Genomic DNA, 56,815 nt, shown 5'->3' on the forward strand with positions numbered 1-56,815 from the left:
TCAAGCCCGGCCTGTTCACCGCCGCCGGGCGCGATGCCGCGGGCCAGGTGTGGCTGGACGACCTGGGCGTGGCGCCGGGGCATGAGCCGCCCAACGCCTGGCTCTCCGGCCCGGCGCTGGCCGCCCCCCGCTCCCACGCCAGCCACAAGGGCAGCTACGGTGACGTGGCCGTGGTGGGCGGTGAGGGGCTGGCCGAGCGCGGCCTGGGCATGGCCGGTGCGGCCCTGCTGGCCGCATCGGCCGCCCTGCACGGCGGCGCGGGACGGGTGCTGGTGGCCTTGCTCGACAACGGGCGTCTGCAACTGGACCCGCAGCAGCCCGAGCTGATGCTGCGCCACTTCGACGCCCTGGCGCTGGAGCAACTCACGGTGGTCTGCGGCTGTGGCGGCGGCCAGGCCATCGCAGGCGTGCTGCCCGAGGTCATCACCCGCGCGGCCCGCCTGGTGCTGGATGCCGATGCGCTCAACACCATTGCCACCCAGGCCGCGCTGCACGCGCTGGTGGTGGCGCGCGGCCAGCACGGGCAACCCACGGTGCTGACGCCCCACCCGCTGGAGGCCGCCCGCCTGCTGGGCCTGACCACCGCCGAAGTCCAGGCCAACCGGCTGGGCGCTGCACAGCAACTGGCGGACCAGTTCAATTGCGTGGCCGTGCTCAAGGGCTCGGGCACCGTGATTGCCGCGCCCGACCGCGTTCCTGCCATCAACCCCACGGGCAACGCACGGCTGGCCACGGCCGGCACGGGCGATGTGCTGGCGGGCATGGTGGGCGCCCACCTGGCAGCAGGCGCCAGCACCTTGCGCGCAGCCAGCGAGGCGGTGTACCAACATGGACTGGCGGCCGATGCATGGCCAACAGGCCAGGCGCTCACCGCCAGTGCGCTGGCGCGGGGCGTGGGCGGCTGACCCGCGCAGGCGCAGGCGCCAATGCGCGTCAACGGCTCTGCAGGAGACGGCGCAGCACCGCCCCCAGCACTACGCTGAACTTCACGCCAGCAACGTCACTTCCTTGAGCGGCTTGAGCACGCTCGATGGCGTCATGCCAAAGGTCTGCCGAAACATGCGGCTGAAATGGGCCGAGTCAGAAAACTCACCATGCAGCGCCGCATCGGTCAGGCGCGGGCTCACGGCCAGCCCCGCCATGGCCAGCCGCACCTGCGACCACACACGATAACTGCGCAGGCTCACCCCCATCTCCGCGCGAAACAGGTGGTTGAAACGCGAGGCCGACAATTGCACGCCGGCAGCCAGCCCGGCGCGCGCCAGCCGCCCCTCCTGGGGATGGCGCAGGGCGTGCAAGCTGCGCGCCACACGTGCGTCCAGCAAGGGCCCGTCGTCGTCGCTTGGGCAGTGCAACAGGGCTGACAGATCAAAGTTGCGCAGATAACCCTCCATGGCGCTGCGCGTCGCGACAGGAATCGCCACATCCAGAACCACCCCACCCCGTTGCAGGAATGAACCACGCAAGCTGCGCGCCTCGCGCGAGTCGGGCTCCAGGTACACCAGGGCCACCGTTTCGCCGCGGGGGTCAAACAGATGCTCCACACCCGCAGCCACCAGCGCGCTGTGGCACGTCTCCATCTGCCCCGGTCCCCAGTGCAGGGCAAACCGGCCTGACAGGCCCATCAGCAACACCGGCGCCGCATGGCAGTGCCAGCCCGTGGCCGGGATCTCCCCCACATAAAGCGCCTTGTCAGTGCCAAGGGTCAGTGTGTTGCGTGCCGGCATAGCCCAAACCTACAAGTTTTGTCATCGCGTTCTCGATAGCCTTGCCCGGCACGTACCGCCGCAGCGGCAATGAACACCCATTTTTTGGAGACTGGCTCTTGAAACGCATCGCTCTTTTGTCTGCCGCAGCCACTTTGGCCTTGGGCGCCACCGCGCTCTACTATGGCGCGCCCTCGCTGTTCAAGGAGCCCTTGCTCAGCCTTAACCGCAGCCTGTCGGGCATGGAAGAAAAAACCATCTCTGCGGCGATGCACACCGTCCACTACCTCGACAGCGGCACAGCCCAAAGCCCTACACCGGGCGGCAGCAACGGCACGCCCATCGTTTTGCTGCACGGCATTTTTGCGGAGAAGGACCATTGGGTGGATTTTGCGCGCCCCCTCACCAGCCAGTACCGGGTGATTGCCCCAGATATCCCGGGCTTTGGCGAGAGCACGCGGCGCGACGACCAGGCCTACGACTACGCCGCCCACGTCACGCGCCTGGCCGCGTTTCTGGACGCCCTCGGCCTCCCGCACGTGCATCTGGCAGGCAACTCGATGGGCGGCACCATCGCTGCCCTCTTTGCCCTGCAGCACCCCGAACGCGTGGCCAGCGTGGCTTTCATCGGCGCACCCCACGGCATCCGGTCACCCCAACCGAGCGCCATGGACCGACTCATCGACGCCGGGCAACGCCCGCTGGTGGCCCACGATGCCGTCGCCTTCGACGCCATGATGGCCCTGGTGTTTGAAAAGCGCCCCTTCCTGCCCCACCCCATCCTGTACGCGTCCGAACAGGATGCGCTGCGCAACGCCACCTCCAACACGCGCCTGTGGGACGCGCAGCTGAAAGACCGCTACCTGCTGGAGCAGCACCTGGGCAAGCTGCAGCACCATCCCACCTTGGTCCTGTGGGGCGAGAGCGACCGCGTGTTCGACCGCTCTGGGCTGTTGCCGCTGCAAAAGCTGTTGCCCCAAGCCCATGCCGAAGCACTGCCCGGCATCGGTCACCTGCCCATGATGGAGGCGCCTGCTGAGACGGCACAGCGGTACGCCCGCTTTTTAAGCCCCCTTGCCCAACCCGCGCAGCCGGACCACAAGGGCTCCAGCGCAAGTACTCAATAAAAATAGCTGCTAGCGCTTGTTCATCAAGCGCTAGCAGCTATCAATTAGTGAGCAATTAATCTTGCAAGCCTGCGCGTCGGCGAGCGCCTCTTCGTGGGCTTTGCCGTGGGTTCGTCCTGGTCAGCCCCGGCGAGGCTTGCGCGCCTTGCCCTTGCTGGACTTGCCTGCGACCGCCTTCTTGACGGACGCTTTCAGGGACTGAATCGGTGACCGCGCCGCCCGCTCACGCGAGAGACCCGCTTGCTCTGTGGCGGACGGGGCTGCGCCCTTGTCGGCCTTGCGTCCGCCGGACCGGCCACCCGCCTTGCGGGCGCCACCGCCTGCTCCGTCGGAGCCCACACCCTTGTCCTTGAGCGCGCGACCGAGCAGTTCCTCGCCTTCACGCACCAGGCGGAAGTCGATCTTGCGGCCATCCAGATCCACGCGGCTGACCTGCACCCGCACGCGCGCACCGATGGCGTAGCGGATACCGGTACGCTCGCCACGCAGTTCCTGGCGTGCCTCATCGAACTTGAAGTACTCGCCGCCCAGCTCGGTGATGTGCACCAGCCCTTCCACATACATCGCGTCGAGCGTGACGAAGATGCCAAAGCTCGTCGCTGCGCTGACCACGCCGCTGTATTCCTCGCCCAGGTGCTCGCGCATGTACTTGCACTTGAGCCAGGCTTCCACGTCGCGGCTCGCCTCGTCGGCGCGGCGCTCGTTGGCACTGCAGTGCAGGCCTGCGGCCTCCCAGGCTTGGGTGTCGCGGCTGGGCGGTGCCACATCCTTGCGGGGCTTGGTGCCGGGCGCTGCCACGCGGGCCGCCAGCCGTTTGGCCAGCTTGGCATGGGCTTCGCCGGGTGTGGGCAAGGACGGCAGCGCGTACTTCGTCTTGCTCAGGATGGCCTTGATGACCCGATGCACCAGCAGGTCGGGGTAACGCCGGATCGGGCTGGTGAAATGTGTGTAAGCATCGAACGCCAGCCCAAAGTGGCCACTGTTGACGGGCGTGTAGATAGCCTGCTGCATGGAGCGCAACAGCATGGTGTGGATCTGCTGCGCGTCAGGCCGCTCTTTGGTGGCCTGGGCAATCGCCTGGAACTCGGCGGGCTTGGGATCATCGCCAATCGTCATGCCGACGGCCATGGCCTTGAGGTAGTTGCGCAGGATCTCCTGCTTCTCGGGCGTGGGGCCTTCGTGAACGCGGAACAGGCCAGGCTGTCCGCCCTGGGCGATGAAGTCGGCACTGCACACGTTGGCGGCCAGCATGGCCTCTTCGATGAGCTTGTGCGCATCGTTGCGGGTGCGTGGCACGATTTTTTCGATGCGGCCGTTTTCGTCGCAAACGATCTGTGTTTCGGTGGTTTCAAAGTCCACCGCACCCCGCTGCTGGCGCGCAATCAGGAGGGCTCGGTACACATCGTGCAGGTTGAGCAGGTCCTTGACGCGGTCCTTGCGCTTGCTGGCCTCGGGGCCGCGCGTATTGGCCAGGATGGCCGCCACTTCGGTGTACGTGAAACGCGCATGGCTGAACATCACGGCCGGGTAGAACTGGTAGGCGTGCACCTCGCCCTTGGCGGTGACCAGCATGTCGCAAACCATGCACAGGCGTTCCACCTCAGGGTTGAGGGAACACAGGCCGTTGCTCAGCTTCTCGGGCAACATGGGAATCACGCGTCGCGGGAAGTACACGCTGGTGGCGCGGTCGTAGGCATCAATGTCAATGGCGCTGCCGGTCTCCACATAGTGGCTCACGTCGGCAATCGCCACCAGCAGGCGCCAGCCCTTGCTGCGGCCCACCTTGGCGGGCTCGCAGTACACGGCATCGTCGAAGTCGCGGGCGTCTTCACCATCGATGGTGACCAGGGGCACGTCGGTCAGGTCCACGCGGCGCTTCTTGTCCTGCGCGCGCACCTTGTCGGGCAACTCCTTGGCCTGCGCCAGGCACTCGGCGGAGAACTCGTGCGGCACGCCGTACTTGCGCACGGCGATCTCGATCTCCATGCCGGGGTCGTCCACCTCGCCGAGCACTTCGGTGATGCGGCCCACGGGCTGGCCAAACAGTGCGGGGGGCTCGGTCAGTTCAACAACGACAACCTGCCCAGGTTTTGCGGCGCCGGTGGCGCCTTTGGGGATCAGTACATCCTGGCCGTAGCGCTTGTCTTCTGGCGCCACCAGCCACACACCGCTTTCCTGCAGCAGGCGGCCGATGATGGGTTGCGGCGGGCGTTCGATGATCTCGGCCACGCGGCCTTCGGGACGACCACGGCGGTCCTGGCGCACGATGCGCACACGCACGCGGTCCTTGTGCAGCACCGCGCGCATTTCATTGGGGGGGATATAGATGTCGCCTTCGCCATCGTCGCGGATAACGAAACCGTGTCCATCACGGTGCCCCTGCACGCTGCCTTCAATCTCGTCCGACAAATGCGCGGACTGCGCGCCGGGGGTGGTTTTTTTGATATACAATCTTAGACTTTCCTGAAATGCCCAGGTGGCGGAATTGGTAGACGCACTAGTTTCAGGTACTAGCGAGTAACATCGTGGAGGTTCGAGTCCTCTCCTGGGCACCAAGTTTAACGACAACCTGCGAAGGTTTTCAAAATATCGAAGCCGCTGCAAACACAGCGGCTTTTTTATTTTCTGCATGCAGTTGTCCAATCCGGCCCCAGGAAGCCGAACAGACACATTTTTGAAAATTCTTTGGCAACTTGCCAGAAGCCTCAATTACTTGTTCTATAATTCGAGGCTGATCTGAAAGCCCAGGTGGCGGAATTGGTAGACGCACTAGTTTCAGGTACTAGCGAGTAACATCGTGGAGGTTCGAGTCCTCTCCTGGGCACCAAACATATAAAAAGCCGTTGCAATCGCAACGGCTTTTTTGTTTTTGGAATTCCTTTGGCGGACAACTCCTCCAGCAATCCCACCTTCGCCAAGCACGGCAACCGCCGAGCCTCAAGGGCATGCGCGCAAAAGCGCGCACGCCCCCATTCACATCACTTGCGCAGCAACGTCTTCAGCACATTCTGCAAACGGCGTGCACTCACCGCATCACTGGCACTGGCCAGCACGCGCGCCGCATCCTGACCCCAAGTCTGGGCAGGCGCAGGATCATTGCGGCGCGTGAGCAATTGCAATTGCAGCATGCGCCGGGCAGCAATGTGCTCAGCTGGCGTGGGAGCCTCGGCTGCCATCTCCAGACGCAGCAGCGCCTCGGACGCATCTCCCTTGGGAGCAGACGACAGCGCTTGCGCCCAGGCGCTGCGCACCGATGCAGTTACACCCGAGCCCAGATCCTGCGTACCAGGCACAAGCGCCGCATCGCGCTTCTCCCATGCCGTCAGCAGCTGAGTCAGCGCCTCTCCATGGGCCTGCGCCGCCAGCTTCTTCAAAGCCAGCTGGGCGTGCTCCATGGCTTCGCGCTGGGCTCGGAACGCCGTGTCACCCAGGCGAGGGCCTCGGTCCTCGAACGCCGGGCGATCGCCAAAACGGCCACCCCGGTCCGCGCGATCGCCCATGCGACCATCGCTGCGAGGACCCCTGGCACCGTCGCGGTCGCCGGGACGGGCATCACGACGCTCACCCGGGCGACCTCCACGGCCAGGAGCTGCAGGCGCGTCCTTCTTCATGCCAGGACGGTCATCACCACGCACCGCCACCACGGGTCGCGCTGCGGGCTTGGGCGCTGCAGGTGCCGTTGCGGGGGCCTCGACTGCCGCACCGTCACCACCATCGGGTGTTTCCGCAGATTCAGTCGATCCGTTTTCGACAGCAACAGGGGCAGAATCCGCCTGCGCGTCTGCATGCGACTGTGCATCCTTGTGCGCCGTGGCAACGGCTTCCGCCGCCTGCGCCTGACCGCGCAGCGCAGCCTCCAGCGCCTGCATGGCCGAACGGATCTGTTGCGCATCGCCGCTGGCGTTGGCGGCCTCCAGCGCCTTGGACGCCTCCAGCACCACGCGATCACGTGCGCTCAATTCGGTGACAGCACGCTCGCGGTCCGCCGACTTGCGGTTGAAGGCTTCATCAATGGGTTTACGGAAGGCATCCCACAGCTTCTGCTCGTGCTTGCGGTCCAAAGGCACCCCCTGCGCCTCTGCCTGCCAGCGCTGCTGCAGCGCCTTGACCGCATCGATGCGCAAGGTGGGCGCCGCACCGAGGGCCATGGCCTCGTCGATCATCGCGTGGCGGCGGGCCAGGCTTTCCTTCTGCGCAGTTTCGAGTGGAGCTGCTGCCAGGGAAATCGCCTGCTTCCAAAGAGGTTGCAACTCCGCAAAAAGCTTCTCCCCCACATGGCCGCCTTCGCGCCAGCGATCACCAAACTGGTGGAGGGCACGGTTGATGGCCTTCCAGTCGCCGGAAGCAGCATGCTCGTGCGCCCATGCCTTGACTTCTTCGATCAGCGCCAGGCGCTGGGCCTTGTGCTCTGCCGCCTCGGTGCGGATCTTGTCCAGCCAGGCCTCGACGACCTTGTGCGCGGCATTGCAGGCTTCGTCGAATTTCTTCCACAAGGCGTGGTTGGGGGCGCCGCCCTGGTCCGCCTGTTTCCATTGTTCACGCAGGTTGCGCAGGGTTTCCTGCATCTTGCGGCCGCCCAGGGCCTGCCCTTCAGGGCGGTTGAGCAAGGCCTCAGCCTTGGCCACCAGGTCTTCACGCACCTGGTCCGCACTCCAGCGTTGCCAGCCTTCCAGTTCACCCGCCGCCACCAGGGCTGCGTGGACCTGCTGCTCCAGGGCATTGTCGATGTGTTTGCCGTGCACCTTCAGCGCAGCGCGCAGTGCGGCTGCAGCACCGGCACTGGCCTTGCCATGGCCCTCGGCAGTTTCCTTCTCGAGGACTGCCAGGGCTTCGCGCACGCCCTGCACAGCCTTCTCAACAACTTCGGGCGCCACCTTGGGCTTGGCCGCACGCGCAGGCTTGGCTGCCGCCGCTGCAGCAGCGGCCTCGGTAGGCAGGCCACGCGCTGCACGCAGCTCATCAGCCCAGACAGGCACAGGAGGCAACGGCGCGCCAGCATCCTCAGAAGCCGCCACAGCCTGGGCCACCGCGGGTTGAAATGCCTCCCATACCACCAACAACTGGGTGCGTGACGCATCGAGCAGCGGTGGAAACCGTGCTTCTACGCTTACCCAGCTGGCATCGCCGGTCAATTCCTGCGCCTGTTCCTGCCAACGCGCCACATCGGCACGCAGCAGTTCGAGCGCAGCCTGGGCGTCGCGCCAGGGCTTGGTAGAGAGCACTTCGATGCGCTGGGCCAGCAACACGGCCGCCTCTCGCTGCACTTGGACTCGGTGCTGCAGATCCTCAATGACCTTCACGCGGTCCGCGACCTGCACCTTGAGCAGCGACAACGGCTCGCGCGACAGCGGCGCGCCCGCCTTGGCGGCGTCGCGTTGCCATGCCAAGGCATCGGCAATGTTGAGTTTGGGGGCTGACAGCAGCGCCTGCGCCTTTTCCGCCCACTCGGCGGCAATGGCCTCCTGGCCCTTGGCGCGGCGGATTTCATCAAGGCGCTCACGCACCGCGCGCGCAGCGCCCTTGTCACGCCCGCTCAGTTCTTTGAAAACCTCCTGCAACTGCTCATGGGTCGGCTGGGTTGCCAGCCAGTCACGAATGCGGGAGGCGCGCTCGCCGGAGGTGGCGGCAGAAAAAGCGCCACCGGTCAACGCATCAAGCGGATGCGGCTCATGGGTTTTGGCCGGGGCCGGATTCACTTCAGGTGCGTCGGACATTTTGCTGCGGGAAAAAAATGGAAACATGGATCCAATGGATAACAAAGGCGGCCCCGGGCGCATTGCCTGAAGGCCTGCCCCGGCAACTGCGCTGCACGCGCGCCAGGGCAACAAAGAAGCTATTTTCACCGGGTTTGGCAAACAGGCCGCAGCATGGCGGTGTGCCAAGCCCCGGGGGTGATCTGGCACAAGGCTTTGCCAGACGGGCTGACATGCTGCGGCCCCGCCAGGGTGCCGCCCGCTACTGCGGGCGAACTGCCGCTGCTCTAGGGAACAGCCCCCATTATCTATATATAAGGGCCAGGGGCCCAAAAAGCACGCCACACCGCCAATAAGAAAGCCCGGCAGACAGTGCCTCATGGACTGCCTGCCGGGCTTGACGGCTGACACAACGGTCTTTGCCATCGGTCGCAATGCGGAGATGAAGGTCCACATGGCGAGGAGGCAAGGTATTGCCTCCAGGGGTTTGCCGTGGAAGCCGCATCTGCTGCACCAGGGCACTGCGTGCCCTCGGAGGGAGACTTGTCTTCGTCTGGCGATGCCTGAAATCTACAGGCAACGCAACCTTACCAAAGCTGCCGCTGCAACTCAAACTGGATTCTAAATGGCGAAAAGACCGGCGATTGAATTTGACACGTCCATGTAACAGGCATCCCCACAGACCTGGGCGCCAGACACGCACACACCTCCCAAAAGCTGTGATTTTTCACATGTTTTTCATAACTTAATGATCTTAAAAATTAATTTGTTAGTATTGACTAAGCATTTAGTGAACTTCTAGAATCCGCCAGCCCCGAAAACAGGCTAGTAAAAACCCCAACCTCGCTGCCGAACCCGGCTAAGTCAAAGCAGGCCCCAAGCACACCCAAGACGTGCGGCCTCACTTGATGGCGTACCAATCCAGGCGATCCGCCGAGACGAGACAGTCCCCGATGACTGCCCGGCTCACTGCGGCGCCTCAGAAAGGAAGAGCTATGACAGCGTCAGGAAAAATGATCTCCGGCGTACGGACCTTTGTGGCCGACGTGACCGAAGGTTTTCTTGAAATCACCCACAACAGCTTCGCCCTCATCGGCCTGGCTGTCGCCTTTGTCGTGATCACCCTCACGGCCCGCCCGGACTTGCGCCAGGCTGGCGAAGCGCAATTGATGAACTGGCTGCAGGCCCGCCAGGTGGAAGTGCTTGGCATGCCCATCGAACCGGAAGCCAGCGAGCGCGCCACGGCAGGCAACCCCAAGGACCTGCCCAAAGAGCAGGCCGCAGTCGCCTTCTGGCTCAGCAAGAAGTACCGCGTGGCCCCCGAGCCGCTGAGCGTGCTGGTGGCAGAGGCCTATGAAATTGGCGCGAAGTCCAAGATTGATCCCACGCTGATCCTTGCCATCATGGCCATCGAGTCCAGCTTCAACCCGTTTGCACAAAGCGCCGTTGGCGCTCAAGGGCTCATGCAGGTGATGACCAATGTGCACACCGACAAGTACCAGAATTTTGGCGGGCACTTTGCAGCCTTTGACCCGGTGAGCAATCTGCGCGTGGGCGTGAAGGTCCTGCAGGAGTGCATTGCACGCGCCGGCTCGGTGGAAGGTGGACTGCGCTTTTACGTGGGCGCGGGCAACCTGGCCGACGACGGCGGTTATGCGGCCAAGGTGATGGCTGAGCATTTCCGCCTGCGGCAGGTCGCAGGCGGCCGCACCATGCCCACCACGCCACCTCCAAGCCTCTCCACACAAGCTCCCGTACAGGCCATTCCTGTCTCTGCACCGCCCACAACGCCAGCAGCCAGCGGCGACAAGGTGGCCCTGCTCTCCGCGCTCTGACCTGGGCTTCTCGCACCGGGGGAAGCACACCTCCCCGGGGCACGCTCCTCAGCTCCCCGACACATTTGCGCACGCCACGTCAGCTACACTAGCGGTGTACGCGACTGGCGATAGGCGCGGCATCTGGACACAGGGTGCCGCCGCTGACGTGGAAACCGACAAGGGCTTGCCTCTTGTGAACCACTGGGAAGCGTGCCGCACGGGGTTCATCCCTTCTGCGTTCAGCCGTTCGCCTGGGCAGCCCTTGTTTCAAGGGACACAAGTTCATAGGACTGCCAATCATGTACGACCGCAATATTCTTGTCGAACAAACCGACCCCGAGCTGTTTGCCGCCATCCAGGCTGAAAACGCCCGGCAAGAGCACCACATTGAGCTGATCGCCAGCGAGAACTACGCCTCCCCCGCCGTGATGTGGGCGCAGGGCACGCAACTGACCAACAAATACGCCGAAGGCTACCCTGGCAAGCGCTACTACGGTGGCTGCGAGCATGTGGACGTGGCCGAGCAGCTGGCCATCGACCGCGTCAAGCAGATCTTCGGCGCCGAGGCCGCCAACGTGCAGCCGCACTGCGGCGCCTCCGCCAACGAGGCCGTGTTCCTGGCCTTCTTGAAGCCCGGCGACACCATCATGGGCATGAGTCTGGCCGAAGGCGGCCACCTGACGCACGGCATGCCGCTGAACATGTCCGGCAAGTGGTTCAACGTGGTCTCCTACGGCCTGGATGCCAACGAAGCCATCGACTACGAAGCGATGGAGAAGAAGGCGCACGAAACCAAGCCCAAGCTCATCATCGCCGGTGCCTCGGCCTACAGCCTGCACATCGACTTCGCACGCTTTGCCAAGGTGGCCAAGGACGTGGGCGCGATCTTCATGGTGGACATGGCCCACTACGCCGGCCTGATCGCCGCGGGCGTGTACCCCAACCCCGTGCCGCACGCCGACGTGGTCACTTCCACCACCCACAAGAGCCTGCGCGGCCCCCGTGGCGGCATCATCCTGATGAAGGCCCAGCACGAGAAGGCCATCAACAGCGCCATCTTCCCCGGCCTGCAAGGTGGCCCACTGATGCACGTGATCGCGGCCAAGGCTGTGGCGTTCAAGGAAGCGCTGCAGCCCGAGTTCAAGACCTACCAGGAACAGGTTGCCAAGAATGCCAAGGTGGTGGCCGAGACGTTGACCGCACGCGGCCTGCGCATCGTGAGCGGTGGCACGCAAAGCCACGTGATGCTGGTGGACCTGCGCGCCAAGGGCATCACCGGCAAGGAAGCCGAGGCCGTGCTGGGCGCCGCCCACATGACCATCAACAAGAACGCGATCCCCAACGACCCTGAAAAGCCGATGGTCACGAGTGGTGTGCGCATCGGCACCCCTGCCATGACCACGCGCGGCTTCAAGGAAGAAGAAGCCCGCATCACCGCCCACCTGATCGCCGACGTGCTGGACAACCCGCGCGACGAAGCCAATATCGCCGCGGTGCGTGCCAAGGTCAATGCGCTGACCGCACGCTTCCCCGTCTACCGTTAAGCCAGGGACTCGGCAGCCACCATGAAGTGCCCCTTCTGCAGCCACCTCGAAACGCAAGTCGTTGAAACGCGGGTGTCTGAGGATGGGGTCTTCATCCGCCGCCGCCGCCAGTGCGGCGCGTGCGACAAGCGCTTTACCACCTACGAACGGCCGGAAGTGAACTTCCCGGCCATCGTCAAAAAGGACGGCCGGCGCATCGAATACGAGCGCGGCAAGCTGCTTGCCTCCTTCAACCTGGCACTGCGCAAGCGCCCGGTCAGCACCGACCAGATCGACAGCGCCATCGAGCGCATCGAGGAAAAGCTGCTCAACCTGGGCCAACGCGAAGTGATCTCCAGCCGCATTGGCGAGCTGGTGATGCGCGAACTCAAGAAGCTCGACAAGGTGGCCTACATCCGCTTTGCCAGCGTGTACCGCAGCTTTGAGGACATCGACGACTTCCGCGCCATGGTCGATGAAGTGCGCAAGTAACCGGCACCTGCATTCGTATCTGCACCGGTGTTCGCCCCAGGGCCGGGCGATTTCAAGGATTTTCGCAATCCAGCGCTTCACCAGCAAGCTCCAGCAGCTACAAATAATATAGCAAACAAGCATCCACAGAAGATGGGTGTACGCCGGAGTGGGCCACCGCTGTCGCGTATGCCACACCGCAAATACTCCTTTATTGATAGCTACCAGCGCTTTCTGAATCAGCGCCAGAGGCCAATTTGACTTAAAAATTGGCTTGGCATGCGCCGGCGCGCACCCCGCCAGTGCCCGACAATGCGCCCGGTGAAAACCCGCCACTTCCTGCAGCTGGTGCTGCTGTCCGCCCTGTGGGGCGCCTCGTTTCTTTTCATCCGCATTGCCAGCCCTGTACTGGGGCCCAACGTCATGGCCGCGCTGCGCATTGGCCTGGCCACGCTGACGCTCATCGGCATCATGCGGGTCGCCAACGAATCGTGGCCGTGGCGCCATTGGCGGGAGCTGCTCGGGCTGGGTACGCTCACGGTCGCGGTGCCCTTCCTGCTCTACTCGTGGGCCGCCCTGCACCTGCCGGCGGGGTACAGCTCACTGCTCAACACCATGGCCGTTCCGTTCAGCGTACTGGCCGCTGCGTGGATGAAGGAGGACACGCTGAGCCTGCGCAAATGGCTGGGATGCCTGTGCGGCTTTGCGGGCGTGGCCCTGATCGTGCAGCTGGGCCCTATGGAGCCCACGCCAGCGCTGCTGATCGCGGCCCTGGGGTGCATCGTCGCTTCGGCCTGCTACGGCGTTTCGACCACCTGGATGAAGCGCGCCACCACCCGCATGTCGCCCCTGTCGATCGCCGCCGGCATCCACGCCGCAGCGCTGGTGTTGCTGCTGCCGGGTGCGGCCTGGAGCCTGCCCGAAGCGCACTTCACACCGGGCGCGCTGGCCGCTGTGGCGGTGATGGGCGTCGTGACCTCGGGCCTGGCCTACTGGCTCAACCTGCGGGTGCTCCAACATGTCTCGCCCGTGGCGGCCATGAGTTCGGCTTTCATGATTCCGCTGTTCGGCGTGGCCTGGGGCCACATCTTTCTGGACGAGGCATTGGGCACCGGGATGGTGTGGGGCGGAGCGCTGGTGCTGGTGGCCACCGGTCTGGTGACCGGCTTCAACCCATTGCGCTGGTTGGCGGCACTGCGCCCAGGGCGCAGCTAAGTGCCGGACAACACCGCCCAACCACCCGAACGGGCAGTTCAGCGGGCCACGCGGGAAATACGGTCGATGGCGGGCACCGGCACCGGACTGTGGGCGCGGAAGTAGGCCTCCAGCGCGTCCAGGTCCAGCCCACCCACCAGGCGGTCACGGCCTTGGGCCAGCACCGTGAAGTTGTCGCCACCGCTATCAAGGTAGCTGCTCAGCACCACGCGCACCAGCGCATCGTCCTGCAGCGGTGTGCCGTTCAGCGCCATGTGGCTGATGCGCGCACCCGCTGGCTGGGTGAGGTCGTAGCGGTACGAAAACCCTGCCGACGCCGACAACACCCGGGGCCGCTGCACGGTGTTGCTGCCGCTGGCGAACTGCTGTTCCAGCGCCGCCTTGACCTGCGCTCCCGTGAAGGTCTTGACGACCAGCTGGTTGCCGAATGGTTGCACCGCAAACAACTGACCGTAGCGCACCAGCCCCTGTCCGTCGGGCACCAGGTCAGCGCGCAGTCCACCCGGGTTCATGAACGACAGCTGCGCCCCACCCTGCTCCGGTGCACGCGTGGCATGGAGCTGCGCGTCGGCCACCAGGTTCCCCAGCGCGCTTTCTAGCGATGGAGCCGGCGTGCGCCGCAGGGCTGCAACGGCCTGCCCCACGGGACGCTGGGCCAGCGGCACGGCGGCGGCGCGGTAGGTGTCGATGACCTTCTGCACCTGCGGATCGGCCGGAAAGGTCGGCACGGCCGAGGTGAGCGGCACGTGCCCCTGGCTGCCGGTGAAAGCCTCGCCCTGCACCACCACGTTGCGCGCCGCCTTGTGCACCACGCGGCGCGTCCGGGGGTCTACCCGCAATTGAATGTCCGTGAGCAGCGTGCCGTACTGCCCGGCGCTGGTCAGCAGAAAGGGCTTGGCAGGGTTCACGCGGCTGTAGTCGCAGACATAGGCCTGGTGCGTGTGGCCCGAAACCACCACGTCCACGGCCGGGTCCAGCCGCTCCAGAATGGGGACGATGTCGCCGGAGAGGCCCGCGCAGCTCGTCTCCTGCACACCCGCCGTGGTGCTACCGCCCTCGTGGATGACGACGGCGATCACATCGGCGCCCTGGGCCCGCAGCTGCGGAATCAGGGCATTGGCCGTGGCCGCTTCGTCCTCAAAGCGCAGGCCCGCAACGCCCGAGGGGCTGACCATGGTGGGCGTGGCCTGCAGCGTAAGCCCGATCACGCCCAGGGTGACTGTCACCCCACCCTCCGTGAAGCGCTTGAGCCCGGTGGCGGGCAGCAGCGTGCGCCCATCCTCGGTGCGCACGGTGTTGGCGGCCAGAAAACCGAACCGTGCGCCCGCAAAGGGCTGGCTGATCTGGCAAGGCTGGCGCGCGGTGAACTTCTCGCAACCCCCGTGCTGCAGGCGCAGAAGTTCGTGCCAGCCCCGGTCGAACTCATGGTTGCCCACGGCATTGAAGTCAATCTGCATGAGATTGACGGCCTCGATGGTGGGCTCGTCCAGGAAGAGCGAGGACACCAGTGGCGACGCACCCACCATGTCCCCTGCCGACACCACCGCATGGTGCGGGCCCCGGGCCTTGAGCGCCGCCATGGCACTGGCCAGGTAGGCCATGCCCCCTGCAGGCGCGGCCACGGGCCCTGACGGCCCCTGCACCCTGTGCGCCATGTGGGGCGGCTCCAGGTTGCCATGCAGGTCATTGAAGCCAATCAGCGTGATGTCGATGTACTCGGGCCCCTGCCCGCCCGCGAACGGCACGGCCGTGCCGCAACCCGCCAGCAGAGCCCCGAGCGCGCCCACCGCGGCAAGCGCCGACCCGCTGCGAGCCCAGCCCGATCCATTGAATGCCTGTGCCAACAACCTGCGCATGGGACTGCCTTGTTCAATCAAATAGGACTTACGCAAATCTGGATGCAACAGCCGCCTGGCCATGGAGCGAGCCGCATGCCTGAACCCAGTTTTTGCATAAGTCATGTCAAAGAAAAAAGGGCGCACATCGCTGCACGCCCCGCCATCACCTGCTTCAGCGCGCCCGGGCCCGCCCCGCAGCGCCGCGCTGCACCCGCTACAGGAACGAGGCCTGGATGGGCGGCACCGGCGGCACCACATCGCCGCACTGGGCACGGTGACGCAGGGCATGGTCCATGACGACCAGCGCGAGCAGCGCTTCGGCAATCGGCGCGGCACGGATGCCCACGCAGGGGTCGTGGCGGCCCTTGGTGACGACTTCGGTGCTCTTGCCATGCACATCGATCGATTCGCGCGGACTGATGATGGAGCTGGTGGGCTTGATGGCGATGCTCACCTCCAGGTCCTGCCCGGTGCTGATGCCGCCCAGCACGCCACCCGCGTTGTTGGTGCGAAAGCCCTGGGGCGTCATCGAGTCGCCATGCATCGTGCCCCGGTGGGCCACACTGGCAAAACCAGCGCCAATCTCCACCCCCTTCACGGCGTTCAGCCCCATCATGGCGTGTGCGATATCGGCGTCGAGCTTGTCATAGAGCGGCTCGCCCAGCCCCACAGGCACGCCGGTGGCCTGCACGCGAATGCGGGCACCACACGAATCACCGGCCTTGCGCAGGGCGTCCATGTAGTCCTCGTACTGCTGCACGTCGGCCACGGGGGCGAAGAAAGGGTTGCTGCGCACATGGTCCCAGCTCTCGAACGGGATGGCCAGCTCACCCAGCTGGGTCATGCAGGCCCGGAACTGGGCGCCGTACTGCTGGGCCAGCCACTTCTTGGCCACCGCACCGGCGGCCACCGTGGGCGCAGTGAGCCGGGCCGAAGAGCGGCCACCGCCGCGCGGGTCGCGGATGCCGTACTTGTGCCAGTAGGTGTAGTCGGCATGGCCGGGGCGGAAGCTCTCGGCGATGTTGCTGTAGTCCTTGCTGCGCTGGTCGGTGTTGCGGATCAACAGCGCGATCGGTGTGCCGGTGGTCTTGCCCTCGTACACGCCGGAGAGGATTTCCACCGCATCGGGCTCGTTGCGCTGGGTGACGTGGCGGCTGGTGCCGGGGCGGCGCCGGTCCAGGTCCGCCTGGATGTCGGCCTCGGTGAGCGGCATGCCGGGCGGGCAACCGTCGATCACGCAGCCAATGGCCGGGCCGTGGGATTCACCAAAGTTGGTGACTGCGAATAGGGAACCGAAGGTATTGCCGCTCATGGCGACGGATTATCCCAGAGCGGCGACCACCATCGGCTCGGCACTCGCGATGGAGCACCCTGCATCACGGCCGGGGTGCGAAATGTGGTGCAGACAAACACACGCCACAAACGCGCTTGGCATTGCAACGCGCGCTTGCTAGCATCAGTACCCGATCTTTGGGACGTTCATGCCCGTTTCAGCCCCGCACTCTTCCGATTCCCCATCCCACCCCGGCACCCCGCCGCCAGCCCCCCTGGCCGATGCCCCGTTGCGCCGGGCATTGGACGCCAGCGACAACGCCATTGTGATGAGCGACAGTGCCAGGCACGTGGTGTATGTCAACGAAGGGTTCACACGCCTGTTCGGGTTTAGCCCCACCGAGGTCCTGGGCAAATACCTCAGTGATGTGTTGCTGGGCCCGCACTCCGACCCGGGGCTGCTGGGGGAAATCCGTGACGGCATCCACAAGCAGGGCGTCTTCCATGTCGAGACGCTGCTGTACAGCAAGGCCGGCCAGCCGCGCTGGGTGGCGATGATGATCAATGCCTCGGACGAGGCCTCAGGCGGGCCGGGCGGCACCATCACGGTGCTGACCGACATCACGCTCACCAAAATGCACGAAGTGCTGCAAAAGCGGGTGCTCGAGGGAATGGTCAACGAACTGCCGCTGGCAGACCTGATGACCCTGGTATGCCGCGAAGTCGAACGCATCGCCCCCGAAGTCACGGCATCCATCCTGGCCGTGGACGAGCGGGGCCTGCTCCGCCCGCTGGCGGCGCCGGGGCTGCCGCTTGCTATCAGCCAGGCGCTCGACGGAGCTCCCATCGGGCCCCGTGCGGGCTCGTGCGGTGCCGCAGCCTTCCGGGGCGAACCCGTGGCGGTCACAGACATTGCCACCGACCCCCTGTGGGCCGACTACCGCGCCCTGTTTGAGTCCAGTGGCATGCGGGCCTGCTGGTCCAGCCCGATCTGTGACCATACGGGAAAGGTGATTGGCACCTTTGCGTTCTACTTTCGGGAGCCGCGCGGCCCGGACGCGCTGCACCACCGGCTGGTGGACGTGTGCCTGCACCTGTGCGCGCTGGCCATAGAGCGCAACGCCACACGCGAGCGTATTCACCAGCTTGCCTTCTTTGACGAACTCACCGGGCTGCCCAATCGCGCCATGTTCCGCAGCAGTGCCGCACGGGCGCTTGCCAGCCTGCGGCAGGACAACCACCCCGGCGCGCTGCTGTTCATCGACCTGGACCGCTTCAAGCAGATCAATGACATACAAGGCCATGCCGCAGGCGACGCACTGCTGTGCGAGGTGGCCAAGCGGCTGACGCAATGCCTGCGTGCGCGCGATCTGATTGGCCGCTTGGCGGGTGATGAATTTGTGCTGCTGCTGTCCGAATGCACCACCGAGCAGGCCGTGCAGACAGCCCACCGCATGCTGCAAGAAATGGCACGCCCCATGGACATCCACGGACAGGCCCATGTCTGCCACGCCAGCATTGGCATTGCGATGTTTCCGGAAGATGGCGATGCGATCGACACACTCCTGCGCCATGCCGACCAGGCCATGGTCCAGGCCAAAAGCGATCACCGGCACAGCCTGCAATTGTTCAGTGCCGAAATGAACCGGCGCGCGCAGGAGCGCGCCGCCCTGGAACGTGCCTTGCGCCAGGCCCTGGCCGACCGCTGCCTCAGCCTGCACTACCAGCCCCAGGTGCTCAGCATTGCACCTGGCACCCTGCACGGCGTGGAAGCCCTGGCGCGCTGGCAACACCCCGAATGGGGCATGGTGCCCCCCACCCGGTTCATCCCCGTGGCCGAAGAAGCCGGGCTCATTCACCAGCTGACCCTGTGGCTGCTGGACGAAGCCTGTGCACAGCTGTCGACATGGCGTGCGGCCGGCCACAGCGTGCCCTGCGTGGCCGTGAACCTGTCGGGGCGCAGCTTCCACCAGGCAGAGTTTGCACAGCAGGTCTGTGATGCCCTGGAGCGCCACGGCCTGAGCACGGACGATGTGCTGCTGGAGATCACCGAAAGCGTGATGATGGACGCGCGACCGGTGACGCTGGCCAACATCGAGGCGCTGCACAACAAGGGGTTCAAGCTCTCGCTGGACGATTTCGGCACGGGTTACTCCAGCCTGAGCTACCTGCACCGCCTGCCCATCAGCGAACTCAAGCTGGACATGGCGTTTGTGCAAGACCTCACCACCAGCCCCACCGCACGCGCCCTCACGGTATCGGTACTCAGCATTGCCCACAGCCTGGGCATGGTGGTAGTGGCCGAAGGGGTGGAAACCAGCGGGCAACAGCAATGGCTGCAGGCCCACGGTTGCCCTGTCATGCAGGGCTATCTGTTTGGCAAACCCATGCCACCGGATGAGCTGGAGGCCTGGCTTGGCGCGCAGGTGCCGGGCCTGCGCTGAGAATAGAGCCCGGTACCCGGGCGACGCGGCGGTCAGCCGCTGCGGGATTCGTCTTCCGGCCAGTCGCGGATGTAGGCCTTGAGCATCTTGTTCTCGAAGTTCTGGCTGTCCACCACGGCCTTGGCCACGTCGTAGAAGCTGATCACGCCCATGAGCATCTTGCGGTCCATCACGGGCATGTAGCGCGCATGGCGGTCCAGCATCATGCGGCGCACTTCGTCCATGTCGGTTTCGAGCGTACAGGTCAGGGGTGCATCGTCCATCGCCGTGCGCACCAGCATCGTTCCCACGCTGCCGCCGTTCTTGACCACGGCCTGGATCACCTCGCGGAAGGTGAGCATGCCCACCAGGTCTCCATGCTCCATCACCACCAGGGAGCCGATGTCGCGTTCGGCCATCAGGCCCACGGCACCTGCCAGCGGCTCGTCGGGCGAAGCGGTGTACAGGGTGTTGCCTTTGACGCGAAGGATGTCGCTGACTTTCATGGTGCTGGGTCTCCGAGAGGGCAAGAGCAGCGCGGCAGGCGCTGTAGACAATTTGCTACCAAATATAGCCCACAATGCCCGGCTGAATTGACAACATGGGAGACACACAGATGCCCGGTTACTCCGACCCCGGCTTTGACACGCTGGCCCTGCACGCTGGCGCCAGCCCCGACCCCGCCACCGGCGCACGCGCCACCCCCATCCACCTGACCACGTCGTTCGTCTTTGAATCGAGCGACCATGCGGCCTCGCTGTTCAACCTGGAGCGCGGCGGCCATGTCTACAGCCGCATCAGCAACCCCACCAACGCGGTGCTGGAGCAACGCGTGGCGGCGCTGGAAGGCGGCGTGGGCGCCATCACTACCGCCAGCGGCCAGGCAGCGCTGCACCTGGCCGTGGCCACATTGATGGGCGCCGGCAGCCACATCGTGGCCAGCACAGCCCTGTATGGCGGCTCGCAGAACCTGCTGCACTACACGCTCTCGCGTTTTGGCATCGAGACCACCTTCGTGAAGCCCGGCGACATCGACGCCTGGCGCGCCGCCGTGCGGCCCAACACCAAGCTGTTCTTTGGCGAGACCGTGGGCAACCCGGGCCTGGATGTGCTGGACATCCCCACCGTGAGCACTATTGCCCACGAGGCGGGCGTACCGCTGCTGGTGGACTCCACCCTGACTTCGCCCTGGCTCATGCGGCCGTTGGAACATGGCGCCGATCTGGTCTACCACTCGGCCACCAAGTTCCTCTCGGGCCACGGCACTGTGGTGGGGGGCATCGTGGTGGATGGCGGCAGTTTTGACTGGGACGGCCCCAAATCCGCCGGCAAATTTGCCGAGCTGACCCAGCCCTACGACGGCTTTCACAACATGGTGTTCACCGAAGAAAGCACTGTGGGCGCCTTCCTGCTGCGCGCACGCCGCGAGGGCCTGCGCGACTTTGGCGCCTGCATGAGCCCGCACACGGCCTGGCTCATTCTGCAGGGCGTCGAGACCCTGCCGCTGCGCATGGCGCAGCACATGCGCAACACCGAGAAGGTGGTGGAATTTCTGGCCGCGCAGCCCTTTGTGTCGCGCGTGGGCCACCCCATGCTGGCATCGCACGGGAGCCATGCGCTCGCGCAAAAGTTGCTGCCGCGCGGCGCAGGGTCGGTGTTCAGCTTTGACCTCAAGGGCAACCGCGAACAGGGCAAGAAATTCATCGAAACCCTCAAGGTCTTCAGCCACCTGGCGAATGTGGGCGACTGCCGCAGCCTCGTGATCCACCCTGCCAGCACCACGCACTTCCGCATGACCGACGAGGCCCTGGCCAGCGCGGGCATCACCCAGGGCACCATCCGGCTGTCCATTGGCCTCGAAGACGCCGATGACTTGATCGACGACCTCAAGCGCGCGTTGAAAGCCGCCGAGAAAGCAGTAAACCCATGAACCCCCACGCTCATCACTTCGTGTATTCGCTGCCCCCCAAGGGGACGCAGGCCTCCCTTGGGGCGGCCCGGCGGGAGTCCTGACCATGCACCTCCAAGTCAACGGCGCTGCCATCTATTGCTACACCGGCGGCAAGGCATTTGATGCTGCCAAGCCCACGGTGGTGTTCATCCACGGCGTGCTCAACGACCACAGCGTGTGGGCCCTGCAAAGCCGCTACATGGCCAACCACGGCTGGAACGTGCTGGCCATCGACCTGCCGGGCCACTGCCGCAGCGGCGGTGAAGCCCCCGCATCGGTGGAACAGGCGGCCGACTTCATCGGCGCACTGCTCGATGCCGCAGGCGTGCAGCGCGCGGCGCTGGTGGGGCACAGCTGGGGTTCTCTCATCGCCATGGAAGCCGCCGCGCGGCTCAAGGACCGCGTCAGCCACCTGGTGCTGGTGGGCACGGCCTTCCCGATGAAGGTGTCGCCCGCCCTCATCGAGGCCTCGCAGAGCGACCCCGAAAAGGCCCTGCGCATGGTCAACGTTTTTTCGCGCAACACGCTGGCTGCACCCCCGTCGGCGCTGGGGCCGGGCACCTGGGTGTTTGGCGCCAGCATGGCGCTGGGCCGCAAGGTGCTGCGCAGCAACCCGGCCGTCAACGTGTTCCACCGGGGGTTTGTGGCCTGCGACAGCTATGCGGGGGGCGAGGCCGCCATGGCGCAACTCACCTGCCCAGTGCTGTTTGCGCTGGGCGCGCAGGACCAGATGACCGCGCCCAAGGCCGCGCAGGGTTTGATCAGTGCTGCACGTGCAGCGGGCAAATCGGTGCAGGTGGCAAACCTGCCGGTGGGCCACCACCAGATGACCGAGGCACCGGAAGAAACGCTGTTCGCACTGCGCGATTTCCTGGCCCGCTAATCCCGCAGAGGCAATACACGCCGCTGGCCTGCCGCACCGCAGGTCAGCGTGCGCCGCGCCGCCAGACAGGCCACTGCCAGAGCGTGAAGGCCCGCAGCAGCCACTCCACCGGGCCATAGGCATGCATGGCCATCCAGCGGCGGCTCCACGCCAGCTGGGTGGCGTACAGCACCAGCACGCCCAGCACCACCCACCCTGGCGACACCTGGCCCACCAGCGCCAGGCCATAGGCCGTGAAGACCAGCGCCCCCACCAGCGACTGCAGCAGGTAGTTCGACAGCGCCATGCGCCCCGCAGGCTCCAGCGCCGCGCCCAGTCGCTGGCCGGCAGGGCCGCGCTGCAGAAGCCACAGCAGCAGCGCAACATAGCCGAAAGTGAGCAGCGGCGCGGTGGCCAAATCCACCGCCAGCGCGGCCAGGCCCACCTGCTCAGGCTGCTGGGCCCCGCTGACCCCAGACTGCACCGAGGCATAGAACAACGCGCCCGCCACACCCACAGGCAGGCAACACGCCATCCAGCGGCGCAGCCGCGCAGGCTGCCGCGCCACGGTGGCCAGGTAGCCGGTGCGGTGCGCCGCCAGCCCCAGCAGGAACATGGCCAGCGCACACGGGCCCTGCACGAATACCAGCACAAACCACACGCCCTCGGCCATGTCCCGCCCACGCTGCGCAATGGCCTCCAGGGCACTGGCGCGATACGCCTGCGCGGCCTGCTGCGCCTTCGCGTGCAGCTCGGCCAGGGGCAGGTCCATCGGCGGCACCTGTGCCACCAGCCAGGCCAGCAGGCCCCAGCCCCCGGCAGTGGCGCCCAGCAGCGCCAGTGCCAACACCGCCGCCGTGGCCGGGCGCACGCCCCGCCACGCGAGCAGCAGTAGGCCCAGCAGCGCGTAGGTGACCAGGATGTCGCCCGCAAACAGCAGCCACGCATGCCCCAGCCCCAGCAGCAAGAGCCCCAGCAGGCGCCGCAGAAAGCGCGGAACAAAAGCGCTGCCGGCGCGCTGGGCGGCGTCCATCTGCAGCGCAAAGCTGTAGCCGAACAGCAGCGAGAACAGCAGGTAGAACTTGGTCTCGAAGAGGAAGCTCACCAGCCACCGCACAGCGTGGTCCACGGGCCGCGAGAAGGCCGGGTCGGACACCCCCACGCCAAAGTAGGTAGAGGCAAAACTGCCCGCATTGACCATGAGGATGCCCAGCAGCGCAAAGCCGCGCAGTGCATCGATGGCGTGCTCGCGGCCCACTGCCGGGGCAGCGCCAGGTGGGGTGGTGGTGGATTCAATGGAAGTCATCATGGCCATAGTGGCAGAACCCGTTCAAGGACAGCCCGCAACAACCCCTGTCCATCAAGGCACAGCATTTTTTGGGGCCTGGGCGTATAAAGCGATTGGCACCGGGGCAGTCCCGCCCACAAGGAGACAACGATGGACATCAGTGCACCCCGCACACCCACCGACCCGCGCACCTTCAAGCGCTTTGCCGACTTCTACCCTTTCTACCTGAGCGAGCACAGCAACCGTACCTGCCGCCGGCTGCATTTCGTGGGCTCCACGCTCACCCTGGTCTGCATGGCCATGCTGCTGGCCACGGGCAAGCCGCAGTACCTGCTGTACGGGCTGCTGTGCGGCTACGGCTTTGCCTGGGTGGGTCACTTCGGCTTTGAGAAGAACAAGCCCGCCAGCTTCAAGCGGCCGCTCTACAGCTTCATGGGCGACTGGGTGATGTACAAGGACATCTGGACGGGGAAGGTGCCGTTCTGAAGCGGTGATTCGCCACAGCTGCCACGGCGATAAACTCAAGTAAAAATAGGCCCTAGCGCTTATCCAACAAGCGAAAGCAGCTATATTTTCGATAGCTTACACCGACCCTGCCCGCAGCGCGCCCTGGGCGGGGTCAGCACCAGCACCCGGCTGCAGCACATCCTCCAGCAGCAATCCGTCCAGCCGGGCCTGTGACCACAGCGGCTGCAGGCTCTCGGCGCGCTCCAGCAGCAGGCGCTGCACCAGCGGTGCGAGGGGTGTCGCCCCCGGGTTGGCCAGCAGCACATAGCGGGGCTCGGGCACATCCGATGCGTCCACGGCCGCATCGTTGACCTGGCCCACCCAGTCCAGCGCGGTCAGCGCCTCCAGCACCGGAGCCAGCTGCAGCACGTCCACCCGCAGCAACTGGGCGAGCTGGCCGGGGCGCAGGCCTTTGAGAGGCTGGTGGCGCACGCGGTGCAGCTGCTGCAGCACCTCCACCGCCAGCTGAAACGTCCAGCCCGCCACCGTGCTGCGCCGCGCCACACCCGCCAGCAAACTGGGCAGGTAGGCCGTGACCACCGCCCCCAGCAGCACGATGACCCAGGCCACATAGATCCACACCAGCAAGATCGGCAGCGTGGCAAACGCGCCATACACCACCGAATAGGTGGGCACCTTGCCCAGGTACAGCGCCAGCACCTTTTTGGCCAGCTCGATGCACACCGACACGAACAGCCCGCCCGTCCAGGCATGCCGCCACTTGACCGGCGTGTTGGGCACATAGTGGTACAGCGACGCCATGCCGCCCGCGAGCACCACGAACTGGATCGAATCGAACAGCAGCTGCACACCATCGGGCAGGCGCTTGACCAGCCCGCCCGAGGCCGACATCACATACGACGTGAGCGCCAGGCTGGCCCCCATGAGCAGCGGGCCGAGCGTGATGGCGGCCCAGTAGATCAACACCCGCTGCCCCAGCGGCCGCAGCCGCTGCACGCGCCAGATGTCGTTGAGGGTGCGGTCGATGGTCAGGATCAGCGCCAGCGCCGTCGCCAGCAAGATGCTGAAACCGGCCACCCCCAGGCTGCTGGCCTTGGCCGCAAACTGCGTGAGGTAACCGAGCACCTGGCGCGAGATGCTGTCGGGCACCAGGCTGTTCACCAGCCAGCCCTGCAGCGCATCCTGCAGCTTGCCGAAGATGGGGAACGCCGTGAACACCGCCAGCGCCACGGTGAAGAAGGGCACCAGCGCCAAAATGGTGGTGAAGGTGAGGCTGCTGGCGGTCAGGCCCAGGTGGTCTTCGCGGAACCGCTCGCGCAAGGTCTGCGCAGTGGTCCGCCAGGGAAAGTGCGACAGCTCGGTCATCAGCGCTTCGGTGCGCGACGCTACTGTCTGTAAGGAAAAGGGCATGGCCGATATGATGCCACCCCAATGACTGCCTCCCCCGCCGCTCCCGCCGCCCCAGCCGCCGCTTCCGTGCCCGCGCTCCCCTCCGACAACTCCGTGGCCGCCACGCGCTGGGTGGCCACCGGCTGCCTGCTGGCGCTGATCGCGCTGTGCCTGGCCTGGGAGCTGGTGCTGGCCCCGCTGCGCCCCGGCGGCTCCTGGCTGGCGCTCAAGGCGCTGCCGCTGTGCATTCCGCTCGCCGGCATCCTCAAGAACCGCATGTACACCTACCGCTGGGTCAGCCTGGTGATCTGGCTGTATTTCACCGAAGGCGTGGTGCGCGGCTGGAGCGACAAGCCGCCCTCGCAATGGCTCGCCTGGGCCGAGGTGGCGCTGTGCCTGGTGCTGTTCACCGCGTGCACGTTGCACGTGCGGCTGCGCCAGCGCAATGCGAAGGCCGCGGCAGCAGCAGCGGCAGTCCCTGCGGCCACATTGGCGCCCTGATGGCTGTCAATGCATGTTGATGCCATCGATGCCGTGAACACCCTGGATGCTGCTGCCACCGCTGCCACACCCTTTTCCTGACTTTGAAAAAGCTCTGCCATGACCACTTTGCTTGACACCCTGCGCACCCTTGTCGGCCCCGCCCATGTGATCACCGAAGGCGACCTCTCTGCCTGGGAGCAGGACTGGCGCCGCCGCGTGCGCGGCAAGGCCCTGGCCGTGGTGCGCCCCGCCAGCACGCAGGAAGTGGCCGCCGTGGTCAAGGCCTGCGCCGCAGCGGGCACCTCCATCGTGCCGCAAGGCGGCAACACCGGCCTGGCCGTGGGCTCCACACCCGACGACTCCGGCACGCAGATCGTGCTGAGCCTCACGCGCATGAACGCGGTGCGCAGCGTGGACACCGACAACCTGACCATGACCGTGGAAGCCGGCTGCATCCTGCAGAACCTGCAGGACGTTGCGCAGAACGCGGGTGTGCTGTTTCCCCTGTCGCTGGCGGCCGAGGGCAGCTGCACCATCGGCGGCAACCTGGGCACCAACGCGGGCGGAACGCAGGTGGTGCGCTATGGCAATGCACGCGACCTGTGCCTGGGCCTCGAAGTGGTCACCGCCCAGGGCGAGGTGTGGGACGGCCTCAAGGGCCTGCGCAAGGACAACACCGGCTACGACCTGCGCGACCTGTTCATCGGCAGCGAAGGCACGCTGGGCATCATCACCGCCGCCACGCTCAAGCTCTACCCCGAGCCCGCAGCACGCCTCACGGCCTGGGCCGCCGTGCCGTCGATGGAACACGCCGTGGCGCTGCTGGGCCTGGCGCACAAGCAGCTGGGCGCGGGCCTGACGGGCTTCGAGGTCATGGGCCAGTTCGCATTGAGCCTGGTGGGCAAGCACATGCCACAACTGCGCGTGCCGTTTCTGGGCGACGAGAACGCGCCCTGGTGTGTGCTGCTCGAAAACTCCGACAGCGAATCCGAGGAACATGCCCGCGCCCGTTTCGAAGCGCTGCTGGAGACCGCGTTCGAGCTGGGCTGCGTGACCGACGCCGTGGTGGCCGAGAACCTCACCCAGGCCAGCCAGCTCTGGCACATCCGCGAAAACATTCCGCTCGCGCAGGCCGAGGAAGGCCTGAACATCAAGCACGACATCTCCATCCAGATCTCGCGCATCCCCGCCTTTGTGGCGCACACCGATGCGGTGCTGCAGCGCGAAATCCCCGGCGTGCGCCTGGTCAACTTTGGACACCTGGGCGACGGCAACCTGCACTACAACGTGCAGGCGCCCGCGGAAGGCGATGCCAAGGCCTTCCTGCGCGACCATGAGCAGCATGTGCACCACCTGGTGTACGAGGCCGTGGCCGAGTTCGGCGGCTCGTTCTCGGCCGAGCATGGCATTGGCGAGCTCAAGGCCGACAAGCTGGAGAAGTACCAGTCGCCCGTGGCGCTATCGATGATGCGCGCCATCAAGCAGGCGCTGGACCCGCAGGGCATCATGAATCCCGGGCGGGTGCTGCAGCCACGCGCCTGACAGACGGTGGCCCCACAAGGCCACAGCCCCCGCCATCCCTTGCGCCCCCTGTTCACCGCCCATCCGCAACCCTTTCCAGGAAGGCCCGTCCCATGACCGCTACCGTTTCCGTGCGCCCCGTTCAGTCCGAAGACTACGCCGCATGGCGGCCGCTCTGGGATGGCTACAACGCGTTTTACGGCCGCTTTGGCGCCACCGCGCTGCCCGAACACATCAACGCAACCACCTGGCAGCGCTTGCTGGACCCGGCAGAGCCCGTCTTCTGCCTCGTGGCGCAGGACACTGCGGACGGCAAGATCCTCGGGCTTGCTCATTACCTTTTTCACCGCAGCACGACACGCATCGATCCGATTTGCTACCTGAGCGACCTGTATACCCACGAGGCCGCACGGGGCCGGGGCGTGGGGCGTGCGCTCATCGATGCCGTCTACGACGCGGCACGCGCGGCCAGATCGTCCCGGGTGTACTGGCAGACCTACGAAACCAATACCACCGCGCGACTGCTGTACGACAAGATGGCCAAGCACCATGGGTCCATCGTCTACGCGCAGGAACTCTGATCAACGCCTGCCAGCCACGCCGAGATTTACTATTAAAACAATAGCTGCTTGCGCTTACGCATCAAGCGCCAGAGCCATTTTTTATCAAAATTCTCACTTCCAACGACGGCCACAACCCTGATGAACAGGGCACTCGGCGGGGTCGTGGCTCTGGGCATCGCGGCCCACGCGGCCCAGAGCGCTCTTCAGAACACCTTGCGCATCGGCTGCGCCTGCAGCCCTGCCCAAGACTGCACTGCACCTGCGGTTTCATAGCCATTGCGGCGGTAAAAAGCCTCCGCCGTGCGCGTACTCTCCAGCTCCAGGGCCACCAACCCCAACTCTCGCGCACGGGCCTCGGCCTCACGCAACAAGGCGTGGCCTACGCCCTGGTGCAAGGCCTCTGGCACCACATAGCAAAGCGCCAGCGTGGTCCGCGTCAAAAGGGCAAAACCCACCATCGCCTCTCCCCGGTAAGCGGCCCACGCCATTGCATCGGGTGCGGTGATCCACGCGGCCAGGTTCTCTGGGGTCTTGTTGGCCAGCCATGCGGCGAGGATGGCGGGGTCGCTACCGTGGTCGGGCGCGCAGCAGTGGGTGATGGACTGGCGGACGACGTGGCAGGCGGCTTGTGCTGTACCGCAGCCGACCGGTACGACGCACAGTGCGTGGGGCGCCTCACCAGAGGCCGTCATGCTGCTGAGCCCCATCGCACCACACTCACCAGCCCCACCGCCAGCACTGCATAGAACAGGAAGCCCTCCATGTACACCCCGTTCGCGGTCACCACACGCTGGCCATCACGCCGAAACGACAACGCCCCTGCGGGTGCGAAGATGCGGGCTTCCTTGTTGCGCGCGTTTTCCGTGCGCCAGCGGCCCAAGCTGAGAAAGCGCACCAACAGCGCACCGGTATACACCAGCAGCACCTCCACCACCGACCACAGCATCGCAACCACAAACTCTGTCATCTGCATCCTCCGCAAATTTGCGAGGGGAAATGATAGACGGCCCGAAGATAAGAACGTCTGCGGTCCCGTTACTCAAGCTGGGTCTTGGGCTGCCGGATGCAGCCGACTCCACTCGTTCGCAGCCTCCCACCCCGGTGGAACACAACCCTGCTCCATCACGCACAGGCTCGCGCTGGCCAGCGCGTGGCGCAGCGCGTGCTGGCACGTTTCAGCCGTCAAGCTTGCGACGAAATGCGCAAAACTCTCCGCGCCACCGGCAGCCTGCGCCTGCCGCAGCAGGTGAGCCAATAGCCCCGCCAGAAAACTGTCGCCCGCGCCCACGGTGTCCACCACCTGCAGCGGCTGGGCCTCCTTGGCAAAACACTGTGCGCCGTTGCGATGCAGCAGCCATGCACCATCCCCCCCCAGCGTCAGTGCCAGCAGGTGGGCCTGGGGGTTGGCGGCCAGCAGGTGGCGGGCACGGGCCAGGGCGTCAGTGCCGGGCACGGCAAGGTGGTCCAGATCTTCGTCGCTGGCCTTGATGATGTGGGCGTGGGCTAGCGCGGCGTGCACCGTGGTGCGGTAGGCAACCGAGTCGGGCATGACGGAGGGGCGCAGGTTGGCATCGACCACCACGCAGCGGCCTGCTGCGCGCTGGGCTTCGAGCCAGGGCAGGTAGATGGCGGTGTCGCGTGCGTCCAGCGCCAGCGCGCCGGTGCACACCAGTTGCAGTGTTGGCAAGGCGGTGCAGGCATCGTCCAGGCCTTGTGCCGACACGGCGCGGTCCGCCACGCCTTCGCGGTAGAAGGCGTAGTCGGGGTGGCCGTGTTCATTGAGGTTGACCACGGCCAGTGATGTGACTTGTTGCACCGGCTCGGGCTGGGCGAGCAACACGCCGTCGGCGACCAGCTGCGCGGCCAGCTCGCGGCCAAAGCGATCGCGCGACAAGGGGTTGAGGTACTGCGTGCCCACGCCCTGCCGGGCCAGCGCGCGGCACAGGTTGTACAGCGCACCACCCAGGCACGGCAGGTAGCTGCCGTCGGGGCGGCGGATGAGATCGATAAGGGCCTCGCCTGCAATGGCGGCCTGTATGGGAGCCGTGGCCTGGAAAGTGTTGTGTACCGAAGTCATGGTGGATGTGAAGAGGATGCGGACAGCAGCGTCAGAACTGCGATTGCAGTGCCGGGTATAGCGCGACAAAGCGGGCGTAGCGCTCGGCCAGCAGGGCTTGTTGTGCGGGCTGGGGGCTGAAAGTGGCGTCGGCGGGCAGGGGCTGACACCAGTGGGCTTCGTCGCCACCGCAGGCCATGGCAGCCAGGCGGGCGGCGCCCAGGGCAGCGGCGGCGTGTGCGCCCTGGGGGCGCTGCAGCGGGCAATCCAGCGCGCTGGCCAAGAGCTGCGCCCAGGGGTTGCTGCGGGCTCCGCCGCCGACCAGCGCCAGGGCGGCATCGCCATGCCCCGCAACAGCGACGACACTGCCCTGCCCCACCCCAGCGGTGCGCATGGCGTTGAGGCCATCCAGCAGGCCAAATCCCACGCCTTCCATCACGGCGTAGGCAAGGTCGGTGGCGTCGTGCTCGGCGCGCAGGCCCATGAAGACACCGGTCGCAGCCGCATTGTTGTGCGGCGTGCGCTCGCCGCTCAGGTAGGGCAAGAACAGCGGTGCCTGTGCCTGCCGGCTGGCGGGCATGGCGCCCACGGCGTCCGACAGTTGTGCCTCATCACCCCGTCCTATGAGCCGCGTGACCCAGCCAAACGCACTGGCTGCGCTGAGCATGACGGACATGTGGTGCCAGCGCTGCGGCAGCGCATGCGCAAAGGCGTGCACGGCGCGTTCGGTGGCAGGTGCAAAGGCATCCGTCACACGAAAGACCACACCCGAGGTCCCCAGCGACACAAAGCCCTGGCCCGTGGTGCGGGCGCCCACACCCACGGCGCTGGCGGCGTTGTCGCCCGCGCCTGCCGCCACCACCACCCCATCACCCAAGCCCCAGCGGCGCGCCACATCGCCGCGCAAGGTGCCGGTAGCCGCGCTGCCCTCGGCCAGCAGCGGCATGTGCGATGCATCGAGCCCCGAGGCCTGCAGCATCGCCGGGCTCCAGGCGCGGGCCTGCACATCCAGCCACAGCGTGCCGGATGCGTCGGACATGTCGCTCACCGCATCGCCGGTGAGCTGCAACCGCAGCCAGTCCTTGGGCAGCAGCACGGTGCGGATTTGTGCAAACACCTCTGGCTCGTGCGTGCGCAGCCACAGCAGCTTGGGCGCGGTGAAGCCGGGCATGGCGAGGTTGCCGGTGATCTGGCGCGAGGTGGGCACAGCCTGCTCCAGTGCGGCGCATTCCGCACTGGCGCGGCCGTCATTCCACAGGATGGCGGGGCGCAGCACGTTGGCCTGCGCACCCAGCACCACGGCGCCGTGCATGTGGCCCGACAGCCCCACACCACGCACCTGCGCCCACGCGGCAGGCGCCTGCGCGCGCAGCTGCGCCACGGCGGTTTCTACCGCGGCCAGCCAGTCTGCCGGGTGCTGCTCGCTCCAGGTGGGCTGGGGGCGGTATTGGGCCACGGCAGCGTCGGCAGTGGCGATCACCGTCTGCGTTTCGTCGAGCAGCAGGAGCTTGACACCCGAGGTGCCTAAATCGATTCCGAGGTACATGGATGATGGGCAAATGTCAGTGGATCAAAGTGAAAGCAATGCCCCTGCCGCTTGCAACGGGAGCGCTCCAGGCCAGGGACGCCCAGCCAGAGCCACCTCGCAGCAAGGGCGTCGCCCCCTTTTCAGGAGGCAGGCGCTGCAAGCGACTCAGGGGGACTTTCCATACCGACCCACACCCTGCTTGCGGTACTCGCTCGGCGTCATGCCCTTGATGTCCAGAAACCGGCGGTTGAAGTTGGCCATGTTGTTGAAGCCCACGTCGTACGCAATGTCGGTGATGTAGCGGTCCGTTTCCATCAGCAGCTGGCACGCACGGTTCACGCGCACTAGGTTCACGAAGTCGGTGAAGGTGTTGCCCGTGGCGCGGCGGAAGAAGCGCGAGAAGCGGCTTTCGGTCATGCCCAGCTCCTGCGCCAGGTCGGCCGCCGAGAGCGGGTCGGCGAGATGGTCGGTGATGCGGCTCACGATGGCGTTGATCTGGTCCAGTTGCGCATCGTTGTCCTCGCTTTGCAGCTGCGTGCTCGACAGCAGGCGAAAGTCGGTGCAGCGCGCCAGGTCGCTCATAAATTCGCAGAACGCGCCGAACCGGGCCAGCCCCTGGCGCGCCTTGATGCGGTGCCAGTGGTCTTGGGCCTGCGCTTCCATGCCAAAGAACTCCACGCCGTGGCGCGCGCGCTCCAGCAGAGGCAGCACCTCGCGCAGCTCGGGGATGGTTTCGCTGCTGGCCACCAGCGGCGCGTGCGAGAACTGGATCACCAGGTCGCGCAGCGGCACGCCCCCTTCGGGCAGGTCCATGCTGATCCAGTTGTGCGGCAGGCGCGGCCCGGTCAGCACCAGGTGGCCGGGCTGGAACTGACCGATCCAGTCCCCCACAAAGACCTTGCCAGAGGTGGCCGTGATCAGGTGCAGCTCGTACTCGTCGTGGTAATGCCAGCGCGCCAGCGGCGTGGGAAACCCGTGCGACAAACAACGGATGAAGCCCGCCGTCTCGGGCGACTCGTAGCCCAGCGCGGGCGAGCGCACATAGTCGTGCTCCAGCTCGGGCTTGGTCTGGCGCGGGGCGATGGGCATCTTCACGGTCATGGCGATAGTGGGCTCAAATTACACCAGCATCAGGCGCCTGTCCGCTCTGCCACAAAAGCCAACACGCGGGCATAGGCTTTGCGCAACGCGTCTACGAGTCGGGGGTGGCCGGCCATCTCGCCCCACAAGGTCGTGTCGGCCGCAAAGGCCGCCACGGGGTCAGCGGCATCGCAGATGGCATGGGCCACGGCGGGATCCATGGCCTGGTCCTGGTAGCTGTAGGGGATCTGCCCCGCGTGCCAGCGCTGCAGGTAGGCCAGGAACAGCGCGGGCAGCATGGCCACGCTGTCGAACGGTGCGCTCTGCGCCAGCTTGTCGCGGATGGTGGGCTCGATCATGCCGGGGATCTTGGAGAACGCGTCCATGGCCACGCGCTGGTTGGTGTCGGCAATGGCGGGGTTGCCGAAGCGGTCCAGCACCACGTCGCGGTAGGCCTGCAGGTCGATGGGGCATGGCAGCAACACGGGGATCGCATCGTCGGTGACGTAGTCGTAGGCCATCTGGCGGATGGCGGCATCGTGCGTGCCTTCGTGGATGTACTGGTAGCCCGCCAGCGTGCCGGCCCAGGCAATGCAGCTGTGGGTGGCGTTGAGCAGGCGGATCTTGGCCTCTTCGTGCGCCTGCACCGACTGCACCATCTCCACGCCCACGGTCTCCCAGTCGGGCCGGCCGGCGATGAAGTGGTCTTCGATGACCCACTGGATGAAGCTCTCGCCCATCAGCGCCGCCTTGTCGTCCCAGCCGGTGGCTGCGCGCACGCGCTCGGCCACGTCGGGCGTGGGACGCGGGGTGATGCGGTCGACCATGGCATTGGGGCTGCTGGTGTGCTGCACCACCCAGGCCTTGAGCTCTGCGTCGCCCAGCGCGTCGATGAACTGCAGCAGGCCACTGCGCGAGCGGTCGCCGTTGTGGCGCAGGTTGTCGCAGTTCATCAGCGTGACGGGGCCAGCGCCCGAGCGCATGCGCGCGCGCAGGATGCTGACGAGACCACCGTAGATGGTGTGGCCTGCCTGGCCGGCTTTGACGGCCGCGAGATCGGCACGCAGGTCGGCAAACGTGGGCCAGTCGAGCTGGTTCTGGGCATCGAGGTAGTAGCCCGCCTCGGTCACCGTGAAGCTGATGATGCGCGTGGCAGGGTCGGCGCCAGCAGCGATCAGCGGGGCCAGGTCGTTCTGGTAGGGGATCACGCGCTGTATGGATTCGATGACGGTGTAGCTGCGCTCGCCCTGGGGCGTGACGGTCTCGAGCGTATAGCGGCCGCCCTGCGCCTGCAGGGCCGCGATGGTGTCGGCCATGTCGGGGCGCAGGTTGCCGCCCGTGATGGCCCAGCCCGTGTCACCTTGCTGGCGCAGCTGGTGGACGTAGACGGCCTGGTGGGCACGGTGGAAGGAGCCCAGGCCCAGATGCAGGATGAAATTCATGGTGCGTGAAAACAGGGTTCTAGAGATCAAAATTCGTGGGCATCATCACGACGTCGCGGATGGTCATGCCGCGCGGGCGGGTGAGCATGAAGAGCACCACGTCGGCCACTTCGGAGGCCTCGATGAGGCTGCCGCTCGCCTTGGCCTCGGCGAGCTTTTCCGCAGGCCAGTCGGCCAGCAGCGAGGTGATGACGGGCCCGGGCGAGATGGAGCCCACGCGGATGCCGTGCTTGAACACCTGGCGGCGCACGGTCTGCACGAAGCAGTTGACGGCCCACTTGGACGACGCGTAGACGGGCTCCCACGGCGTGGGGAAATGCGCGGCCAGCGAGCTGGTGACGATGATGTCGCCCCGGCCGCGCTCGATCATGTGGGGCAGCACGTTGTGCACGTTCTTCATCACCACGTTGACGTTCAGGTTCAGCATGCGGTCGATGGCATCGGGGTCGGCATCCACCAGGTCGCCACCCACATACAGCCCGGCGTTGGCGTGGAAGATGTCGAGCTGCCCCGCGAGCGCCAGCGTGCGCTGCAGCAGGCTGGCACACTGCTGGGCATCGAGCAGGTCCAGCACCAGCGGCAAGGCACTGGGGCCAATGGCGGCACAGGCCTTGGTCAGCGCGGCTTCGTCGCGGTCGACCAGCACCACGCGCGCGCCGGCATCGGCCATGGCCTTGGCGCTGGCGAACCCGATGCCCGACGCAGCGCCGGTGACCGCTGCCACCTGCCCTTGCAGGGTCTGCGCGGCACTCATGCTGCGTGGCCCGCCACAACGCGGCCGGCGGTGTCAAACCAGTGCGCGTGCGATGCATCGATGTCCAGGCTGACCGCATCGCCCGCGCGCAGGCCCGTGCGGTCGTTCTGGCGCGAGACGAACTGCGCGCCGCCGGGCGTGCTGACGTAGATCAGCGTCTCGGCGCCCAGCGCTTCGATCAGGTCCACCTGGCCGCCCACGGGCGTGGCGCCGTTGTTGCGCACGGTGATGTTCTCGGGGCGCAGGCCGATGGCGCCCACGGCGGCACCGTCGCGGGCCGTTGGCGCCTGCTGCTGCACGGGCTGCGGCAGCTTGTCCACAGGCACCACGTTCATCTGCGGCGTGCCGATGAACTGGGCCACGAACTGGTTGGCCGGCTTGTCGTACAGCTCCAGCGGCGTACCCACCTGCTCGATCACGCCGTCGCGCAGCACCACCACGCGGTCGGCCAGCGTCATGGCTTCGACCTGGTCGTGCGTCACGTAGATGGTGGTGGCGCCCAGGTCGCGGTGCAGCTTGGCGATCTCCACGCGCGTCTGGCCGCGCAGCGCTGCGTCGAGGTTGGACAGCGGCTCGTCGAACAAAAACACCTTGGGCGCGCGCACGATGGCACGGCCGATGGCCACGCGCTGGCGCTGGCCGCCCGACAGCTCCTTGGGCGTGCGCTGCAGGTAGCTGGTGAGGTTGAGGATGCGCGCGGCGTTCTGCACCTTTTCGTCGATCACCTGCTTGTCGACCTTGGCGAGCTTGAGCGCGAAGCTCATGTTCTCGTACACGCTCATGTGCGGGTACAGCGCGTAGCTCTGGAACACCATGGCCAGGTCGCGCTTGCTCGACGGCTGGTCGGTGATGTCGCGTCCGTCCAGCATGAGCGAGCCGCCGTCGATGGCTTCGAGCCCCGCTATCAGCCGCAGCAGCGTGGATTTGCCGCAGCCCGACGGGCCGACGAAGACGATGAACTCGCCCTGCTGGATGGTGAGGTCGATGCCTTTGATGGCGCGGTGCTCGCCGAAGAATTTTTCGATGCCGCGCAGTTGAAGGTAGGCCATGGAATCAGGTTCCTGAAATCTTGATTGCGTTAGATAGGAAAGCAGCGCGTTACTTCACGGCACCGAAAGTCAGCCCCTGAACGAGCTGCTTCTGGCTGAACCAGCCGAACACCACGATGGGCGCAATGGCCATCAGCGACGCGGCGGACAGCTTGGCCCAGAACAGGCCTTCGGGGCTGGAGTAGGAAGCGATCAGCGTGGCCAGCGTGCCGGCCTTGGCGGCGCTGAGGTTCAGGCTCCAGAAGGCCTCGTTCCAGGACAGCACCAGGCACAGGAGGCCGGTGGATGCAAGGCCCCCCATGCCCAGCGGCAGCAGCACCAGGCGCACCTCCTGCCACAGCGTGGCGCCGTCCATGCGCGCGGCCTCCAGGATCTCGTGCGGGATGTCCTTGAAGTGCGAGTACAGCATCCAGACCATGATGGGCAGGTTGGACAGCGCGAACACGATGATGAGCGCGAGCTGCGTGTCGAGCAGGTGGCTCTTTTGCGCCAGCACGTAGATGGGCACCAGCGCGCCCACGGCGGGCATCATCTTGGTCGACAGCATCCACATGAGGATGTCCTTGGTGTACTTGCCCTTGAAGAAGGCCATGGCATACGCCGCGGGCGCAGCCAGCATCAGCCCCACCAGGGTGGACAGCACGCTGGTGATGACCGAGTTCTTGGCGTACAGCAGGTAGTCGCTGCGCTCTTGCACTTCATGGAAGTTCTCGAGCGTGGGCGTGAAGACGAACAGCGGCGGCACCGCGATGGCCTGCAGCTCGGTCTTGAAGGCGGTGAGGAACAGCCACCCCAGCGGAAAGAACAGCAGCAGCGCCACGCCCCAGGCGGCAGCGGTGCGCAGGGCCAGCAGGCCCAGCGGAAAGTTGGAACGGCGTCGTGTGGTGGTTGCAGTCATGTGCGTTGCCTCTTGTCTTATTTGTCGAGGTTCTTGCCGACCATGCGGATCAAAAACACTGCCGCGATATTGGCCAGCACGACTGCGAACAGCGCGCCCGCCGAGGCCACGCCCGCGTCGAAGTTGAGCAGCGCCTGCTTGAAGATCAGGAAGGTGACGTTGGTGCTCGCATCGCCCGGCCCGCCGGCCGTGGTCGTGTAGATCTCGGCAAAGATGCTGAGCAAGAAGATGAGTTCGATCATGACCACCACGGCCACCGAGCGGCCCAGGTGCGGCACGTACAGGTAGCGCAGTTGCTGCAGGTAGTTGGCGCCGTCCATGCGCGAGGCTTCCAGCTGCTCGTGGTTCATGCTCTGCAGCGCGGTCATGAAGATCAGCGTGGCGAACGGCAGCCACTGCCACGACACCATGACGATGACCGAGAACAGCGGGTGGTCGGTGAGCCAGTCCACCGGCGCTGCGCCAAAGAAGATCCACACCTGCGCGAGCACGCCGTAGATGGGGTTCATCATCATGTTCTTCCACATCAGCGCATTCACCGTGGGCATGACGAAGAACGGCGAGATCAGCAGCACCCGCACGATGCCCCGGCCCGGAAAAGGCTCGTTGATGAGCAGCGCGATCGCCACGCCGAAGAACACCGTGATGAGGATCACGCTGCCCAGCAGCAAGATGGTGTTGACCACTGCCGCGCCGAACGATGGGTCGGTGACGAAGTACTCGAAATTCTCCAGCCCCGCAAAGCCCGTCTGGTCGGGCTGCATGAGGTTGTAGCGGATGAGCGAGAAGTAGATCGTCATCACCAGCGGCACGATCATCCACAGGAAGAGCGTGGCCATGGCTGGCGTGAGCAGCAGACGGGGAAGCAGGCGGCGGTTCATGGAGAGTCCGTCAAAGCGGCAAAAAGATAGCGTGGCGTGGCGTGGGCGAGGGACTGCGAGGTTCACACCGTCCCAATCACTCACAACCGTTCGGGCTGAGCCTGTCGAAGCCAGGGCACTCTGCGAACAGCCCTTCGACAGGCTCAGGGCGAACGGTGATAACGGCCAGGGCGAATCGACGCCGTGAATGCCGGTTGAATGCCGGTTGAATGCCGATGGAATGCTGATTCAGAGACAGGTCGGGCCGCAAAGCGACCCGACTGGCCCCTTACTTGTAATACCCAGCCTTCTTCATCTCACGGTCAGCCGACACCTGAGATGCCTTCAGCGCCGCATCCACCGTCGTCTTGCCGGCCAGCGCCGCGCTCATCTGCTGGCCCACTGCGATGCCGATGGCCTGGAACTCCGGAATCGCCGCGAACTGCACGCCCACGTACGGGCTCTTGGGCAGGGTCGAATCGGTCGGGTTGGCCGAGTCGATGGCGACCTTCTCGGCGGCGGCAAAGCGGGCGGCCTTCTGGAACTCAGGCGATGCGTAGGTGCTCTTGCGCGTGCCGGTGGGTACGTTGGCCCAGCCGTTGGTCTTGGCGACCAGCTGGATGTAGTCCTTGCTGGTGGACCAGGTGATGAACTTCTGCGCGGCGTCGACCTTTTTCGAGCCGGCCGGGATGGCCAGGTTCCACGACCACAGCCAGTTGGCACCCTTGGGCGTGTTCATGGTGGGGGCCTGGGCAAAGGCCATCTGGTCGGCCACCTTGGACTGCTTGGGGTCGCTCACGAACGATGCCGCGATGGTCGCATCCACCCACATGCCGCACTTGCCGGAGTTGGTCAGCGCCAGGATTTCGTTGAAGCTGTTGGCCGACGAGCCGGGTGGGCCGTAGTTCTTGAGCAGGTCGACGTAGAAGGTGATCGCGTCCTTCCAGGGCTTGGACTCGAGCTGCGGCTTCCACTGCATGTCGAACCACTGGCCGCCGAAGGTGTTCACCAGCGTGGTCAAGAACGCCATGTTGTCGCCCCAGCCCGGCTTGCCGCGCAGGCAGATGCCGTACACGCCGTTCTTGGGGTCGTGCATCTTGGCGGCCAGGTCCTTGATCTGCGGCCAGGTGGGACGCTCGGGCACCTGCACACCCGCCTTGTCGGCAAGGTCCTTGCGGTACATGAGCATCGAGCTTTCGCCGTAGAACGGCGCGGCGAACAGCTTGCCGTCGATGGACAGACCGTTGCGCACGGCGGGCAGCAGGTCGTCCACGTCATAGGCGGCGTCGGTCTTGAGCTCCTGCAACCAGCCCTTCTTGCCCCAGATGGGCGCCTCGTACATGCCGATGGTCATCACGTCGAACTGGCCGCCCTTGGTGGCGATGTCGGTGGTGACGCGCTGGCGCAGCACGCCTTCTTCGAGGGTGACCCACTTGAGTTTGATGTCGGGGTTGGCCTGCTCGAAGTTCTTGCTGAGCTTTTGCATCTCGATCATGTGGCCGTTGTTCACGGTGGCGATCACGAGCTCGGTCTGCGCACTGGCGGCGCCGCACAGCGACGTCAAAGCCAGCGCAACGGCGACGGCCAGGCGCTGGGGCATGGCGACAGGGGTGGAATGTGGCATCGGAAAAGTCTCCTCGGTCGTTGGTATGGGAATCTGCCTTTCAACACCGGCGCAAGGCATGCAGGCATTGACGGACTGAACGATACCGATGCTGCGATGCTCGATTGGTACTCCAGACGCCTCCACAAATACTAATTTGCACCAGATACTCAGGATTTATACCTAGATGTGTCAACAGGGTATCTAACCGAGTGCGGAAAGGCGGATATCGCATTGCAGCGTTGGCAGAGCGAATGCCCCGGATTACTATCAAATCAATAGCTGCCAGCGCTTACCTATCAAGCGGTAGAGGCCAATTTAATCCACATTTTCTGCACCATGGCCCACCGGAGGTGACGCCAGTACCCCCTACCCCCTCCATTTGCCCGCCCGCCCACGGCAGCACTGCTCCGCGTCAGAAATCCACCGTGGCAGAGAGAGTCACTGTGCGAGGACTTCCCACATACAGCCAGTTGCCGGAGCCGCTGGACCAGTAGTTGCGGTTGAACAGGTTGTCCACGCCCGCGCGCAGCACCAGCGGCCGGCCCCACGCCTGGGTCTTGTAGCGGGCACCGATGTCCCAGCGCGTCCAGCCCGGGATGCGCCGAAGGTTGGCGGCGTCCACATGCTGCCCGCTGCTGGCGATCATGCGGGCCGACAGCGTCAGCCCCGGAACGGCAGCCACGTCGTGGTCGCTGCCCAGGTTGAGCTGCCAGCGCGACACATTGGGCGCGGCGTTGCCGTCGTAGGTGCTGCCTTCGGTTCGGGTCAGCCGGGCATCGTTGAAGGTCACGCCGCCCAGCAGGCGCGTGCCCCGGGCCACCTCGCCAAAGACATTGAGCTCGACCCCGCGGTTGCGCTGCTCTGCACCGACCTGGTAGGTGAATGTGCCATCGCCGTTGGACGCCACCAGCCCGCTCGGCTTTTGGATGTGGAACAGGCTCGCCGTGGTGCTGAAGCGGCCCCAGTCGGCCTTCACGCCCACCTCCCGCTGTTTCGTCCGGACCGGCGGAAACACCTGCCCGGCATTGGTGGTGCCCAGCGGTGCGGAATCGCCCTGGACCAGCCCTTCGATGTAATTGCCGTAGAGCGACACGTGCGGCTGTAGCTTGAACACCGCCGCCAGCGCCGGCGTCACCGCGTGCTCGTCGTACGCGGTGCTGCCGGCCCCGGTGGCGGTGTCATATTTGACGACCTTCACGCGCTGGTAGCGGGCACCCAGGGTGACGGACAGGCGGTCTTGCCACAGCGAGACGGTGTCGGACAGCGCCACGGACGGCAACTGCAAGGAATCGGTCTGGGGCGGCCGCGATGAGAAACCGTCGATGGACGGACGCGCGGTGGCCGCGGGCGCATACATGTTCGTGGCGAAGCTGTCGAAGCCGTAGTACTGCGCCGTGAAGCCGCTGTCCTTCTTCAGGTACGACGCATGCAGGTGGATGCGGTGCGTAAGCTCGCCGGCACGCACCGTGCCCTGCAGGCCGCCTTGCAGGGTGCGGTAGTTCGTCCAGTTGGGCCAAAAGTACGTGGTGGCCTGCGCATCGCCCTGCACGCTGGTCACGAACACGTCGGTGGCGAGGTAGCGGGACCGCGTGTGGCTGCCACCCGCGGCTGCAGAGAGCGTCCAGTCCGGGGTGAGGTCGTACTCTGCCTTGGCCAGGAGGTAGTTGCTGCGCGACCTGGCGAACTCCCAGTCCTGCGCGATGCGATGGCTGGCCCGGGGCGGCCTGGGGATGGCAATGGCGTCGTCGATGCCAAAGCCCGCGGCGCCTTGTGGCGCTTCGTTGTTCATCGTCTGGTGGCCGGCATCCACCGAGGCCCGCAGCTGGCTGCCCCGGTAGTCCACGGCCAGCGCCGCAGCGCCCAGCTCTACGGACTGGCCCTGGGTGGCGGTCTTCCCGTCGCGGTAGACGCCGTTGAAGCGCACACCCCACTGGTGGTCGTCGCCGAACCGGCGGCCCACGTCCAGGTGGCCGCCCAGGTTGCCTTTGGACAGGTAAGTGGTGGTCAGGCGGGTCAGCGGCACGTCGCCCGCACGCTTGGGCACCAGGTTGATGGCGCCGCCCACCGCGCCGCCCGCCCCGGGGGCCATGCCGTTGAGCAACGCGTTGGGGCCCTTGAGCACCTCGACGCGCTCGGCCGCTTCGACCGCCACGGCACGGTTGGTGGCGATGCCGCCGATGCCGTCGAACAGCACGGAGTCCTGCACCGAGAAACCTCGGATCAGAAAGATGTCGCCGCCCGCAGCAGCGTTGGTCAGGCTGTAGGACACCGTGCGCACGGACGGGTCGTTGGCCAGCACATCGGCCACGGTGATCGCCTGCTGGTCCTGCATGAGTTCGGCCGTGTAGCTGGTGATGTGAAACGGCGTGTCCATCAGGCTCTGGTGGCCCAGCAGGCCGACCCGGCTGCCCGTGGCAACCTGGCCGCCGGCATAGGCGGGCGGCAAATCGCCGGGCGCTGCCTCGGCGCTGGCCGTCACGGTGACGGCGCCCAGGGTGGCGGCATCGCTGAGCCGGGGTGCCTGCGCTGCAGGGCGCGATGCCTCGCGCAGCGTGAAGACGCCGCCCGTGGTCTGCCGCAGCTCCAGCCCCGAACCTGCCAGCGCGCGGCGCAGTGCCTCAGGTGCATCGAAGCGGCCCCGCACGGGCGCCGCGTTGCGGCCTTCCACCAACTGCGCATCGGCGGTGAGCGCCAAGCCTGCATCGCGCGCGATGCGGTTGAGGGCTGCTCCCAGTGGCCCGGCGGGCAGGTCGTAGTCGCGCACGGCCGCAGCGCTGGCCGGGGCCGCAGGGGCCTGCACCGTGGCTGGCTGTGCGGCTGCGGCAGAGGCCCCCAACGCGAGCAGCAGCGCAGTAGCACAGGGGTTCAGCGGAAAGGGGAAAACAGCAGAGGGCATGGGTCAGGCTCCGAAACGGTCACATCAGAAAAGAGGGCAACCGTGCCGATGCACGGTCTCTGTCTGATTGCCGAACGGGTGCCGAAAAGTGAGAGGGGGCCGGGGCCATTTATTTTTTGGGCCGGCATCGTTGGTGGGTGGGATGCCAGCTGGCAGGGGCGATCTGGGTTGATCTGCTTCGGCTGGTGGATCTGGGTTGAACGGAATGGAACCGTCGATCAGCCGCACCAAGTCACTCATCTTTTGATAGCTGCCAGCGCTTTCCCATCAAGCGGTAGCGGCCGATTTTCTTCACATTTTCATCCTCAGGGCGCAGCACGCGGCTTGAGCGTGACCCACCAGCGCGTGGTCCAGACCACCTCCACCGGCACGGCCGCGGTCAGCGCCAACAGGGCCTGGTCGGTGTCCGCCAGGGGCAGCGTGCCCGTCACGCGCAACCGGGCTACACGGGGGTCGACACCCAGGTGGCCGACCCGGTGCCGCGCCAGCATGGCCACCACCTCGCCCAAGGGTTGGTTGTCCACGACCAGCATGCCGTCCTTCCAGGCATCGGCATCGGGTGGGGCCACCCACGGGTCCACCCGCCCGCCCTCCAGCCGTGCGCCCTGCCCGGCTGACACGATGCGCTCGGCAGCGCACGGCTCGGACGCTGCCGCCGCACAGGTCGCCGGGCGGGCCGCGACGGCCGACTGGGTGACGGCGACCTCGGTGCCGAGCGTGCCACCGTCCTGCCCCGTGTCGCTTGTTGCCGCGTGCTGCAGCGGCCAGCGGCGCACGACAAAACGGGTGCCCAGCGCGCGCAGGCTGCCGTCTTCTGTCAGCACCACCAACGGGCGCTGCTCGGCAGGATCGGCATGGCTGGTTTCCACCGCGATCTCGCCTGCGCGCAGATGGATCGCGCGCTGGTCTTGGCTGAACACGACATCCACAGCGCTGCGGGTGTTCAGGTGCAGCACGGTCTGGTCGGGCAGCACGATGGTGCGGCGCTCGCCGGTGGCGGTGCGGTGGTCGGCCAGCAGTTGGCCCACGGGCTGGTAGCGGTCCAGCACCAGTACGCCGCAGGCTACCGCCAACGCCAGGCCCAGCACGGCGCCCGCCACACGGGCAGGACGACGCTGGCGCGATGGCAGCAGCAACGCTGCGCGGGCTCCGGGACCTGCGGCGGCGCGTGCCAGGTGCTGGTCGATGTCGCCCAGCTGGCGCCAGGCGCGGGCATGGTCGGGGTGTGCGGCCAGCCAGTCGGTCAGGGCTTCGGCATCGGTCGGCGAGGTATCGCCCTCGCCCTGGCGCAGTTGCCAGCCGATGGCGGCCTCCAGCACGGCATGCGGCACGGGGTGGTCGTCGCCTGCCCCACCAGGTGGGCCGCCCGTGGTCCAACCCGCACTGCTCACGCCGCGCCGCCAAAACGCAGGTGGTAGGCGTGGCGCATCGCGTTGGCCAGGTACTGTCGTACGCGGGGCACCGACACTTGCAGCTGCTCGGCAATCTCTGCATGCGTGAGCCCATCGAGCCGGTTCATCAGCCACGCTGCACGCGTCTTCGGCGTCAGGCCCTGCAGCAATGCATCGACCGCGTGAAGCATCTGCACGGCGGCCAGGCGCTCTTCAGGGGATGGCTGCAGCACCTCGGGCTGCAGGGCCAGATCTGCCAGGTAGGCGCGCTCCAGTTCACCCCGGCGCCAGAAGTCCACAAGCAGCCCGCGTGCCACCGTGGTCAGGTAGGCGCGCGGCTCGCGCATCGCGTCGGGGGCGATGGCGGTGGGCCGTGCGAGCAGGCGCACGAAGGTGTCCTGCGCCAGATCGGCCGCATCGTCGGCACAACCGAGCCGCCGGCGCAGCCAGGACTGCAGCCACCCGTGGTGGTGGCTGTAGAGCGCGTGCAGGGGATGAGCGGCAGGCATGGCGTGGCGGCCTTTTTGAGAATGATTCTTGATTATAGAAACACATTCCCGCCCAGGCTGTAGGCGCTCTGCCACCCGGCAGACGGGTGGTGCGCTCAGCGGCGCGCGTTTTCCATCATCGTGGCGACGTCAGCGGGCAGGGTTTTGGGGGTGCCGCGGTCCTGCACATCCCACTCTTCGCCACCGGTCAGCAGCCACACGCGCACAGCGTCCGCTGCGGGGTGGATCACCACGGCTGCCGCCTCGGTACCGCCCTCGTGCAGACGGTTGCCTGTGATGTAGAGCAGCGCGCCCTCTTGCCGCAAGGGGCTGCTGACGCCCATGTTGTCGAGCAGCACGGGGTAGTTGGTGGGCCCGAGCAGGCCGCGCAGCCGGTCTGCCAAGGGGCCGGTGCGCAGGTAGTCGCCACCGTCCGCCGGCTGACGGCCAACCTGTGCCTGCAGGCCAGCCCAGGGGTTGACAGCCTTGGCAGCTGTGGCCGGCGCTGCGGGGCTGGCCCAGGAGCCCGCTGGGGTGCGCGCGGCGGGCACGGTGGGTGCAGTGCCCCCGCAACCCGGCAGCAGGACCGCCAACGGCACAGCAGCCAGCACAGCGCGGCACAGGAAAGCTGAAGGAACCAGGCGCATGATCGTGGGTTTCATTCTGAAGCGGCAGCAGGGCAAAAGGTTTGCGAGCTTATCCTGTCCGCCGCCGACGGGCGGCACGCCCTAAAATCGCGTCTTTCGCCTTCCAACCGCCATGACCGAACACGCCCGCCCCGTCCGCTCGCAATACGAAGACTTCATGCGCCACGTGTTCACCCACGGTGTGCACAAGTCGGACCGCACGGGCACGGGCACCCGCAGCGTGTTCGGCCACCAGATGCGGTTTGACCTGAAAGAAGGCTTTCCGCTGGTCACGACCAAGAAGGTGCACCTGCGGTCCATCATTCAGGAGCTGCTGTGGTTCCTCACGGGGTCGAGCAACAACAACTGGCTGAAAGAACGCGGCGTCACCATCTGGGACGAATGGGCGCGCGAGGATGGCGATCTGGGCCCGGTGTACGGCGTGCAGTGGCGCAGCTGGCCCACGCCGGACGGCGGGCACATCGACCAGATCAGCGACGTGATCAATACGCTCAAAACGAATCCCGACTCGCGCCGCATCATCGTGAGCGCCTGGAACGTGGCCGAGCTGAACAAGATGGCGCTGATGCCTTGCCACGCGTTCTTCCAGTTCTACGTGGCGCCAGCGCAGGAGCCCGGCGGGCGCGGCACGCTGTCCTGCCAGCTGTACCAGCGCAGTGCGGACATCTTTTTGGGCGTGCCGTTCAACATTGCCAGCTACGCCCTGCTCACCCACATGGTGGCGCAGCAGTGCGACCTGGATGTGGGCGACTTCATCTGGACCGGTGGCGACTGCCACATCTACAGCAACCACCACGAGCAGGTGCAGATGCAGCTGGCGCGCACGCCCTACCCCTACCCGGTCTTGAACATCCAACGCAAGCCCGACAGCATCTTTGACTACGAGTACGAAGACTTTGAAGTGCTGGACTACCAGTGCCACCCCGCCATCAAGGCCCCTGTGGCCGTTTGATCAGCCGACATCCCTCTTTGGTACCCCACACCTCTTGAGCCCCAGGGGCAGGCGCAACAGCGCCTTGCCCGCATCCACCCACCACCACCACGAGCTTTTATCCATGTCTTCCGGCGGATTTCACGTACACGGCCCCCACGACCACGCAGTGGAGCATGCCACCCACGGCCACGGCGACCACACATCGGACCATGGCGCTGAAGGCGGCAACGGCTCGTCCATGAACAAGATCGCCATGTTCACCGCCATCGTGGCGACAGTGGGCGCGATCTTTTCGTACATGGGCGGCGCCACGCAGGCCAACGCCGGGCTGCTCAAGAACGACGCGGCCATCAAGAAGACCGAGGCCTCCAACCAGTGGAATTACTTCCAGTCCAAGAGCACCAAGCAGTCCCTGGCCGAACTGGCCCGCGACCTGGCGCCCGATGACCGCAAGGCCGGTTACCAGACCAAGGTGGAGCGCTACGAAACCGAGAAAAACGAGATCAAGGTCGTGGCCGAAAAACTCGAAGCCGACGCCCACGAATTCGACCGCAAGAGCGAGGCGCAAATGCACCAGCACCACCGCTGGGCACAGGCCACCACGGCGCTGCAGGTGGCCATTGCACTGGCCGCCATCGCGCTGCTGACCCGGAAAAAGTGGCTGGAATACGGCATGTACGGCGTGGCCGCCGTGGGCCTGGGCGTGGGCGCCCTCGCCGCCTTGCACATCTGAAGCCAGGAGGCCCCACCATGCCCGTGCACCTCATCTACGCCCGCGCTGCCAACGGCGTCATTGGCAAGGACAACCGTCTGCCCTGGCACATCCCCGAAGACATGGCGCATTTCAAGCAGCTCACCCAGGGCTGCCCGGTGGTGATGGGCCGCAAGACCTGGGACTCGCTGCCCCCGCGCTTTCGCCCCCTGCCCGGCCGCACCAACATCGTGGTCACGCGCCAGGCCGACTGGCAGGCCGACGGCGCCGTGCGCGCTGCCAGCCTGCAAGACGCGCTGCAGCAGGCCACGGCTGGCCAGACTGTGTGGGTGATCGGCGGCGCTCAGATCTACGCAGAGGCCCTGCCCCTGGCCGACTGCCTGGAAGTGACCGAGATCGACCAGGACTTCGACGGAGATGCCCACGCGCCCACGCTGGGCGCGGAATGGGCAGAATCTGCACGCAGTCGCCACGTCAGCACCAACGGGCTGCCGTTCAGCTTTGTGACCTATGTGCGTGCGGGTTGATGCTGCATTTGGCTCAAGTAGCTCATTAATTAATAGCAATTAGCGCTTACCTATCAAGCGCTGGAGGCCAAAAACATGCAAATCTCGACCTGGAACGTCAACTCCCTCACCGTCCGGCTGCCCCAGGTGCTGGCCTGGCTCGCGGCCAACCCGGTCGATGCACTGTGCCTGCAGGAGCTCAAGCTCACCGACGACAAGTTTCCGCACGACGCGTTCAAGGAAGCGGGCTACGACACCGTGACCTTTGGCCAGAAGACCTACAACGGCGTCGCCATCCTGAGCCGCCACCCGATGCGCGACGTGGTGCGCAACATCCCCGGGCACACAGATGAGCAGGCCCGCGTCATCGCAGCCACGCTGGACACCCCGGACGGCGCGCTGCGCCTGGTGAACTGCTACTTCGTGAACGGCCAGGCCCCGGGCACGGAGAAGTTTGCCTACAAGATGCTATGGCTTGCAGCCCTGCACCGCTGGCTGCGCGAAGAGCTGCTGGCCCACCCGCGTCTGGCGCTGCTGGGCGACTTCAACGTGGCGCCCGAAGACCGCGATTCGTTCGACCCCGTGGGCCTCAAGGACACAATCCACCACACGGTGGAAGAGCGCCAGCACTTCCAGGACCTGATTGGCCTGGGCCTGACAGACACCTTCCGCATGTTCGAGCAGCCTGAGAAAAGCTACTCGTGGTGGGACTACCGCATGCTCGGGTTTCAGAAGAACCGGGGGCTGCGCATTGACCACATCCTGGTGAGCGATGCGCTGCGCGCCAGCGTGACCGCCTGCACGGTGGACCGCGCCCCACGCAAGAACCCGCAACCCAGCGACCACGCGCCCGTGGTGCTCACCACGGCGTAACGGCCCCTGGCGACGCAACCCGCGCGGCAACCAGCTGGAAGCCCGGCCTACACAAAAGGCTGCAAGGAAAATCCTTGCAGCCCTTTGTTTTTGGGGAATCGTCGCGCAAGAAAGCTGCGCCCAGAAATCCCTATGGCCTGTGACCTACGACTTGCGACGCGCCGCGAGCCCCTGAACGGAACCCCAGCGCGCAAGCCGTGCGAGATCAGCTGTTGGCGAAAGTGTCGCGCAGCCCACGTACTTCATCGTGGTTGCGCTGCGCGCCCTGGGATTGGCGCTCTACCAGGGCCCGCACATCCAGCGGCAGGGTGGCCTTCAGGGCCTTGCGGTAGCGGGCCACGGCAGCGTCCTCGCCGCGTTCGCATTCCTGCAGCACGGCCTTGTCGTCGTGCACAGACAGGGCGGACTTCACCGACACCCAGCCCCGGTGCAGCGCGCCCGCCACGGTGCCACCCGACGCGGGTTCTCCACCCAGGCGGCGGACCTCGTGCTCCAGTTCCACGGCGGCAGCCGCACATTCACGCGCATGGCGCTGGAATACGCCCTTGAGTTGCGCAGAGTCTGCGTGCTCGGCGCAGGCGGTGAAGCCGTATTCGCCATCGCGGGACGACTCCAGCAGATCGTTGAGCACATCGACCACGTCTTCGTTGTCCACGATATCCATGGGGCGGTCGTCGTTCAGGCTGGAGCGTGATACCCGTTCCCAGGCAGCGCGGGCTGCAGGGCGGGCATCCGTCCAGGCCAGGCCATCCGAATGGCGCGCACGCCAGTCATCGGCAAGGCGGGGTTCCACGGCCTCGAAGTCGCCTTCGTAGCGGCTCACCGAAGACCAGCCCAGCTCGTAGGCGGGGCGGTATTGTTCATAGGTGCGGCCACCCACGTAGTAGGGCTCGCGGTGGAAACTTTCGCGCCAGTAGGCATCTTCCTCGGTGGGGTTGACCGCCTCGGCGGCAGCCTTGCCCGCCAAGCCCCCGGCGACAGCACCAGCCACGCCGCCAATGGCTGCGCCGACCGGGCCGCCGAAGGCACCCGCAGCGGCACCCGCCGCCGCGCCACCCAGGGCAGCACCCACCCCGGTGCCGACGGGATGGGAACCCGGTTCGTTGGTCAAAGGGTCACGGTTGGCATCGTTGAAATCCGACATAGAAGCTCTCCGGTTGGTTGACAGTGCCTTCATTGTTGAAGTCACTTCCGGAGGGCCGGGTCGGCCCATGGAGGGCCTGCTTGTAGGACATCGGGAGGTCGGCCTGCACCGCATCCACCAGAGCAGGCGCACCCGAAAACTACAAATTTAATAGCTGCTAGCGCTTTACCACCAAGCGCCAGGTGCCATTTCAGGCTTCATCGGGGGCATCCAGCCCCAGTTCCTGGATCTTGCGTGTGATGGTGTTGCGGCCAATGCCCAGGCGCTGCGCGGCTTCCATGCGGCGCCCGTGTGTGGCGGTGAGCGCCGTGCGGATCAGGCGCGACTCGAACCGCCGCGTGAGGGCATCCCACACCTCGGGCTGCCCACCCGCCAGCAACTTCTGCGCCTCGGTCTCCAGCGCCTGCTCCCAGGTAGCAGCGGGGCCAACGGCAGCACCCATTCCCGCAGCCACAGGGACCTCGGCGGAGGGCCAGTGTGGCGCAGCTCCAGGGGCAGGCACGCCGCCCACCGGTGGCTGCGCGGTGGCAAAGGCTGGTTGCAGCCCCCCGACCATTTCCACGGGCGGTGCAGGCACCGGGGCAGGAGCGGCCTGCACGGCTGCGACCGCAGCAGCAGCCGGCTCGCTGCCGGGTCGCGGTGCAGGCTGGTAAAGGGGCGCTTCCAGCACCTCGGGCGGCAGGTCCTGCAGCGAGATGACCTGGGCGGGCGCCATCACCGTGAGCCAGTGGCAAATATTCTCCAGCTGGCGCACATTGCCCGGAAACGCGAACTGTTCCAGCCGTGCGATGGCCGAATCGGCAATGCGCTTGGGCTCCACGCCGAGCTGCCGCGCGCTTTGCTGCAGGAAGTGGCGCGTGAGCACGGGCACGTCTTCATGCCGCTCGCGCAGCGCGGGCAGCCGCAGGCGGATGACGTTGAGGCGGTGGAACAAGTCCTCGCGGAACCCACCCTCCTTCACGCGTTTTTCAAGGTCCTGGTGGGTGGCGGCGATCACGCGCACATGGGCCTTCACGGCCGCATGGCCGCCCACACGGTAGAACTGGCCGTCCGACAGCACGCGCAGCAAGCGCGTCTGCAGATCGAACGGCATGTCGCCGATTTCATCGAGGAATAGCGTGCCGCCCTCGGCCTGCTCGAAGCGGCCGCGCCGCTGCGTCTGCGCACCGGTGAAGGCGCCGCGCTCGTGGCCGAAGAGTTCGGATTCCAGCAGATCCTTGGGGATGGCTGCGGTGTTGATGGCGACAAAGGGCCCATCGGCGACCGGCGAATGCTTGTGCAGCGCACGCGCCACCAGTTCCTTGCCCGAGCCCGATTCGCCGGTGATGAGCACCGTGACCTGGCTTTGGCTCAGCCGGCCGATGGCGCGGAAAACATCCTGCATGGCAGGCGCCTGGCCCAGCATTTCCGGGGCTTCCGCCTGGCGCTCTTCGGTCACTTCCTCGCGCTGGCTTTCTTCCACCGCGCGGCGGATCAACTCCACCGCCTTGGGCAGGTCGAAGGGCTTGGGCAGGTATTCAAAGGCGCCCCGCTGGAAGGCCGACACGGCGCTGTCCAGGTCGGAGTACGCCGTCATGATGATGACGGGCAGGCCGGGCTGCAGTTCGCGGACTTTCTCCAGCAGTTGCAGGCCCGAACCGCCAGGCATGCGAATGTCGCTCACCAGGACCTGGGGGCCCTGCCGCGCAGGGTCGCCGGGGGTGATGTCGGCCAGCGCATCGAGCACTTCGCGGGGGTGCGTGAAGCTGCGCGTGGGCAGGTTCTCGCGGGCCAGGGCCTTTTCGAGGACGAAGCGGATCGAGGGGTCGTCATCTACTATCCAGATCGGCTTCATATGTTTTTCTTACCTTCCCTGTGGTTGCGTGTCAGGGACCATCGTGCGCTTTTAAGGCAAGGGAATCAGGATGCGGAAGTCGGTGCGACCCGGTACGCTGTCGCATTCGATCAACCCATGATGGCGCTGCACGAAGGTTTGTGCCAACGTGAGCCCCAGCCCTGACCCGCCATCCCGACCCGACACCAGAGGGTAAAAAATACGCTCCTTGATCGCGTCGGGCACGCCCGGTCCGTTGTCGATGACATGCAATTCCAGTGCCAGCCGATAGCGCTGGCGACCAAACGTTACTTGTCGGGCCACGCGGGTGCGCAGTGTGATCGTCGCCGCCCCCTCAGCAATGCGCTCGGTCAGCGCCTGGGCCGCGTTCTGCACGATGTTCAACAGCGCCTGGATGAGCTGGGCACGGTCACCCCGGAACTCGGGGATCGAGGTGTCGTAGTCGCGCAGCACCTTGAGGCCCTGCGGGTATTCGACCAGCACCAGGGACCGCACCCGCTCGCACACCTCATGGATATTGACGTCGCCCACGAGGTGCGGGTGGCGGTGCGGCGCCAGCAACCGGTCCACGAGGCTCTGCAGGCGGTCGGCCTCGTGGATGATGACCTGGGTGTATTCCGTCAGTTCGCGGCTTTCGAGTTCCATCTCGAGCAGCTGTGCAGCGCCGCGAATCCCGCCCAGCGGGTTCTTGATCTCATGGGCCAGGTTGCGGATCAGCTCCTTGTTGGCCTGGGCCTGGTCCAGCAAGCGCTCTTCACGGTCCTGGCGGGCCTGCTGCTCCAGTGGCCACAGCTCCACCAGGATTTCGCCAACCTGCTCGGCGTCGGCCACGCTCACATGCACGGGCACCGGGTCCTGGTGCTGGCGCTTGAGGCTTGCTTCATACCGCAAGGCCGCAAAGTCCTTGCCCCGGGCACCGGCGAGTGCCGTCTGCAGCAAGGCGGGGTCGGTGAAGAAGGTGGAGAAGTCCACGCCCTCCAGGGTCCGGCGCGACAGGCCCAGCGCATTCTCCAGCGCCGCATTGGCGAATTGCACTGCGCCATCGGCGCGCAACACCGCCACCAGAGTGGACATGAGGTCCAGCGAATGAAAGCGCCCCGTGTCGGAGGTCGGGGCTTCAGTAAAGGGCGAGGAACTCACAAGCGTGCCAGGCTAGTAAAAAAGGGGGGTCAGTTGGCCGGAAGACGGGCGATTTCGCGCTTGATGCCTGCGATATCACTCTCGCTGCGTGCCACGCTGGCCTTGAGTTCTGCCGTACGTTCCATGTAGCGCTGGGGGTTGCGCAGATCCAGCGCATTGCGCTCAGGCGCGCCGCCGTTGTATTCCTTCACCAACTCGGCGTGGCGTGCCTCGGCCTTGCGCAGCTCGGATTCGAGAATGGCCCGGGCATCGGCATCGCGGGCCTTTTGGTCGTTGTTGTTGACGCGGGGCGCAGACGGTGGCGACGCCGGGGACGCTGTACCCGCCCCCGCTGCAGGGGCTGCCGCAGCGGCGCCCGCGGGCCGGGTGCCCTGGACCACGGTGACATTGCCCCCCTCTACCAGCTTGCAGCCGCGCTCCTTGGCCTGCTGGGCATTGTTGGTGTATTCATTGCCACAGCGGTAGATGCGGTCTTGCGCCCACGCGGCGGGAGCCGTCGCGGCGATCAGTAACAGGGTGATGAGCGTTTTCTTCATTCGGTTTCCTCGCACTGCCATGCAGGGGTTCGGGGGAGTATCCCCCAATCGCCACGCATCGCCAATCCAACACCAGCGGCCCCGGATGGGCCTTTGTACAAGGATGCAACGGCCCAGCCACTGGTTCCGTTTCAAAAGCCCCAGGTCCTTGTGCGCAATAAAAAAGGCGGCCTGGGCCGCCTTTTGGAGAGTAGTTGCCTTCTGGCAGGCAATTACAGGGAGTAGTACATGTCGTACTCGACAGGGTGAGGAGCCATGCGGAAACGCGTGACTTCGCCCATCTTGAGCTCGATGTAGGCATCCAGCATGGAGTCGGTAAAGACGCCACCCTTGGTAAGGAAACCACGGTCCTTGTCCAGATAGTCCAGCGCTTGGTCCAGGCTGTGGCACACGGTAGGCACCAGCTTGTCTTCTTCGGGTGGCAGATGGTACAGGTCCTTCGTGGCGGCTTCGCCGGGATGGATCTTGTTTTCCACACCATCCAGGCCGGCCATCATCAGGGCCGAGAAGCACAGGTAGGGGTTGGCCGATGGATCGGGGAAACGCGCTTCGATGCGGCGGCCCTTGGGGTTGGCCACATACGGAATACGGATCGAGGCCGAGCGGTTGCGGGCCGAGTAGGCCAGCTTCACAGGGGCTTCGAAACCGGGCACCAGGCGCTTGTACGAGTTCGTACCTGGGTTGGTGATGGCGTTCAGGGCACGTGCATGCTTGATGATGCCGCCGATGTAGTACAGCGCGAAGTCCGACAGGCCGGCATAGCCGTCGCCTGCGAACAGGTTCTTGCCGTCCTTCCAGATGGACTGGTGCACGTGCATGCCCGAACCGTTGTCGCCAGCGTAGGGCTTGGGCATGAAGGTGGCGGTCTTGCCGTAGGCGTTGGCCACGTTCCAGACCACGTACTTCAGGACCTGCGTCCAGTCGGCGCGCTCGACCAGCGTACTGAAACGCGTGCCGATTTCGTTCTGGCCAGCGCCTGCCACTTCATGGTGGAACACTTCGACCGGAATGCCCAGGGATTCGAGGATCAGGGACATTTCAGCGCGCATGTCTTGCGTGCTGTCGACGGGAGGCACGGGGAAGTAGCCGCCCTTGACGGTGGGACGGTGGCCGCGGTTGCCGCCTTCGAGCTTGGCACCCGAGTTCCAGGGGGCTTCGTACTCTTCGATCTCGAACATGACCTTGCCAGGTTCGTTGGACCAACGCACGCCGTCGAAGATGAAGAATTCTGGCTCTGGGCCGAAGAAAGCGGTGTCGCCCAGGCCGGAGGCCTTCAGGTAGGCTTCAGCGCGCTTGGCGATGGAGCGTGGATCGCGGTCGTAGGCCTTGCCGTCACCGGGTTCGATCACGTCGCACTGCAGGAACAGCGTGGTTTCTTCAAAGAAGGGGTCGATGTTGGCGGTGCTGGGGTCGGGCATGAGTTGCATGTCCGAGGCTTCGATGCCCTTCCAGCCGGCTACCGAGGAACCATCAAATGCATGGCCGGACGTGAACTTGTCTTCGTCGAAGTGGGAAACTGGCACGGTCACGTGCTGTTCCTTGCCACGGGTATCGGTGAAACGGAAGTCAACGAACTTGACTTCGTTCTCCTTCACCATCTTCATCACGTCTGCAACGGTCTTGGCCATCAGGTTCTCCTGGATAAAGCGCTTGTTGAAAAAAGGAATTTGCCGAAATAAAAGCAGTTTGCGTGCCAGCCGGGTGCAGCCGCCGCACTATGAAGGAGCACTACGGACTGCGAGCCGATGGGGCATCCATCAGATTGCACCAATACAGTGCAATCCACCCATTGAGCCCAGACGTCACAAGTTGCGCACCAATTCGGGGCCACAGTTCGCACCAAATTCGTGCAGTCCGTTTTTCAGATCCAGCCATGCAGCCGGAACCAGGGAAGCAGGACCCTTGACGCCCAGTTCGATGTGCCGCCCGTATTGTGGATGATCCACGCTGGGCAAACTGAACACCCGGACCTCGGGGTGCGTTTTTTCGATGTGCTCCATGAGGGGTGTCAAAGCCGCCTCCATCGCCCCATAGACCACCACCGACTGCTCGGTCTGCGGTGTGCGATTGAAAAACGCCGCGTAGTGGTGGTCCAGCACCCCTTCGATCATGGGCCAGGCCATGACGGGGAATCCGGGCACGAAATGCACCGTTCCACCGCCCTCCCCATTGCAGCTGAAGCCGGGGATCTTGTTATAGGGGTTGGGAATGATGCGGGCGCCTGCTGGAAACACCCCCATGTTGAGCCGGTGCACGTTGTCAGCGCGGTCCGGTTCGTACAGCACACCCTGCTCCCGCGCGACGTCCTGCATGCGTTCACGGATCAGCGCCTCAGCTTCAGTGTGCAGTACGAGCTCCCGGCCCAGCGCGCGCGCCGCGCACTGGCGTGTGTGGTCATCCGGCGTGGCCCCAATGCCGCCGCAGGAAAACACCACATCGCCCGAAGCGAAGGCGCGCTGCAAGGTGGCCGCAATGCGATCCGGGTTGTCGCCCACATAGTCGGCATAGGCCAGCGAAAGCCCGCGCGCTGACAGCAGTTCGATGACCTTGGGCATGTGTTTGTCAGCGCGCTTGCCGGACAGGATTTCATCACCCACGATGATCAAGCCGAAGGTAGGGGTCATGGTGTAGGGGTTCCGTTGACAGGAGACTCTGGGGCGGGAAGATGAGCTGGTGCCGGCGCCACAAGCGCCTGCGTGGCATGCACCGGCTGCCTTGTTTCAACAGCCGCTACGGTAGGGACGCCAGCGGGTGCCCTGCTGTCGCCCTCTGCCCGCAAACGTTCGAGCGCCGCCAGACAATAGTGCGTGAACCACAGCGACGAAAAGGCAAAAACCAGGGTGTAAATCCAGATCGCCAGCGGCACGAGAACAAAGAACGCTGCGGCAAAAACCACGCCCGAGGCCCACACGATGCTGGGAGCAGCCCCCAGATAGCCCGTCAGGATGCCAATGCCCAGCAGGCTGCTGCGATGGCGGCGGAAAAGCTCCTGCCGCTCCTCCTTGCTCGCATGCTCGGCCAGCGCATCAAACGCCATCACGCGGTAGGTCAGCCAGCCCCAGATCAACGGGGGCAGAATGAGCACCAGCGGCGGTACCAGCCACAAGGGCACCGATACCACCAGGGCAATCAATGCCAGCACCGTGGAGCTGACCGACCAGGCGACGCTGGCGATGAACGACCCACCCTTCTTGCGCTCCAGCATCGGGAAACGCCGATCGGCCACCAGGGCCACCAGCGCAGGTGTCATGAGCACCGCCACCACCAGCAGCGAGACCACCACCAACGCGGGCGCCACGGCCAGAACCACCATGAGGGGAGCCACGACCGAGGTGATATCCCCCAGCCCCCAACCCTGCAACCAGTTCCAGAAGCTGGCCAGGAGCGAAGAAGCATCCAGCAGCGTACGCATGCCCTGCACGGCACCATCCCAGTACAAATAGCCCAGCCCCAACGCCAGCGCCACCATCAGCAGCAACGGCAAGACGGACAAGGCCACCACGCGGGGCCGCAGGCAATAGGCGGCGGCGCGCCAGAAAGAATCGAGCAAGAGTCCCATGCCGGCAAGCATACCTTCTTGACTGCGGGGAGGGGCTTTCAAGCCTTGCCCAGCAGCCTCAGCACCCCCCGCCATTGCTGGGACCAAAAGCCCCCGCCATAGTCCCGCAACCGCCCGTCCGGCCCCGGCTCCACCTGATCGCGCACCCCCGTGGGATCAAAGCGCAATTCAAAATTGGCAGTGCGCATCAGCATGTCCCACCAGGGTAGCAATACGCCAAAGTTGTGTCCCCCCAGGACCACGCGGTACTTGGCACCTTGCGCCGCGGCAGCCTCCCCCAACAGTGGCTTGACGGTTTCGTGGCCTATTCCAACGCTGTGGTGCAGCCGGTGAAAACGCGGGCTGATCCACAGCCGCTCGCCCCAGTGGCCAAACCAGAGCCGCACATTGGCGTGTTGAAAGCTCTCGCTGAGCTGCGTAATGGCCACAATTGCGATGAACTGCCCAGGCGCCACCCCGATGAGCTGCGCCACCACCACCAGAATGGTGTCGCGCAACAGGTCATCCAGCAGATGGTTGCGGTTGTCGCTCCACATGGTCATCTGGCGCTGCGCATGGTGCAAGGAATGCAGGCGCCACCACCATTCAAAGTGGTGCTGCCCACGGTGAATCCAGTAGTCCACAAAGTCAAACACCACCAGGTACAGCAGCAGACTGACCCAAGGCACGTCGGTGAAGCCGGGCCAGAGGCCATCCAGCTGGAAGGTGCTGACGCCCGCCACCCGCAATGTACCGAAGAGAGAGTCCGTCAATGGGTCCACAGCGAGGAAGAGGCCCAGGCGGAACAGCCCCAGCCGGTGAATCAGCGTGTAGAGAATATCGGTGCGAATCGTTGCGCGGTCGGTCACGGCCTCCACCGGCCGCCAGCGCTGCAAAGGACCGATCACCGCAGCGATCACCACCAATTGCAGCAGGCCCACAAGAATCCAGCCCGCGGCCTCATAGCCGCTTTCCAGCTGGTTGCCCAGCCCCACGGTGAACATCACTGGCTGCAACAGGCTTTCAAAAAGCCACTGCTGAGCCGCATCAAAACCGTTGCCTAGCCAACCCATTGCATCATGCTCCGTCTATCTCACCACACATGCCCGCGCCCCGGGCGGCATTCGCGACCATGTACTGCGCCAACCCTGTCAACGGCCTGCCAAAGGCGCGTAATCGGGATGCTCTCGCAGTGTCCGAAAGCAAAATCCTCGCTCCTTGAGTCCGGCGATCAGCGGCTCCAGCACTGCTGGCGCCCAGGGGTCCTTGCGCGACCAGATCCCCAAATGTGCA

49 protein-coding genes, 2 tRNA genes and 1 riboswitch (2 of these 52 running past the window's edge) are annotated in these 56,815 nt (G+C 65.6%); of the genes, 19 read left to right on the top strand and 32 right to left on the bottom strand.

Going from position 1 to position 56,815, the window contains the following annotated elements; genetic code table 11:
* On the top strand, window positions 1-905 hold the 3' portion of the coding sequence (locus tag ASE39_RS05645; RefSeq protein WP_057270532.1) for a bifunctional ADP-dependent NAD(P)H-hydrate dehydratase/NAD(P)H-hydrate epimerase. Its footprint begins 622 nt before the window's first position; the window shows 905 of its 1,527 coding nt (coding positions 623-1,527); its start codon lies beyond the left edge, outside the window; it ends in the stop codon at window positions 903-905.
* 81 nt (window positions 906-986) lie between these two features.
* Here the strand turns inward: ASE39_RS05645 and ASE39_RS05650 are convergent, their stop codons facing one another.
* Entirely contained in the window at window positions 987-1,727 is a 741-nt protein-coding gene (locus ASE39_RS05650) for an AraC family transcriptional regulator (protein WP_057270504.1), read from the bottom strand.
* Window positions 1,728-1,825: 98 nt separating this feature from the next.
* Here ASE39_RS05650 and ASE39_RS05655 point away from each other — a divergent pair, with 98 nt between their 5' ends.
* Window positions 1,826-2,833, top strand: coding sequence for an alpha/beta fold hydrolase (locus ASE39_RS05655; RefSeq protein WP_057270533.1), 1,008 nt, complete (start codon window positions 1,826-1,828; stop codon window positions 2,831-2,833).
* 120 nt (window positions 2,834-2,953) lie between these two features.
* Here ASE39_RS05655 and rnr read toward each other — a convergent pair whose 3' ends face one another.
* Window positions 2,954-5,284 carry a ribonuclease R gene (gene rnr / locus ASE39_RS05660; RefSeq protein ID WP_057225716.1) on the bottom strand — a complete coding sequence of 777 codons (2,331 nt, stop codon included), beginning with the start codon at window positions 5,282-5,284 and terminating at the stop codon, window positions 2,954-2,956.
* 19 nt (window positions 5,285-5,303) lie between these two features.
* Between rnr and ASE39_RS05665 the strand changes: the two genes are divergently transcribed.
* Both ASE39_RS05665 and ASE39_RS05670 read left to right on the top strand, forming a co-directional pair.
* Window positions 5,304-5,388 (top strand) — tRNA-Leu (locus ASE39_RS05665).
* Between the two features lie 187 nt (window positions 5,389-5,575).
* Window positions 5,576-5,660 (top strand) — tRNA-Leu (locus tag ASE39_RS05670).
* 151 nt (window positions 5,661-5,811) lie between these two features.
* Here ASE39_RS05670 and ASE39_RS05675 read toward each other — a convergent pair.
* Window positions 5,812-8,574, bottom strand: coding sequence for a DUF349 domain-containing protein (locus ASE39_RS05675; protein WP_057225714.1), 2,763 nt, complete (start codon window positions 8,572-8,574; stop codon window positions 5,812-5,814).
* Between the two features lie 947 nt (window positions 8,575-9,521).
* Here ASE39_RS05675 and ASE39_RS05680 point away from each other — a divergent pair.
* The 4 genes from ASE39_RS05680 to ASE39_RS05695 all read left to right on the top strand — a co-directional run bounded on the left by ASE39_RS05680 (window position 9,522) and on the right by ASE39_RS05695 (window position 13,552).
* On the top strand, window positions 9,522-10,361 hold the full coding sequence (locus tag ASE39_RS05680) for a lytic transglycosylase domain-containing protein (RefSeq protein WP_057225712.1): 840 nt from the start codon (window positions 9,522-9,524) through the stop codon (window positions 10,359-10,361).
* Between the two features lie 90 nt (window positions 10,362-10,451).
* Window positions 10,452-10,607, top strand: a riboswitch (ZMP/ZTP riboswitch).
* Window positions 10,608-10,642: 35 nt separating this feature from the next.
* The gene (glyA, locus tag ASE39_RS05685) at window positions 10,643-11,887 is read left to right on the top strand and encodes a serine hydroxymethyltransferase (RefSeq protein WP_010457815.1); all 1,245 of its coding nucleotides are present in this window, start codon (window positions 10,643-10,645) and stop codon (window positions 11,885-11,887) included.
* Window positions 11,888-11,908: 21 nt separating this feature from the next.
* On the top strand, window positions 11,909-12,358 hold the full coding sequence (gene nrdR, locus ASE39_RS05690) for a transcriptional regulator NrdR (RefSeq protein ID WP_010457813.1): 450 nt from the start codon (window positions 11,909-11,911) through the stop codon (window positions 12,356-12,358).
* A 291-nt stretch (window positions 12,359-12,649) separates the two neighbouring features.
* On the top strand, window positions 12,650-13,552 hold the full coding sequence (locus tag ASE39_RS05695) for a DMT family transporter (protein ID WP_010457811.1): 903 nt from the start codon (window positions 12,650-12,652) through the stop codon (window positions 13,550-13,552).
* A 38-nt stretch (window positions 13,553-13,590) separates the two neighbouring features.
* On the opposite strand, the gene ASE39_RS05700 is transcribed toward ASE39_RS05695, so the two are convergent.
* Together ASE39_RS05700 and aroC are read right to left on the bottom strand one after the other, a co-directional pair.
* A complete protein-coding gene (locus ASE39_RS05700) occupies window positions 13,591-15,408 on the bottom strand; it encodes a bifunctional metallophosphatase/5'-nucleotidase (protein ID WP_057270505.1) in 1,818 nt (605 codons plus the stop codon).
* A 196-nt stretch (window positions 15,409-15,604) separates the two neighbouring features.
* Entirely contained in the window at window positions 15,605-16,702 is a 1,098-nt protein-coding gene (gene aroC, locus ASE39_RS05705; RefSeq protein WP_010457806.1) for a chorismate synthase, read from the bottom strand.
* Window positions 16,703-16,871: 169 nt separating this feature from the next.
* On the opposite strand from aroC, the gene ASE39_RS05710 reads away from it, so the two are divergent.
* Entirely contained in the window at window positions 16,872-19,106 is a 2,235-nt protein-coding gene (locus tag ASE39_RS05710) for an EAL domain-containing protein (protein ID WP_082615342.1), read from the top strand.
* Between the two features lie 32 nt (window positions 19,107-19,138).
* On the opposite strand, the gene ASE39_RS05715 is transcribed toward ASE39_RS05710, so the two are convergent.
* Window positions 19,139-19,591, bottom strand: coding sequence for a CBS domain-containing protein (locus ASE39_RS05715; RefSeq protein ID WP_057225702.1), 453 nt, complete (start codon window positions 19,589-19,591; stop codon window positions 19,139-19,141).
* A gap of 110 nt (window positions 19,592-19,701) precedes the next feature.
* Between ASE39_RS05715 and ASE39_RS05720 the strand changes: the two genes are divergently transcribed.
* Window positions 19,702-21,015 (top strand): O-acetylhomoserine aminocarboxypropyltransferase, encoded by a 1,314-nt coding sequence (locus tag ASE39_RS05720; protein ID WP_057270507.1) that lies wholly within the window; start codon window positions 19,702-19,704, stop codon window positions 21,013-21,015.
* An 85-nt stretch (window positions 21,016-21,100) separates the two neighbouring features.
* On the top strand, window positions 21,101-21,919 hold the full coding sequence (locus tag ASE39_RS05725) for an alpha/beta hydrolase (protein ID WP_010457798.1): 819 nt from the start codon (window positions 21,101-21,103) through the stop codon (window positions 21,917-21,919).
* A 43-nt stretch (window positions 21,920-21,962) separates the two neighbouring features.
* Here the strand turns inward: ASE39_RS05725 and ASE39_RS05730 are convergent, their stop codons facing one another.
* The gene (locus tag ASE39_RS05730; RefSeq protein WP_082615343.1) at window positions 21,963-23,213 is read right to left on the bottom strand and encodes a DUF418 domain-containing protein; all 1,251 of its coding nucleotides are present in this window, start codon (window positions 23,211-23,213) and stop codon (window positions 21,963-21,965) included.
* A gap of 123 nt (window positions 23,214-23,336) precedes the next feature.
* Here ASE39_RS05730 and ASE39_RS05735 point away from each other — a divergent pair, with 123 nt between their 5' ends.
* Complete coding sequence (locus ASE39_RS05735; protein ID WP_057270508.1) at window positions 23,337-23,672, top strand: DUF962 domain-containing protein; 336 nt, start codon at window positions 23,337-23,339, stop codon at window positions 23,670-23,672.
* Window positions 23,673-23,768: 96 nt separating this feature from the next.
* On the opposite strand, the gene ASE39_RS05740 is transcribed toward ASE39_RS05735, so the two are convergent.
* Entirely contained in the window at window positions 23,769-25,064 is a 1,296-nt protein-coding gene (locus ASE39_RS05740) for a YihY family inner membrane protein (RefSeq protein ID WP_035198662.1), read from the bottom strand.
* 21 nt (window positions 25,065-25,085) lie between these two features.
* Here ASE39_RS05740 and ASE39_RS05745 point away from each other — a divergent pair, with 21 nt between their 5' ends.
* From ASE39_RS05745 to ASE39_RS05755, 3 genes are all read left to right on the top strand, one after another.
* Window positions 25,086-25,544: a DUF2069 domain-containing protein gene (locus tag ASE39_RS05745; protein WP_199864244.1), complete on the top strand. Its 459-nt coding sequence runs from the start codon at window positions 25,086-25,088 to the stop codon at window positions 25,542-25,544.
* Window positions 25,545-25,643: 99 nt separating this feature from the next.
* A complete protein-coding gene (locus ASE39_RS05750; protein ID WP_010457789.1) occupies window positions 25,644-27,068 on the top strand; it encodes an FAD-binding oxidoreductase in 1,425 nt (474 codons plus the stop codon).
* A gap of 92 nt (window positions 27,069-27,160) precedes the next feature.
* Entirely contained in the window at window positions 27,161-27,628 is a 468-nt protein-coding gene (locus ASE39_RS05755; RefSeq protein ID WP_057270509.1) for a GNAT family N-acetyltransferase, read from the top strand.
* Between the two features lie 185 nt (window positions 27,629-27,813).
* Here the strand turns inward: ASE39_RS05755 and ASE39_RS05760 are convergent, their stop codons facing one another.
* The 15 genes from ASE39_RS05760 to ASE39_RS05830 form a co-directional block, all read right to left on the bottom strand.
* Window positions 27,814-28,302 carry a GNAT family N-acetyltransferase gene (locus ASE39_RS05760; protein ID WP_057270536.1) on the bottom strand — a complete coding sequence of 163 codons (489 nt, stop codon included), beginning with the start codon at window positions 28,300-28,302 and terminating at the stop codon, window positions 27,814-27,816.
* Window positions 28,299-28,577: a hypothetical protein gene (locus ASE39_RS05765; RefSeq protein ID WP_057270537.1), complete on the bottom strand. Its 279-nt coding sequence runs from the start codon at window positions 28,575-28,577 to the stop codon at window positions 28,299-28,301. Before ASE39_RS05765 ends, ASE39_RS05760 begins: the two co-directional genes overlap by 4 nt.
* 72 nt (window positions 28,578-28,649) lie before the next feature.
* Complete coding sequence (locus ASE39_RS05770) at window positions 28,650-29,687, bottom strand: PfkB family carbohydrate kinase (protein ID WP_057270510.1); 1,038 nt, start codon at window positions 29,685-29,687, stop codon at window positions 28,650-28,652.
* Between the two features lie 31 nt (window positions 29,688-29,718).
* A complete protein-coding gene (gene xylB / locus ASE39_RS05775) occupies window positions 29,719-31,212 on the bottom strand; it encodes a xylulokinase (protein WP_057270511.1) in 1,494 nt (497 codons plus the stop codon).
* 147 nt (window positions 31,213-31,359) lie between these two features.
* Window positions 31,360-32,295 carry an AraC family transcriptional regulator gene (locus tag ASE39_RS05780; RefSeq protein WP_057270512.1) on the bottom strand — a complete coding sequence of 312 codons (936 nt, stop codon included), beginning with the start codon at window positions 32,293-32,295 and terminating at the stop codon, window positions 31,360-31,362.
* Between the two features lie 29 nt (window positions 32,296-32,324).
* Window positions 32,325-33,716 (bottom strand): D-arabinitol 4-dehydrogenase, encoded by a 1,392-nt coding sequence (dalD, locus tag ASE39_RS05785; protein WP_057270513.1) that lies wholly within the window; start codon window positions 33,714-33,716, stop codon window positions 32,325-32,327.
* A 19-nt stretch (window positions 33,717-33,735) separates the two neighbouring features.
* The gene (locus ASE39_RS05790) at window positions 33,736-34,470 is read right to left on the bottom strand and encodes an SDR family oxidoreductase (protein ID WP_057270514.1); all 735 of its coding nucleotides are present in this window, start codon (window positions 34,468-34,470) and stop codon (window positions 33,736-33,738) included.
* Window positions 34,467-35,519, bottom strand: a complete 1,053-nt coding sequence (locus tag ASE39_RS05795) for an ABC transporter ATP-binding protein (protein ID WP_057270515.1) — start codon at window positions 35,517-35,519, stop codon at window positions 34,467-34,469. Before ASE39_RS05795 ends, ASE39_RS05790 begins: the two co-directional genes overlap by 4 nt.
* Window positions 35,520-35,568: 49 nt before the next feature.
* A complete protein-coding gene (locus tag ASE39_RS05800; protein WP_056163515.1) occupies window positions 35,569-36,417 on the bottom strand; it encodes a carbohydrate ABC transporter permease in 849 nt (282 codons plus the stop codon).
* Window positions 36,418-36,434: 17 nt separating this feature from the next.
* Window positions 36,435-37,298, bottom strand: coding sequence for a sugar ABC transporter permease (locus ASE39_RS05805; protein WP_057270516.1), 864 nt, complete (start codon window positions 37,296-37,298; stop codon window positions 36,435-36,437).
* Window positions 37,299-37,566: 268 nt separating this feature from the next.
* Window positions 37,567-38,901, bottom strand: coding sequence for a sugar ABC transporter substrate-binding protein (locus ASE39_RS05810; RefSeq protein ID WP_057270517.1), 1,335 nt, complete (start codon window positions 38,899-38,901; stop codon window positions 37,567-37,569).
* Window positions 38,902-39,295: 394 nt separating this feature from the next.
* Window positions 39,296-41,779: a TonB-dependent receptor gene (locus ASE39_RS05815; protein ID WP_057270518.1), complete on the bottom strand. Its 2,484-nt coding sequence runs from the start codon at window positions 41,777-41,779 to the stop codon at window positions 39,296-39,298.
* Window positions 41,780-42,084: 305 nt separating this feature from the next.
* A complete protein-coding gene (locus ASE39_RS05820; RefSeq protein WP_057270519.1) occupies window positions 42,085-43,170 on the bottom strand; it encodes a FecR domain-containing protein in 1,086 nt (361 codons plus the stop codon).
* Window positions 43,167-43,679, bottom strand: coding sequence for a sigma-70 family RNA polymerase sigma factor (locus ASE39_RS05825; RefSeq protein WP_056163498.1), 513 nt, complete (start codon window positions 43,677-43,679; stop codon window positions 43,167-43,169). The genes ASE39_RS05820 and ASE39_RS05825 overlap by 4 nt, the downstream gene beginning before the upstream one ends.
* Before the next feature lie 95 nt (window positions 43,680-43,774).
* Window positions 43,775-44,320: a hypothetical protein gene (locus ASE39_RS05830; protein ID WP_241776970.1), complete on the bottom strand. Its 546-nt coding sequence runs from the start codon at window positions 44,318-44,320 to the stop codon at window positions 43,775-43,777.
* A gap of 97 nt (window positions 44,321-44,417) precedes the next feature.
* Here ASE39_RS05830 and ASE39_RS05835 point away from each other — a divergent pair, with 97 nt between their 5' ends.
* The 4 genes from ASE39_RS05835 (at window position 44,418) to xth (ending at window position 47,330) form a co-directional block, all read left to right on the top strand.
* On the top strand, window positions 44,418-45,257 hold the full coding sequence (locus ASE39_RS05835; protein WP_057270520.1) for a thymidylate synthase: 840 nt from the start codon (window positions 44,418-44,420) through the stop codon (window positions 45,255-45,257).
* A 103-nt stretch (window positions 45,258-45,360) separates the two neighbouring features.
* Window positions 45,361-45,972, top strand: a complete 612-nt coding sequence (locus ASE39_RS05840; protein ID WP_010457758.1) for a DUF4337 domain-containing protein — start codon at window positions 45,361-45,363, stop codon at window positions 45,970-45,972.
* Window positions 45,973-45,989: 17 nt separating this feature from the next.
* Window positions 45,990-46,478, top strand: coding sequence for a dihydrofolate reductase (locus ASE39_RS05845; protein WP_057225667.1), 489 nt, complete (start codon window positions 45,990-45,992; stop codon window positions 46,476-46,478).
* 75 nt (window positions 46,479-46,553) lie between these two features.
* On the top strand, window positions 46,554-47,330 hold the full coding sequence (gene xth / locus ASE39_RS05850; protein ID WP_057270521.1) for an exodeoxyribonuclease III: 777 nt from the start codon (window positions 46,554-46,556) through the stop codon (window positions 47,328-47,330).
* Between the two features lie 205 nt (window positions 47,331-47,535).
* Here xth and ASE39_RS05855 read toward each other — a convergent pair whose 3' ends face one another.
* The 9 genes from ASE39_RS05855 to ASE39_RS05895 all read right to left on the bottom strand — a co-directional run.
* The gene (locus ASE39_RS05855; RefSeq protein ID WP_057270522.1) at window positions 47,536-48,474 is read right to left on the bottom strand and encodes a PA2169 family four-helix-bundle protein; all 939 of its coding nucleotides are present in this window, start codon (window positions 48,472-48,474) and stop codon (window positions 47,536-47,538) included.
* A gap of 190 nt (window positions 48,475-48,664) precedes the next feature.
* The gene (ntrC, locus tag ASE39_RS05860) at window positions 48,665-50,308 is read right to left on the bottom strand and encodes a nitrogen regulation protein NR(I) (protein ID WP_057270523.1); all 1,644 of its coding nucleotides are present in this window, start codon (window positions 50,306-50,308) and stop codon (window positions 48,665-48,667) included.
* A gap of 51 nt (window positions 50,309-50,359) precedes the next feature.
* Window positions 50,360-51,382: a nitrogen regulation protein NR(II) gene (gene glnL, locus ASE39_RS05865; protein ID WP_057225662.1), complete on the bottom strand. Its 1,023-nt coding sequence runs from the start codon at window positions 51,380-51,382 to the stop codon at window positions 50,360-50,362.
* 95 nt (window positions 51,383-51,477) lie between these two features.
* Complete coding sequence (locus ASE39_RS05870; RefSeq protein WP_010457745.1) at window positions 51,478-51,984, bottom strand: hypothetical protein; 507 nt, start codon at window positions 51,982-51,984, stop codon at window positions 51,478-51,480.
* Between the two features lie 212 nt (window positions 51,985-52,196).
* The gene (gene glnA, locus ASE39_RS05875; RefSeq protein ID WP_057225658.1) at window positions 52,197-53,612 is read right to left on the bottom strand and encodes a type I glutamate--ammonia ligase; all 1,416 of its coding nucleotides are present in this window, start codon (window positions 53,610-53,612) and stop codon (window positions 52,197-52,199) included.
* Window positions 53,613-53,786: 174 nt separating this feature from the next.
* Window positions 53,787-54,608 (bottom strand): molybdopterin-binding protein, encoded by an 822-nt coding sequence (locus ASE39_RS05880; RefSeq protein ID WP_057225656.1) that lies wholly within the window; start codon window positions 54,606-54,608, stop codon window positions 53,787-53,789.
* A complete protein-coding gene (locus ASE39_RS05885; protein WP_242421370.1) occupies window positions 54,605-55,543 on the bottom strand; it encodes an EI24 domain-containing protein in 939 nt (312 codons plus the stop codon). Before ASE39_RS05885 ends, ASE39_RS05880 begins: the two co-directional genes overlap by 4 nt.
* 38 nt (window positions 55,544-55,581) lie before the next feature.
* Window positions 55,582-56,595, bottom strand: coding sequence for a sterol desaturase family protein (locus ASE39_RS05890; protein WP_057270525.1), 1,014 nt, complete (start codon window positions 56,593-56,595; stop codon window positions 55,582-55,584).
* Window positions 56,596-56,673: 78 nt separating this feature from the next.
* Window positions 56,674-56,815, bottom strand: the end of a protein-coding gene (locus ASE39_RS05895; protein ID WP_057270538.1) for a polysaccharide deacetylase family protein. Its footprint extends 689 nt past the window's final position; the window shows 142 of its 831 coding nt (coding positions 690-831); its start codon lies off the right edge, out of view — the gene reads right to left on this strand; it ends in the stop codon at window positions 56,674-56,676.

Source organism: Acidovorax sp. Root267 (genome assembly GCF_001429215.1).
Taxonomy (GTDB): domain Bacteria; phylum Pseudomonadota; class Gammaproteobacteria; order Burkholderiales; family Burkholderiaceae_C; genus Acidovorax; species Acidovorax radicis.

Excerpts from the sequence above, each read along its gene's own strand:
- ASE39_RS05805 (WP_057270516.1), bottom strand. The coding sequence starts at position 37,298 with ATGAACCGCCGCCTGCTTCCCCGTCTGCTGCTCACGCCAGCCATGGCC.
- glnA (WP_057225658.1), bottom strand. The coding sequence starts at position 53,612 with ATGGCCAAGACCGTTGCAGACGTGATGAAGATGGTGAAGGAGAACGAA.
- ASE39_RS05715 (WP_057225702.1), bottom strand. The coding sequence starts at position 19,591 with ATGAAAGTCAGCGACATCCTTCGCGTCAAAGGCAACACCCTGTACACC.
- ASE39_RS05755 (WP_057270509.1), top strand. The coding sequence starts at position 27,161 with ATGACCGCTACCGTTTCCGTGCGCCCCGTTCAGTCCGAAGACTACGCC.
- ASE39_RS05890 (WP_057270525.1), bottom strand. The coding sequence starts at position 56,595 with ATGGGTTGGCTAGGCAACGGTTTTGATGCGGCTCAGCAGTGGCTTTTT.
- ASE39_RS05700 (WP_057270505.1), bottom strand. The coding sequence starts at position 15,408 with ATGCGCAGGTTGTTGGCACAGGCATTCAATGGATCGGGCTGGGCTCGC.
- ASE39_RS05870 (WP_010457745.1), bottom strand. The coding sequence starts at position 51,984 with ATGAAGAAAACGCTCATCACCCTGTTACTGATCGCCGCGACGGCTCCC.
- ASE39_RS05735 (WP_057270508.1), top strand. The coding sequence starts at position 23,337 with ATGGACATCAGTGCACCCCGCACACCCACCGACCCGCGCACCTTCAAG.
- xth (WP_057270521.1), top strand. The coding sequence starts at position 46,554 with ATGCAAATCTCGACCTGGAACGTCAACTCCCTCACCGTCCGGCTGCCC.
- ASE39_RS05815 (WP_057270518.1), bottom strand. The coding sequence starts at position 41,779 with ATGCCCTCTGCTGTTTTCCCCTTTCCGCTGAACCCCTGTGCTACTGCG.
- ASE39_RS05740 (WP_035198662.1), bottom strand. The coding sequence starts at position 25,064 with ATGCCCTTTTCCTTACAGACAGTAGCGTCGCGCACCGAAGCGCTGATG.
- aroC (WP_010457806.1), bottom strand. The coding sequence starts at position 16,702 with ATGAGCGGCAATACCTTCGGTTCCCTATTCGCAGTCACCAACTTTGGT.
- ASE39_RS05720 (WP_057270507.1), top strand. The coding sequence starts at position 19,702 with ATGCCCGGTTACTCCGACCCCGGCTTTGACACGCTGGCCCTGCACGCT.
- ASE39_RS05835 (WP_057270520.1), top strand. The coding sequence starts at position 44,418 with ATGACCGAACACGCCCGCCCCGTCCGCTCGCAATACGAAGACTTCATG.
- xylB (WP_057270511.1), bottom strand. The coding sequence starts at position 31,212 with ATGTACCTCGGAATCGATTTAGGCACCTCGGGTGTCAAGCTCCTGCTG.
- ASE39_RS05675 (WP_057225714.1), bottom strand. The coding sequence starts at position 8,574 with ATGTTTCCATTTTTTTCCCGCAGCAAAATGTCCGACGCACCTGAAGTG.
- ASE39_RS05695 (WP_010457811.1), top strand. The coding sequence starts at position 12,650 with ATGCGCCCGGTGAAAACCCGCCACTTCCTGCAGCTGGTGCTGCTGTCC.
- ASE39_RS05855 (WP_057270522.1), bottom strand. The coding sequence starts at position 48,474 with ATGTCGGATTTCAACGATGCCAACCGTGACCCTTTGACCAACGAACCG.
- ASE39_RS05880 (WP_057225656.1), bottom strand. The coding sequence starts at position 54,608 with ATGACCCCTACCTTCGGCTTGATCATCGTGGGTGATGAAATCCTGTCC.
- ASE39_RS05770 (WP_057270510.1), bottom strand. The coding sequence starts at position 29,687 with ATGACTTCGGTACACAACACTTTCCAGGCCACGGCTCCCATACAGGCC.
- ASE39_RS05795 (WP_057270515.1), bottom strand. The coding sequence starts at position 35,519 with ATGGCCTACCTTCAACTGCGCGGCATCGAAAAATTCTTCGGCGAGCAC.
- ASE39_RS05810 (WP_057270517.1), bottom strand. The coding sequence starts at position 38,901 with ATGCCACATTCCACCCCTGTCGCCATGCCCCAGCGCCTGGCCGTCGCC.
- glnL (WP_057225662.1), bottom strand. The coding sequence starts at position 51,382 with ATGTCCACTCTGGTGGCGGTGTTGCGCGCCGATGGCGCAGTGCAATTC.
- ASE39_RS05790 (WP_057270514.1), bottom strand. The coding sequence starts at position 34,470 with ATGAGTGCCGCGCAGACCCTGCAAGGGCAGGTGGCAGCGGTCACCGGC.
- ASE39_RS05730 (WP_082615343.1), bottom strand. The coding sequence starts at position 23,213 with ATGGCCATGATGACTTCCATTGAATCCACCACCACCCCACCTGGCGCT.
- ASE39_RS05885 (WP_242421370.1), bottom strand. The coding sequence starts at position 55,543 with ATGGGACTCTTGCTCGATTCTTTCTGGCGCGCCGCCGCCTATTGCCTG.
- glyA (WP_010457815.1), top strand. The coding sequence starts at position 10,643 with ATGTACGACCGCAATATTCTTGTCGAACAAACCGACCCCGAGCTGTTT.
- ASE39_RS05710 (WP_082615342.1), top strand. The coding sequence starts at position 16,872 with ATGCCCGTTTCAGCCCCGCACTCTTCCGATTCCCCATCCCACCCCGGC.
- ASE39_RS05845 (WP_057225667.1), top strand. The coding sequence starts at position 45,990 with ATGCCCGTGCACCTCATCTACGCCCGCGCTGCCAACGGCGTCATTGGC.
- dalD (WP_057270513.1), bottom strand. The coding sequence starts at position 33,716 with ATGAATTTCATCCTGCATCTGGGCCTGGGCTCCTTCCACCGTGCCCAC.
- nrdR (WP_010457813.1), top strand. The coding sequence starts at position 11,909 with ATGAAGTGCCCCTTCTGCAGCCACCTCGAAACGCAAGTCGTTGAAACG.
- ASE39_RS05830 (WP_241776970.1), bottom strand. The coding sequence starts at position 44,320 with ATGAAACCCACGATCATGCGCCTGGTTCCTTCAGCTTTCCTGTGCCGC.
- ASE39_RS05760 (WP_057270536.1), bottom strand. The coding sequence starts at position 28,302 with ATGACGGCCTCTGGTGAGGCGCCCCACGCACTGTGCGTCGTACCGGTC.
- ASE39_RS05840 (WP_010457758.1), top strand. The coding sequence starts at position 45,361 with ATGTCTTCCGGCGGATTTCACGTACACGGCCCCCACGACCACGCAGTG.
- ASE39_RS05800 (WP_056163515.1), bottom strand. The coding sequence starts at position 36,417 with ATGACTGCAACCACCACACGACGCCGTTCCAACTTTCCGCTGGGCCTG.
- ASE39_RS05745 (WP_199864244.1), top strand. The coding sequence starts at position 25,086 with ATGACTGCCTCCCCCGCCGCTCCCGCCGCCCCAGCCGCCGCTTCCGTG.
- ASE39_RS05650 (WP_057270504.1), bottom strand. The coding sequence starts at position 1,727 with ATGCCGGCACGCAACACACTGACCCTTGGCACTGACAAGGCGCTTTAT.
- ASE39_RS05680 (WP_057225712.1), top strand. The coding sequence starts at position 9,522 with ATGACAGCGTCAGGAAAAATGATCTCCGGCGTACGGACCTTTGTGGCC.
- ASE39_RS05765 (WP_057270537.1), bottom strand. The coding sequence starts at position 28,577 with ATGACAGAGTTTGTGGTTGCGATGCTGTGGTCGGTGGTGGAGGTGCTG.
- ASE39_RS05750 (WP_010457789.1), top strand. The coding sequence starts at position 25,644 with ATGACCACTTTGCTTGACACCCTGCGCACCCTTGTCGGCCCCGCCCAT.
- ASE39_RS05825 (WP_056163498.1), bottom strand. The coding sequence starts at position 43,679 with ATGCCTGCCGCTCATCCCCTGCACGCGCTCTACAGCCACCACCACGGG.
- ASE39_RS05725 (WP_010457798.1), top strand. The coding sequence starts at position 21,101 with ATGCACCTCCAAGTCAACGGCGCTGCCATCTATTGCTACACCGGCGGC.
- ntrC (WP_057270523.1), bottom strand. The coding sequence starts at position 50,308 with ATGAAGCCGATCTGGATAGTAGATGACGACCCCTCGATCCGCTTCGTC.
- ASE39_RS05780 (WP_057270512.1), bottom strand. The coding sequence starts at position 32,295 with ATGACCGTGAAGATGCCCATCGCCCCGCGCCAGACCAAGCCCGAGCTG.